Annotated in this window: 40 protein-coding genes and 1 pseudogene (1 of these 41 running past the window's edge); 30 read left to right on the top strand and 11 right to left on the bottom strand. The window is 41.4% G+C overall.

Features of this window, described 5'->3' with window-relative positions:
* The 9 genes from B5771_RS04760 to hypD form a co-directional block, all read left to right on the top strand.
* Nucleotides 1-1,043: the 3' portion of a class I SAM-dependent methyltransferase gene (locus B5771_RS04760; protein WP_088186522.1), read on the top strand. The gene continues 4 nt to the left of window position 1, outside the view; 1,043 of the gene's 1,047 nt are visible here — the last part of the coding sequence; its start codon lies beyond the left edge, outside the window; its stop codon occupies nt 1,041-1,043.
* Between the two features lie 5 nt (nt 1,044-1,048).
* Nucleotides 1,049-1,855 carry an ABC transporter permease subunit gene (locus B5771_RS04755; RefSeq protein WP_088186561.1) on the top strand — a complete coding sequence of 269 codons (807 nt, stop codon included), beginning with the start codon at nt 1,049-1,051 and terminating at the stop codon, nt 1,853-1,855.
* A 543-nt stretch (nt 1,856-2,398) separates the two neighbouring features.
* The gene (locus B5771_RS04750) at nt 2,399-3,559 is read left to right on the top strand and encodes a branched-chain amino acid ABC transporter substrate-binding protein (protein ID WP_088186521.1); all 1,161 of its coding nucleotides are present in this window, start codon (nt 2,399-2,401) and stop codon (nt 3,557-3,559) included.
* A 104-nt stretch (nt 3,560-3,663) separates the two neighbouring features.
* Nucleotides 3,664-4,584 (top strand): branched-chain amino acid ABC transporter permease, encoded by a 921-nt coding sequence (locus B5771_RS04745; protein ID WP_088186560.1) that lies wholly within the window; start codon nt 3,664-3,666, stop codon nt 4,582-4,584.
* Between the two features lie 3 nt (nt 4,585-4,587).
* Nucleotides 4,588-5,544, top strand: coding sequence for a branched-chain amino acid ABC transporter permease (locus B5771_RS04740; RefSeq protein ID WP_088186520.1), 957 nt, complete (start codon nt 4,588-4,590; stop codon nt 5,542-5,544).
* A gap of 112 nt (nt 5,545-5,656) precedes the next feature.
* On the top strand, nt 5,657-6,427 hold the full coding sequence (locus tag B5771_RS04735) for an ABC transporter ATP-binding protein (RefSeq protein WP_088186559.1): 771 nt from the start codon (nt 5,657-5,659) through the stop codon (nt 6,425-6,427).
* The gene (locus tag B5771_RS04730) at nt 6,424-7,140 is read left to right on the top strand and encodes an ABC transporter ATP-binding protein (protein WP_088186519.1); all 717 of its coding nucleotides are present in this window, start codon (nt 6,424-6,426) and stop codon (nt 7,138-7,140) included. The genes B5771_RS04735 and B5771_RS04730 overlap by 4 nt, the downstream gene beginning before the upstream one ends.
* Before the next feature lie 147 nt (nt 7,141-7,287).
* A complete protein-coding gene (locus B5771_RS04725) occupies nt 7,288-8,193 on the top strand; it encodes a glycyl-radical enzyme activating protein (protein ID WP_172408159.1) in 906 nt (301 codons plus the stop codon).
* Between the two features lie 100 nt (nt 8,194-8,293).
* Nucleotides 8,294-10,651 (top strand): trans-4-hydroxy-L-proline dehydratase, encoded by a 2,358-nt coding sequence (hypD, locus tag B5771_RS04720; protein WP_088186518.1) that lies wholly within the window; start codon nt 8,294-8,296, stop codon nt 10,649-10,651.
* Between the two features lie 127 nt (nt 10,652-10,778).
* On the opposite strand, the gene B5771_RS04715 is transcribed toward hypD, so the two are convergent.
* Nucleotides 10,779-11,636: a methyl-accepting chemotaxis protein gene (locus tag B5771_RS04715; RefSeq protein WP_088186517.1), complete on the bottom strand. Its 858-nt coding sequence runs from the start codon at nt 11,634-11,636 to the stop codon at nt 10,779-10,781.
* Between the two features lie 545 nt (nt 11,637-12,181).
* Between B5771_RS04715 and B5771_RS04710 the strand changes: the two genes are divergently transcribed.
* The 6 genes from B5771_RS04710 (at nt 12,182) to pruA (ending at nt 17,327) form a co-directional block, all read left to right on the top strand.
* On the top strand, nt 12,182-12,487 hold the full coding sequence (locus tag B5771_RS04710) for a (2Fe-2S)-binding protein (RefSeq protein WP_088186516.1): 306 nt from the start codon (nt 12,182-12,184) through the stop codon (nt 12,485-12,487).
* Nucleotides 12,484-13,578: an FAD-dependent oxidoreductase gene (locus tag B5771_RS04705; RefSeq protein WP_088186515.1), complete on the top strand. Its 1,095-nt coding sequence runs from the start codon at nt 12,484-12,486 to the stop codon at nt 13,576-13,578. Before B5771_RS04710 ends, B5771_RS04705 begins: the two co-directional genes overlap by 4 nt.
* Entirely contained in the window at nt 13,572-14,075 is a 504-nt protein-coding gene (locus B5771_RS04700; RefSeq protein WP_088186514.1) for a 4Fe-4S dicluster domain-containing protein, read from the top strand. The genes B5771_RS04705 and B5771_RS04700 overlap by 7 nt, the downstream gene beginning before the upstream one ends.
* Nucleotides 14,065-14,352, top strand: coding sequence for a (2Fe-2S)-binding protein (locus B5771_RS04695; RefSeq protein ID WP_047810126.1), 288 nt, complete (start codon nt 14,065-14,067; stop codon nt 14,350-14,352). Before B5771_RS04700 ends, B5771_RS04695 begins: the two co-directional genes overlap by 11 nt.
* Nucleotides 14,336-15,484 carry an FAD-binding oxidoreductase gene (locus B5771_RS04690; RefSeq protein WP_088186513.1) on the top strand — a complete coding sequence of 383 codons (1,149 nt, stop codon included), beginning with the start codon at nt 14,336-14,338 and terminating at the stop codon, nt 15,482-15,484. Before B5771_RS04695 ends, B5771_RS04690 begins: the two co-directional genes overlap by 17 nt.
* A 211-nt stretch (nt 15,485-15,695) precedes the next feature.
* A complete protein-coding gene (gene pruA, locus B5771_RS04685) occupies nt 15,696-17,327 on the top strand; it encodes an L-glutamate gamma-semialdehyde dehydrogenase (protein ID WP_088186512.1) in 1,632 nt (543 codons plus the stop codon).
* A 226-nt stretch (nt 17,328-17,553) separates the two neighbouring features.
* Here the strand turns inward: pruA and B5771_RS04680 are convergent, their stop codons facing one another.
* Entirely contained in the window at nt 17,554-17,907 is a 354-nt protein-coding gene (locus B5771_RS04680; RefSeq protein ID WP_088186511.1) for a CGGC domain-containing protein, read from the bottom strand.
* 285 nt (nt 17,908-18,192) lie between these two features.
* Here B5771_RS04680 and polC point away from each other — a divergent pair, with 285 nt between their 5' ends.
* Complete coding sequence (gene polC / locus B5771_RS04675) at nt 18,193-22,536, top strand: DNA polymerase III subunit alpha (protein WP_088186510.1); 4,344 nt, start codon at nt 18,193-18,195, stop codon at nt 22,534-22,536.
* A 220-nt stretch (nt 22,537-22,756) separates the two neighbouring features.
* On the opposite strand, the gene B5771_RS04670 is transcribed toward polC, so the two are convergent.
* From B5771_RS04670 to B5771_RS04655, 4 genes are all read right to left on the bottom strand, one after another.
* Nucleotides 22,757-24,493: a sigma 54-interacting transcriptional regulator gene (locus tag B5771_RS04670; RefSeq protein WP_242966735.1), complete on the bottom strand. Its 1,737-nt coding sequence runs from the start codon at nt 24,491-24,493 to the stop codon at nt 22,757-22,759.
* Between the two features lie 145 nt (nt 24,494-24,638).
* Complete coding sequence (locus B5771_RS04665; RefSeq protein ID WP_088186508.1) at nt 24,639-26,252, bottom strand: ATP-binding cassette domain-containing protein; 1,614 nt, start codon at nt 26,250-26,252, stop codon at nt 24,639-24,641.
* Between the two features lie 52 nt (nt 26,253-26,304).
* Nucleotides 26,305-26,511: a hypothetical protein gene (locus B5771_RS04660; RefSeq protein WP_088186507.1), complete on the bottom strand. Its 207-nt coding sequence runs from the start codon at nt 26,509-26,511 to the stop codon at nt 26,305-26,307.
* A gap of 74 nt (nt 26,512-26,585) precedes the next feature.
* On the bottom strand, nt 26,586-27,971 hold the full coding sequence (locus B5771_RS04655; RefSeq protein WP_088186506.1) for an ATP-binding protein: 1,386 nt from the start codon (nt 27,969-27,971) through the stop codon (nt 26,586-26,588).
* Nucleotides 27,972-28,210: 239 nt separating this feature from the next.
* Between B5771_RS04655 and B5771_RS04650 the strand changes: the two genes are divergently transcribed.
* The 13 genes and pseudogenes from B5771_RS04650 (at nt 28,211) to B5771_RS04595 (ending at nt 50,078) form a co-directional block, all read left to right on the top strand.
* Nucleotides 28,211-30,043 carry a MutS family DNA mismatch repair protein gene (locus tag B5771_RS04650; RefSeq protein WP_242966734.1) on the top strand — a complete coding sequence of 611 codons (1,833 nt, stop codon included), beginning with the start codon at nt 28,211-28,213 and terminating at the stop codon, nt 30,041-30,043.
* A 187-nt stretch (nt 30,044-30,230) separates the two neighbouring features.
* Nucleotides 30,231-32,288, top strand: coding sequence for a methyl-accepting chemotaxis protein (locus B5771_RS04645; protein WP_348982932.1), 2,058 nt, complete (start codon nt 30,231-30,233; stop codon nt 32,286-32,288).
* Nucleotides 32,289-32,388: 100 nt separating this feature from the next.
* On the top strand, nt 32,389-33,780 hold the full coding sequence (gene asnS, locus B5771_RS04640; protein ID WP_088186504.1) for an asparagine--tRNA ligase: 1,392 nt from the start codon (nt 32,389-32,391) through the stop codon (nt 33,778-33,780).
* Between the two features lie 151 nt (nt 33,781-33,931).
* Nucleotides 33,932-34,690, top strand: a complete 759-nt coding sequence (locus B5771_RS04635; RefSeq protein WP_088186503.1) for a GntR family transcriptional regulator — start codon at nt 33,932-33,934, stop codon at nt 34,688-34,690.
* A 19-nt stretch (nt 34,691-34,709) separates the two neighbouring features.
* Nucleotides 34,710-35,363 carry a cobalamin-dependent protein gene (locus B5771_RS04630; RefSeq protein WP_088186502.1) on the top strand — a complete coding sequence of 218 codons (654 nt, stop codon included), beginning with the start codon at nt 34,710-34,712 and terminating at the stop codon, nt 35,361-35,363.
* 272 nt (nt 35,364-35,635) lie between these two features.
* Nucleotides 35,636-36,808: a uroporphyrinogen decarboxylase family protein gene (locus B5771_RS04625; protein ID WP_088186501.1), complete on the top strand. Its 1,173-nt coding sequence runs from the start codon at nt 35,636-35,638 to the stop codon at nt 36,806-36,808.
* A gap of 19 nt (nt 36,809-36,827) precedes the next feature.
* Nucleotides 36,828-37,001, top strand: a complete 174-nt coding sequence (locus B5771_RS24160; RefSeq protein ID WP_172408158.1) for a hypothetical protein — start codon at nt 36,828-36,830, stop codon at nt 36,999-37,001.
* Nucleotides 37,002-37,036: 35 nt separating this feature from the next.
* Complete coding sequence (locus tag B5771_RS04620; RefSeq protein ID WP_088186500.1) at nt 37,037-38,869, top strand: ASKHA domain-containing protein; 1,833 nt, start codon at nt 37,037-37,039, stop codon at nt 38,867-38,869.
* A 373-nt stretch (nt 38,870-39,242) separates the two neighbouring features.
* The gene (gene pcrA, locus B5771_RS04615; RefSeq protein WP_088186499.1) at nt 39,243-41,504 is read left to right on the top strand and encodes a DNA helicase PcrA; all 2,262 of its coding nucleotides are present in this window, start codon (nt 39,243-39,245) and stop codon (nt 41,502-41,504) included.
* A 37-nt stretch (nt 41,505-41,541) separates the two neighbouring features.
* Nucleotides 41,542-42,477: a putative manganese-dependent inorganic diphosphatase gene (locus tag B5771_RS04610; protein WP_088186498.1), complete on the top strand. Its 936-nt coding sequence runs from the start codon at nt 41,542-41,544 to the stop codon at nt 42,475-42,477.
* Between the two features lie 152 nt (nt 42,478-42,629).
* Nucleotides 42,630-44,498 (top strand): annotated as a pseudogene (gene ligA / locus B5771_RS04605) (NAD-dependent DNA ligase LigA); the annotation flags it as partial.
* 152 nt (nt 44,499-44,650) lie between these two features.
* Nucleotides 44,651-46,624 carry an NAD-dependent DNA ligase LigA gene (gene ligA, locus B5771_RS04600; RefSeq protein ID WP_088186497.1) on the top strand — a complete coding sequence of 658 codons (1,974 nt, stop codon included), beginning with the start codon at nt 44,651-44,653 and terminating at the stop codon, nt 46,622-46,624.
* 388 nt (nt 46,625-47,012) lie between these two features.
* Nucleotides 47,013-50,078 carry an SIR2 family protein gene (locus B5771_RS04595; RefSeq protein WP_088186496.1) on the top strand — a complete coding sequence of 1,022 codons (3,066 nt, stop codon included), beginning with the start codon at nt 47,013-47,015 and terminating at the stop codon, nt 50,076-50,078.
* A gap of 190 nt (nt 50,079-50,268) precedes the next feature.
* Here the strand turns inward: B5771_RS04595 and B5771_RS04590 are convergent, their stop codons facing one another.
* Nucleotides 50,269-51,036 carry a ParA family protein gene (locus tag B5771_RS04590; RefSeq protein WP_088186495.1) on the bottom strand — a complete coding sequence of 256 codons (768 nt, stop codon included), beginning with the start codon at nt 51,034-51,036 and terminating at the stop codon, nt 50,269-50,271.
* A gap of 113 nt (nt 51,037-51,149) precedes the next feature.
* Between B5771_RS04590 and B5771_RS04585 the strand changes: the two genes are divergently transcribed.
* On the top strand, nt 51,150-51,359 hold the full coding sequence (locus B5771_RS04585; protein ID WP_088186494.1) for a helix-turn-helix transcriptional regulator: 210 nt from the start codon (nt 51,150-51,152) through the stop codon (nt 51,357-51,359).
* Between the two features lie 266 nt (nt 51,360-51,625).
* Here the strand turns inward: B5771_RS04585 and B5771_RS04580 are convergent, their stop codons facing one another.
* The 4 genes from B5771_RS04580 to B5771_RS04565 are packed head-to-tail and all read right to left on the bottom strand — an operon-like array spanning nt 51,626 to nt 57,602.
* On the bottom strand, nt 51,626-54,592 hold the full coding sequence (locus B5771_RS04580) for a DEAD/DEAH box helicase family protein (protein WP_088186493.1): 2,967 nt from the start codon (nt 54,590-54,592) through the stop codon (nt 51,626-51,628).
* A gap of 18 nt (nt 54,593-54,610) precedes the next feature.
* Nucleotides 54,611-56,536, bottom strand: a complete 1,926-nt coding sequence (locus tag B5771_RS04575; protein WP_088186492.1) for a site-specific DNA-methyltransferase — start codon at nt 56,534-56,536, stop codon at nt 54,611-54,613.
* Nucleotides 56,537-56,592: 56 nt separating this feature from the next.
* Nucleotides 56,593-57,312: a DUF4391 domain-containing protein gene (locus B5771_RS04570; protein ID WP_088186491.1), complete on the bottom strand. Its 720-nt coding sequence runs from the start codon at nt 57,310-57,312 to the stop codon at nt 56,593-56,595.
* A gap of 14 nt (nt 57,313-57,326) precedes the next feature.
* On the bottom strand, nt 57,327-57,602 hold the full coding sequence (locus B5771_RS04565; protein ID WP_242966733.1) for a hypothetical protein: 276 nt from the start codon (nt 57,600-57,602) through the stop codon (nt 57,327-57,329).
* Nucleotides 57,603-57,671: the final 69 nt, after the last annotated feature.

The raw sequence follows: 57,671 nt of genomic DNA, 5'->3' as shown, positions 1-57,671 counted from the left end.
ACGTAAGTATGTTGTCATTGCTGGCAAAAACCACCAGTATGATGGAATACCTTGGTTTTTTGTGGGTGGTTCAAACCGGTTTAGAGCTAAATCTTTGGACGGAGATGGAAACAGCAAGAAGTTTAAAAGAACTGATGATCATACATCCAGAGTGGGATGAAATCTTGTTAGATCATTGGTTAGAACAAGCTCACTATATGGAGCTGCTAACCAAGAAGAATGATCTTTTTCAAGCGACGAAATTAGCAAAAGCTGTTAATAAATATAGAAGCCTTGGCTTAGAGGCCTTATATAAGGAACTTATAGAACATTGGGCCATAGGCTTTGCCGAACTTCCTCATCTGATTACCAAACAACGTGCAAAATTAACGTTAGAGAAAGATATGGAAGAAGAACTGATCGCCAAAGCGTCCATCGCTTCTGAGCCATTCGTCTGGCCCTACTTGCGCAGTAAGTGTCAAAAAGAACAATGGAAGAGTGTCTTGGATCTAGGCTGCGGGGAAGGACGCTATTTAAAGATCTTAGGCAGCGAATTTTCAGATCTATGCGGAGTAGGTATTGAAATGAATCCCGCCGTTGCTGAAAGAGCGCAGGAAAAAGTTAAAGAGTTCAACGGAAGAATCCGGATTCTCTGTCAGGATATTTTCTCCTTAGTTTATCAGCAAAAAGACTCTCTCTTGGAATTAGGTAACTTCGATCTTTGTCTGCTCAACAATAGTATCTACTACTTCACCCAGGAACAACGAATTCAACTTCTGGGAAGCATTAGAGAATTTTTAAATCCGGGCGGTCAAGTAGGGATCTTAACAGCAGTACGCAAGGGCTCTCCTGTTCGAGTCTTTCGGACTCATCTTCCCCAAAATCTTATGAGCTTCTTTCTGGCCTGCCATCAGGGCTTCGAGGGACTTCCCACCACAGAGGACATTAGATCTTTATTGCTCCAAACCGGATACGACGATGTTGATCTTGCGGTTATGCCTTTGGGAACGTCCCACTATTTCTTTGCCCGAAAAAAGGATGAGTGTCAAGAAACGTCGAGGTGACGATGATGAACGATGCATTGTATTGGTCAATGCTTAAATATGAAGGTAAAAAGGTCATAGGTTATTCCCTTGGTCTGATGCTTTATGAGTGGCTGATAACCTGGGTTTATCCGATTCTTATTGAATCACCTGTGATCGAAGATCTTCCCAACAGTTTTCCAACACCGGTTAAACGAGCGTTTGGTGTTTCCGCGGAAGAAACAGATATATCTTATGAATCCTATATCTCGGCGCAATTATTAGGAAGGTTCTGGACGCTGCTTATTTCCGTTTACGGAATAAGCGCATCAAATGCTCTGACTGCGCATATGCTTGAACAAGGTTTTATGGCTTATCCTTTGTCAGCACCAGTGTCCCGCTCAGAAATTATCAATACCCAAATTGGAGTGCTTTTAACGGAATTAATGATGCTAACCGGTGCTACGGTGGGAGGGATATATTCTGCAGCAGCTTTTTTTAAGGTAACCATTGACAGGTGGGGATTTTTCAGAATGGGAATCTTAGGGTTTTGCTTGAGTACGGTGATCAGTGGCTACAGCATGCTCTTTGGTGTGTCCCTAAACTCAGAAGAAGAATCTGTTCCTTTGGTAAGCGCTTTAACTGTAATTTTTTATGGGCTCGACGTAATGTCATCTCTCAGTGAACGATTTGCTGGCTTGCAAAACGTAACGCCCTTTGCTCTGTTTCGCCCCCAAGAAGTTCTTCGGGGGAAATTGCTGCCGGCAAAAGAATGCCTTATCTTGAGCTGTATTTCAGGAACTTGTCTGTTTCTTTCAGGGTTCGTATTCCGACGAAAGAATTTGGCAATTTAAGACGATTAACCTAATGGTTTCCTTTCTTATATATAACACGCATAAAGTATAATGTATATTAGGTAATAAATTATTGACAGAGCTACTATTGCACTATATCATCATATTAAATATGTTTTAAAAGAAATGTATTTGTAAATTTGACAGTTTTTGAGGAAACAACGTTGTTTATCAAGAACAAGGCGGAGTATTAGATTATAGAATATTGCCATATTTTTACTATATAACCTGTTATGCCTAATTGTTTTATAAAAGTTCCGGTGCTGCTTTTGAGTGGTACCTTACCTTATTTATGATTTTTTTACCTTTGGCTGATTCGGCTTGTTATCAATAGCTAAGCTGAGGTTATTTTGATCCAGTTTTTAAGCCCCCCACTTCTATAAGTGGGGGTGGGTACTATTTTCTGCATCTAACCAGGTCTGAATATTTGTGTAATTCTGGTCATTTTGGGGGGAAAGAGTTTAGATCCGGAAATAGGAGGTGATGTTTAGCTTGTAATTACAACGGAATGCAACCTACATAAATGAGGAGGGGAAATTTGAAATGTCCAAAAAGTTTCTTAGTGTACTTGCGGTGACACTTCTATCCTTTACGGTAATTGTTTCAGGCTGCGGTACCCAATCCAGTGCATCGTCATCAGGTTCATCCGATCAGTCAACAGTAAGCAGCGGAGATATTAAGATCGGCGTACCATTACCCATGACCGGTTCTGAGGCGACCTACGGTAAAGATATGGAAAATGCTATCAAAATGGCTGTCGCCGAGGTGAATGCCAAAGGCGGAATTAATGGTAAAACATTAGGAACCGTTACAGGTGATGATGCCTGTGATCCCCAGCAAGCAACGGCAGCTGCCAATAAGTTAGTTTCTGAAGGAGTGGTAGCTATTGTCGGAGGATATTGTTCCGGCGCAGTTGTTCCAACCTTAACAATCTACAACGAGAAAAATATTCCGTATATCGTTGAAGCTGCCAACTCATCAAAAATTACGGATGAAAATCCCGGAAATACCTTCCAAATTAATGGTACGGCTGTACACCAGACTCAAAAAGCAGTCGAACTCTTTAAAAAGCTGGGAGCTAAAAATGTTGCCATCGTAGAACAAGGGGATGCATATTCCTCTGATTTGGCAAAGCAAACCGAAGCTGCTTGGAAAGCCGCAGGAAATACAGTAGTTTCTCATGACGTTACTACTAAAGGAGAACAGGATTTTTCATCCTTAGTAACAAGTTTGAAATCTAAAAATACGGATTTGGTATTTTGGACTGCCTACTATGCAGACGGTGCCCTCTTAATTAAGCAATTGCGTCAAGGCGGTTATAAAGGAGCTATTGTTGTTGGTGACGGCAGCAGCGATCCTAAACTTATCCAGATGGCCGGAGCTGCCGGAGAAGGCACCTATGTACTGTCGCCTCCCGTTGCCGAATTCCTCCCGACGGCAAAACAGTTTGCCGATGCTTATAAAGCGAAATATGGCCAGACTCCCGGAGCTTATGCCCCGTTGGCTTATGACGGGATAAACTTGCTGGCAGATGCTATGAAACGAGCTGGAAATACTGATGGCAAGGCGATCATTAAGGCCTTGATCGAAACCAAGGATTTCCAGGGCCTAGCCGGCAAAGTAACCTTTGCTCCCAATAAGACGTTACAAGAGAGTAACTTTATCGTCTTGCAAATCAAGAACGGACAATTTGTTCTGCAATAAAAAAGTATAAAACTAACTGATGCTAAGGACGACCGGGTACTTTTTCCCAGTCGTCCTTAGACAATCTTTGTCTTTAGTTCAAAGAGGGTGAAGGGGTGCATGTTATGACAGATTTTTATATTATTATTCAACAACTTGTGAATGGATTAATTTTAGGTTCTTTTTATAGCCTTGTAGCTCTCGGTTATTCCATGGTTTACGGCATTATAAAACTTCTTAATTTTGCCCACGGGGATATTTATATGGTAGGGGCCTTTGTGGGATTTGGGGCTCTCGGTCTTTTTGGAAGTGTTTTGGGGATCGGTTGGTTAGGAATTACTGCCGCTTTGGTGATCAGTATGGTTCTTGTGGGATTCCTAGGAATAGTAATACATAGGGTTGCCTACCAGCCCCTCTTAAATAAAAATGCCCCACGTATGTCTCTCTTAATTACGGCGGTAGGTGTATCCTTTACCTTATTCAACGCCGTCATGGTTATGACGAGCGGAGAATATAAAGCCTTCACAACCAGTCTGGGCTACGACGGAATCAGTGTCGGGCCTCTGAATATTACCTATACCCAGATAATTATGGTGGTTGCGACGGCTATTCTGATGCTTGGCTTATATTGGTTTATCAATCGCACGATGTATGGCAAAGCCATGCGTGCCATAGCCCTTGATCAGGATGCCTGCCGCCTGATGGGAATTAACGTCACTAAGACCATCAGCTTAACCTTTTTTGTCGGCTCAGCCTTGGCTGCTGCTGCCGGTGTCATGGCAGGAGTTTATTATGGAAGCATTCATTTTTACATGGGTTTTATCATTGGCTTAAAGGCATTTACCGCAGCAGTTATCGGCGGAATCGGCAGTATACCGGGAGCAATGCTCGGGGGCCTTATTTTAGGCCTTTTGGAAACGGCCGGAACGCAGCTTCCTTTTGTAGGCTCTGCTTGGAAAGACGTTTTTACGTTTGGCATCTTAATCCTATTGCTGGTTACAAAACCGACCGGAATTTTGGGTAAAAGCGAGATTGAGAGGATGTAGCAGATGGTTAATTCTGTTGGTTTTAAAGATCGTGTGCCTGAAACGATAAAGGGCAAAAAAACGCGTGTTTTATTATTGTCCCTATTGATTATCATCGTTACCTTACTGCCTCTGGGTGTCAATAACTATATAGAAGAAGTTATGACGAATACGTTTTTCTATATTATTCTGGCTCTGGGATTAAACATCGTTATTGGTTATGCCGGCTTAGTTGACCTTGGCTATGCTGCTTTTTTTGCTGTAGGAGCCTATACAACGGGAATCCTTATGAGATACGGCCTGAACTTTTGGCTTACCATACCTATCGCTGTTATCTTTTGTGTTATAGCCGGGATTATCATCGGGGGACCGACCTTAAGACTGCGCAGCGATTACTTAGCTATCGTAACCTTGGGATTCGGGGAAATCACCCGCATCACCGCCCGCAACTTAAAGATTACAGGTGGGGCAAGTGGTTTGGTAGGTATTCAACGGCCGACTATCTTTGGCCATAAGCTGTATCAAATTACTGATTTTTATTATACATTTTTTATCTTAGTCATTTTGGCGATTATTGTGTCTCTGCGCATTTATCATTCTCGTCTGGGACGAGCATGGCAATATATTCGCGAGGATGAAGATGCTGCTGAAGCAATGGGCATTGATCCTGTAAAAACAAAACTCTACGCCTATATGATTGGAGCTGCCTTTGGCGGTGTGGCGGGAGCGTTTTTTGCAGTTAAGATGACAGCCATTTCGCCGGAGACCTTTGCCTTTACTCAATCGGCGATGATTCTCCTGGCTGTAATCTTAGGAGGAATGGGTAAGATTCCCGGTGCAATTCTGGGAGCCGTATTCCTGGTTTTCTTCCCGGAGATATTTCGCGAAATTGGTCAAATGCGGATGCTCTTATTTGGCATTCTCCTGGTTATTATTATGGTATTTCGCCCTCAAGGTCTTTGGCCGGAACGAAAAAGCTAGAGAGGCATTTGGGTTTCAATGAACTTAGAAGTTTAATGTTTTTTACCTCCTTTATAGAAACGTTGAGAAAGCGACTTGCATGTCCGGAACTTTAAAAAAAAGGATGAGTATAATGCCTATCTTAGAAGTGAAAAAGTTAACTCTTCGTTTTGGCGGGTTAACAGCTGTAAATAACCTTAGTTTCGATATGGATGAGAATTCAATTGTAAGTCTGATAGGACCCAATGGTGCAGGAAAAACGTCAGCTTTTAATTGCCTGACGGGTTTTTATAAAGGCAGTGAAGGCGATATCTTATTTCAAGGTCAAAGTATCTTTCGGCAGAAGCCGTATAAAATTACAAAATTGGGTATGGCGAGAACGTTTCAGAATTTGCGTTTATTCAAAGATATGACGGTTTTGGAAAATGTCATGTCCGGCATGCACAGCCGAACGTCTGCCGGTGTCCTGGGGGCTGTTTTAAGACTTCCGAGTCAGCGTCAGGAAGAAAAGAAAATTCGGCAGGTCAGTGAAGAGTGTCTTGACTTTGTAGGTATTTTAGATAAACAAGACCGTTTGGCCCGTAATTTGGCCTATGGTGACCAACGTCGTGTAGAGTGGGCCAGAGCTTTGGCTACTCATCCAAAACTTATTTTATTGGATGAACCGGCTGCCGGTCTCAACCATGATGAAAAAGACCAGTTAGTAGACTTAATACGACGCATTCAGAAGGATTTAGGTATCACAGTCCTGTTGATAGAACATGATATGGGGTTGGTCATGAAAGTTTCGGAAAAAATTGTGGTCATTGACTATGGCCAGAAAATAGCTGAAGGATCTGCTGAAGAAGTCAAGAACAATCCCAAAGTTATCGAAGCCTACTTGGGTAAGGAGGATGAGGAATGAACGACTTAGCACTCGTCCTGCAAAATGTTGAAACGTTTTATGGGAAAATTCATGCTCTTAAAGGAGTAAGTCTGGAAGTGCCCAAGGGTAAGATCGTGACCCTGCTTGGCTCCAATGGTGCCGGAAAGACAACAACGTTAAAGACGATTTCCGGATTGATTCAAGCATCTGCAGGCAAAATCGAGTTTTATGGCCGGGATATAAGTAAAGAGAAAGCCCACAAGATTGTCAGCATGGGTTTAATCCATGTTCCCGAAGGACGGCGAATTTTCAAAGATTTATCGGTTAAGGAAAATCTTGAACTAGGGGGATTTACCCTTAAAGATGAATCCTTGCGCCGTAAGCGAATTGAACACGTTTTTGAAATGTTTCCCCGTTTAAAAGATCGGCAAAAACAAATCGGAGGAACTCTCTCTGGTGGGGAACAGCAAATGTTAGCCATAGGCCGCGCTATGATGACTGACCCCAAGCTTCTTTTGTTAGACGAGCCTTCCATGGGATTGGCTCCTCTGATTGTTCAAGATATTATGCGGATTATTAAGCAGCTGAATTCTGAAGGAACTACAATCTTGCTTGTCGAGCAAAATGCTAAGATAGCCCTAAAATTAGCGGATTATGGCTATGTTTTAGAGACCGGTGAGCTGGTCATGGAAGGGGACAGTACCGAGCTCAGGCAAGACGAGAGAATAACAAAGGCTTATCTGGGAGAATAGAAGGAATATGGATGAAATCTCCTTTTTTTATTCGGGCGGCGGTGTTACTATTAGTGGGGGAGAGCAGCTTTCCTTCCTCCTTTGAGCGTATTTTGGAAGTTGTGCCTTGGATCATTCTTTAATTGCAAGACAGACGGAGTGTTGAAGGTGACAGATGGTAAGATCATCAATATTATGAAATATTCTATTCATGATGGCCCAGGTATTCGAACGGCAGTTTTCTTTAAGGGCTGCCCTCTCAATTGTCTTTGGTGTCATAATCCGGAAAGTCAAAAGTATGACCAAGAGCTGTTCTATTGGCCGGATCGCTGTATCGGCTGCGGTCGGTGCCTGGAAAGTTGTTCCAGAGACGCAATTGGGCTTACGTCCGGTAAACTGGAATATAAGCGTGCTCAGTGCAAGGTGTGCGGGGATTGCTGTAAAGTCTGTCATGCCGGAGCGAGAGAACTGGTGGCAAAAACTATGTCTGTGGGTCAGGTTATGGCTGAGATTGAAAAAGATTTGGTCTTTTATGATGAATCGGGAGGAGGGGCTACTTTTTCAGGAGGAGAAGCCTTGATGCAGCCTACCTTTCTAACAGAACTGCTTCAAGACTGTCAAAAGAAGGAGATAAACACAGCAGTAGAGACTTGCGGCTATGTTAAGCCTGAAATTCTCCAAACGATCAGCCCCTATGTTAATCTCTTTTTATACGATCTAAAACTCATGGATTCCCAGAGACACCAATACTACACCGGGGTGCCGAATGAACTTATTCTGGACAATCTGCGCTGGCTGGCAGAGCACCATCCTAAGGTTCTTGTTCGTGTACCGATCATTCCCGGCTGTAATGATGATAAAGAAAACCTTCACCAACTTGGAGAATTCGTTGCCTCCTTGAAAAGAGTTCAAGAACTTCATTTGCTGCCCTATCACCGGGCTGGTGTGGATAAATACAAACGGTTGGGCCTGGAATATCAGCTGCCGGATATCCAGGCTCCTGAGAGTGAGCAGATGGAGCGGATCAAGGGCGAGCTGGAACAGTATGGCTTAAAGGTTAAAATCGGTGGTTAGTATTGCTGCTTATTCATCTAAAACATTATATTTAGTATTGATATATTGAGCATTAAATTAATAACGTATCAAGAAGTTTCCGAGGGGAGGAGAGGTCGAAATGAATGAACGAGTAACCATGCTCAGGCAGCAGAGTTTAGAAACTGAAGCCTATATTTCTGCGGAAAGGGCGGAATTGATGACGGAATTTTATCGTCAATCCGGCAATACCTCCGTGCCTGTCCGCAGAGCGTTGGCCTTTAAATACGTGCTGGAACGCAAAGAGATATGTCTCAATCCAGGAGAATTGATCGTAGGGGAGCGAGGACCTGCGCCTAAGGCGACTTATACGTATCCTGAACTTTGCTGTCACTCCCTTGAGGATTTGGATATTCTTGACTCACGACCCAAGATTTCTTTTAAAGTAAGTCAGGTGGTTCGTGATGCTTACGAACAGGAAATTATTCCTTACTGGCAAGGAAATTCCATGCGCGATCTAATTTTTCAGGAGATGTCCGAGGAATGGAAAGCTGCTTATGATTCGGGTATTTTCACGGAGTTTATGGAGCAGAGGGCACCGGGCCATACCGTTCTTGATGATAAAATCTATCGCTTCGGCTTTTTGGATTTTATTCAGAAAATTGACGATCACTTGGCAAGGCTGGATTATTTAAACGATGCAGAAGCGTATCAGAAGCAGGAAGAACTAAAAGCCATGAGGATCTGCGCTGAAGCAATCATTACATTTGCTGAGCGGTATGCCCAAAAGGCTAAGGAAATCGCTCAAACTGAAAAAGACCCGCTGCGCAAGGCGGAACTGGAAACCATTGCCGAAGTATGCTCCCATGTTCCTGCCCATGCCCCGGAAAATTTCTGGGAGGCTCTGCAGGCTTACTGGTTTGTGCATCTCGGTGTTATCCTAGAACTTAACACTTGGGATGCCTTTAATCCTGGAAGGCTGGATCAGCATTTATATCCTTTTTATAAGCAAGGGTTAGCTGATGGGACCTTGACCGAAGAAAAAGCTAAGGAACTTTTGCAGTGTTTTTGGGTTAAATTTAACAACCAGCCGGCACCGCCTAAAGTAGGGGTAACCGCAGCGGAAAGCGGAACGTATACGGATTTTGCCAATATCAACAGTGGCGGACTTAAAGCGGATGGGTCGGATGGAGTCAATGATGTCACTTACCTCGTGTTAGATGTTATCGATGAAATGCGCCTTTTACAGCCGAGTTCCAATATTCAATTGAGCAAAAAGAATCCTGATCGTTTTATCAGGAGAGCGGCTCGCATCATCCGCAAAGGCTGGGGTCAGCCTTCCGTCTTTAATGCCGACTCTGTGGTTGAAGAGCTGCTGCGCCAGGGTAAATCCATTGAGGACGCCCGCCAAGGCGGTACCAGCGGCTGCGTTGAGACAGGCGCCTTTGGCAAAGAAAGTTATATCCTTACAGGCTATTTCAACTTGCCGAAAATTTTTGAACTGACCTTGAACAACGGGATTGATCTGCGGACAGGTCGGCAATTAGGTCTGGAAACCGGTGATCCAAATAACTTTAGCTCCTATGAAGAACTTTTTGAGGCCTTTAAAAAGCAGCTTCATTATTTTATTGACATTAAGGTTAAGGGAAGTAATATCATCGAGCGTCTTTATGCAGCCTACATGCCCTCGCCTTTTCTGTCCATACTCATCGACGATTGCATTCTTAAAGGCAAGGATTACAACGACGGTGGTGCCCGCTATAATACGAACTATATTCAGGGCGTTGGTCTGGGCAGCCTTACAGATACCTTGTCAGGCATTCGTTATCATGTTTATGAGCAAAAGGACTTGACCATGGAACAACTGCTGAAGGCTTTAGAACAAAATTTTACGGGATGCGAAGGAGTTCGTCAGCTGCTGCTGAACAAAACTCCCCATTTTGGCAATGACGATGATTATGCCGATGAAATCATGGTTGACATTTTCAACGCCTATTATAACGAAGTCAATGGGCGGCCAACGACGAAAGACGGGGTTTATCGCATTAACATGCTGCCAACCACCTGTCACGTCTATTTCGGCTCGGTCATTGGTGCGACGGCTGATGGCCGCAGGGCTTGGGAACCGCTTTCTGAAGGGATTTCGCCCGTTCAAGGGTCTGATCGCTTAGGACCGACGGCGGTTATCAAATCCGCTTCGAAAATGGATCATGCCCGCACAGGAGGTACTTTGCTGAATCTGAAGTTTACTCCCCAAGTAGTGGAGGGGGATGAAGGTCTTGAAAAATTAGTCCAGCTCGTTCGCTCCTACTTCAAATTGAGCGGTCACCATATTCAGTTCAATGTTGTTAGCGCTAAGACCCTGCGGGCAGCTCAGAAGGAACCGGAAAAGTACCGTGATCTCATCGTTCGTGTTGCCGGCTACAGCGATTATTTCTGCGATCTCAGCGAAGCTCTGCAGGAGGAAATTATTGCCCGAACAGAGCATACAGCCTTTTAAGATAAAAGAAAAAAGCCCTTCCATTGATTCGATGAACTGAATCGGATTAATGGTAAGGGCTTTTGTTATGGGCTAGGCGCTTTCGTCACTGAAGCTTCGATGTTCAGCTAAAGCTGGAACGAGTTTGCTATTTTTGAGCCAATTCTTCTTCAAACGTTGAAATCTGTGTAATCTGGGCAAGCCGCTTTGTAGTTGTGACTATCTCATCGGAGGTGGCTGCTATTTCCTCTGTTGCAGAAGCTTGGTTTTCAGCGGTAAGGCTTGTTTTGCTGATTTGTTTGGCAATGGTGTCAATAGCGTTCTTTATTTCTTGGAGTGATCTTGATACCAATTCTGTGGATTCTTTACTTAGACCTGATAAAACTCCCATTTCTTTCGCTACCACGCTAAAACCTTTTCCCGCCTCGCCTGCTCTGGCGGCCTCTATTGAGGCATTCAAGGCCAATAAATTAGATTGTGCCGAGATAGTTTTGATTTTTTGGGTAATCCCATCTATTTCTGATATTTTTTGCTGAGTTTTTTCGCTGAATTCCATGGTTTCCTTGATAAAAACAGCAAGTTCTTGAGATCCCGATGCAACTTCTCCCACACCCACATTTAGTTGTTCGAAAGATTCTAAGAGAAAGGTAACAATCTCCTCGATTTGGGTTTCAATTTCCATACTCTTGGAAACGGAGACTACGGCAACAACGTTTCCCTTTTCATCAAAAACTGGTGTAAGACATCCTTTGGCCGGAACCCCGAAATAACCTTTTGGCACTATTGAACGAACTTGTCTTTTGCTTTCTTTAAGATATTTGAAAGAGCCTCGGCTATCATTAAATGAATCTCCCGCCTTTAAGTTTGTTTTAAGGCTTTTCCCTTCTAAAACAGCTTTAAAAGTCATGCTTTCTAAATCATATACTAAAATTGTCATGTCATCCTGCATTACATCCAATAAACAAGGCAAGGTTTCGATAAATGAATTAAGATCGTTTACATTCATGCTTAAAGACTCCCTATTCAATCTAGTATCGGATTCTCCTATAAATGAAATATAAAGCCTTAAGAATTACATTATTGATAGCGTGGGACTGTTGGTTGCTATTTCTCAGATTTCTCCTTTTCTAAATATCCCGAATTTTAAGTACAAATATCTAATAGCATTATAAGATATCATATATTAGTTTACAATAACAAAATTTATTAGCTTTTTCGACTTTTTCTTGTCTTTATTTTGCGATGGCCAATTTTTTTCTTTCGTTTTCCAATGACGGTAAAGGCAAAGACAACTTTAACGAAACGGAACGATTATTAAACAATAGTGTTCAAAGTGTTTAAACATTTTGAACACTATTGAACAGAATATACTATACGCGGAGTGTTATACATCAAATATAGGGGCTTAGAACTAACTCTTTAGTTTAATTTCCATTCCAATCGAGACCGGTTTTTCCAAGATATACAGGTTCAACATTTGGCACAGAAATTGCAATTTAAATATAAGTTCGATTTAAGTTCGTCAATTAGGAACTGAGGAGAGTGACGTCTGTGCGAATTACTGAGCATCCAATTTTGGATTTCCAGCGAGGAGATGAGATAACCTTTTTCTTCGACGGCCAGGAAATTAAAGGTTATGAAGGAGAAACCATAGCCGCTGCCCTCCATGCTGCAGGGGTTAGGGTCTTAGGTCATAGTCCGGAAAAGCATAGGCCAAGGGGCCTTTTCTGTGCCATCGGCAATTGTTCATCCTGTCTTATGATCGTTGATGGGGAACCGAATGTCAGGATTTGTGTGGAAAAGGTTAAACCGGGCATGCAGGTGGAGACGCAGCAAGGAAAGGGGTGCCTGCGTTGAAAGAGATAGAAGTTCTCATTATTGGCGGCGGACCGGCCGGTTTATGTGCTGCTGCAGCGGCTGCTGATTTAGGGGCAGGAGTTCTGATTATTGAAAGAGACGACAAACTTGGCGGCCAATTAGTTAAACAGACCCATAAGTTCTTTGGCTCCCGCAAACAGTATGCCGGTGAGCGGGGCTATCAGATCGGAAATTTGCTGATTGAGCAGTGTTCCACTAAGGCGAAGGTTGAAATTTGCTCAGGAACCACGGCTTTAGGAATTTATGAAGATGGTGTGGTTACCGCCGAAAAAGACGGTCAACACCTAAAAATAAAGCCGCAAAAGATCATCATTGCGACAGGCGCTTCGGAGAAAATGATAACCTTCCCCAATAACGATATGCCGGGAATTTACGGAGCCGGGGCGGTTCAAACGCTTATGAATGTCCATGGCATTGTCCCGGGACAACGTGTACTTATGATCGGTGCCGGAAATATCGGACTTATTGTTTCTTATCAATTGCTGCAAGCAGGTGTCGATGTTGCCGCCATTATCGAGGCTGCACCAACGATTGGAGGATACTTAGTTCATGCTGCGAAGATCCGGCGCGCCGGTGTTCCGATTCTGACATCTCATACGATTAAAGAAGCCTACGGAAAAGAAAGTGTTGAGGGTGCAATCCTCTGTCGATTGGATGAGAATTGGCGGCCTATTTCAGGGAGCGAACAAGACTTGAAAGTTGATGTAATATGTCTGGCGGTCGGTTTGAGCCCCTTAACCGAACTCTGTTTCCAAGCAGACTGTCAGATGCACTATGTTGCGGAACTTTCCGGACACGTGCCCTTAAGAAATGAATATTTGGAAACGACCCGTCCAGGTCTCTATGTAGCCGGGGATGTCAGCGGAGTCGAAGAAGCCAGCTCTGCTATGGTGGAAGGACGCTTGGCAGGAATAAGTGCAGCCTATAGCTTAGGTTACGGCAAAGATGCGGCTCTGAAACTTCAAGCTGAGGCTTTGGCAGAGTTAAGTGAACTGCGGGCGGGACCGGCAGGCCAAAAGACGATGCAAGGACTTAAAAAACTGATGGGAAAGGAGGGAGCAGGATGTTAAACAAAACTGGAATTCCCACAACTGAAGATGTGAAGACTGTCACTCCATCTCAGGAGCGCTTGAAGAAAGGGCCGGTCGCCATTATCGAATGCTTTCAAAAGATTCCCTGCAATCCCTGTGCGGAAGCCTGTAAGCAGGGTGCCATCCTGCCGCTGCAGGATATTAACGACTTACCGAAGATGGACTTCGACAAATGCAACGGCTGTGGAGTCTGCCTCAGCCGCTGTCCGGGATTAGCCATTTTTGTAGTTGATGGTTCCTATAGTGCGGAGGAAGCTGTGGTGAGAATTCCCTATGAATATCTCCCGCTCCCTCAGGAAGAGGAGGAAGTCGTTGGGGTTGACCGGGCCGGAAAAGAACTGGGTACCTTTAAGGTGAAAAAGATTCAGTCCGGCGGCTCGAAAAATAAAACCTACACAGTGTGGCTGGCCGTGCCCCAAGAACTGGCCATGGAAGTGCGCGGTATTCGCAGGGGAGGGATTAGACATGCTGGATAAAGAGACCATCGTCTGTCGCTGTGAAGATATTACTTTAGAGGAAATACAAGCCTTGATTAAGCAAGGTTACCGGACTATTGATGAAATAAAGCGGGTCCTCCGTGCCGGAATGGGACCTTGTCAAGGACGGACTTGCCGGATGTTAATTGCTCAAGAACTGTCTAAGGCCTATGGGATTCCTGTTGCAGAAGTTCTGATGCCAACCTTTCGGCCGACTGTAAAACCTGTAAAACTGGGAACCTTTGCGGGGGGTGAATCACTTGCAGAAAACAGCTAACGTTGTCATTATCGGCGGCGGAATTACAGGCTGCGCCTTAGCTTATGAAATGGCCCTGCGGGGTGTCCATGACATTGTCGTTATTGAAAAACAATACCTTGCTTCGGGAGCAACAGGACGCTGCGGTGCTGGAGTGCGGCAGCAATGGGGGACAGAAACCAATGCTATTCTTGCCCGGGACAGCGTAAAACGCTTCGAATCCATGAATGAAGAACTTGATTATGACATGGATATTGAATTTAAACAGGGCGGCTATCTGATGGTTGCCTATACGGAAAGTGAATGGGAACAGTATAAAAAAAATGTGGCTGTCCAGCATAGCCTGGGGATTTCCACTAAAATGATTACGCCTCAAGAAGCTCAGGAAATTGTACCTCATTTGAATATCAACGGTTTGGTCGGTGCGACGTTCTGTCAATCAGACGGTCATGCTAATCCTTTTCATGTGGTTGATGCCTATTATAAAGCAGGGCGGCGGCTCGGGGTCAACTATGAAACCTATACGACGGTTACTGGCATCAAACGGGAGAAGGGTAAAGTCACCGCCGTTCAGACGACGAAAGGGGAAATTGCTACTCCCATCGTAGTTAACGCCTGCGGATTTGCCGCCGGTACAATCTGTCAGATGGTCGGTTTTGATCTCCCGCTTTATCCGCAGCGGCACCAAGCACTGGTTACTGAAGCTGTCGAGCCTTGCCAAGGCCCTATGGTCATTTCCTTACACCATCGTCTGTACTGTCAGCAGACGCCTCACGGCAGTTTTATCATGGGGGTGGGCGATCCCAACGAACCGAAAGATTTTAATATTCATTCCAGTTGGGAGTTCCTTGAGGACGTTGCCCGTCAAGCTATCACTGTTTTGCCTCTTTTAAAGAATCTCCGTGTCGTCCGGCAATGGTCGGGGCTTTATGATATGAGTCCGGATGCCAATCCGATTTTCGCTGAAATTCCTGACGCCCAAGGAATGTGGGTAGCCGCAGGATTCAGCGGCCATGGCTTCATGGTCGGTCCCCAGACAGCCGTTCTTTTGGCGCAGAAAATTCTCGGTCAAGAATGTTTTATGCCCATTGAAAAATTTGGCTTAGACCGTTTCCGCCGGGGAGAGTTATTGCTTGAGCCAGCCGTTGTTTAAGGCGCTAAAGCTGAACATCGGAGCTTCCGATCCAATAATGTCCAGTGGACATTATTGCCGAGCCGCCTTTCCCAATAAGAATACTAGCGGCAAAGAGGGACTCTACCCCACCTGAAGTGAATGAAGGCCTACCCTCACTTATAGAAGTGGGGCCCTTAAAAACTGGATAAATTTTAGATTTAAATAATTAATAACGAGGAGGAAAATCCAAGTGAATAATGCCTATTTTGAACTCAAATTTCCTGAAAATGAACCTGTAAAAGGGTATATGCCGGGGTCCCCGGAACGTGCCGCTATCAAGGCAGAGCTTGAGCGGCAATTGGCAAACCCTGTTGAAGTGCCGATAATTATTGGCGGCAAGGAAATACGGACTGGAAATAAAGCCCCAATGATCTGCCCTCATGATCACCAAAAGGTCCTCGGTGAGTACCATGTTGCCGGGGAAAAAGAATTGCTCCTGGCTATTGAAGCTGCAGAGGCTGCGAGAGAAGAATGGGAAAATATGCCCTGGGAGCATAGAGCAACGATATTCTTAAAAGCTGCGGATCTGTTAACAGGAAAATATCGAGCTAAAGTGGCTGCTTCTTGCATGCTTGGCCAAAGCAAAAACCCCTTCCAAGCTGAAATTGATGTGATTTGCGAACTGGCAGATTTCCTGCGTTTTAATACCTACTACGCTCAAGAAATCTACAAGCAGCAGCCAATGAATACACCCGGTGTCTGGAATCGCGTTGAATATCGCGCTCTGGACGGCTTTGTAGCAGCAATTACTCCGTTTAATTTTACCTCAATTGGCGGCAATCTCTCGACCGCACCGGCGATTGTTGGCAACACTGTTTTGTGGAAACCGTCATCAACGGCTGTTCTTTCCAACTATTACTTTATGCAAATCTTGATGGAAGCCGGTCTGCCCGCCGGGGTTATCAATTTTGTGCCTTGCAGGGGCACCGACTTTGGCAGGGTGGTGGTAAGTCATCCTAAGATGGCGGGCTTTCACTTTACCGGCTCTACCGCAGTATTCAACGGGATCTGGAACCAAGTTGGCAGTAATATCGCCAAGTATGTTTCTTATCCTCGTCTTGTTGGTGAAACGGGCGGCAAGGACTTTATCTTTGCCCATGAATCGGCGGATATCGAAGCTCTCACCTGTGCCATGGTTCTTGGGGCTTATGAATATCAAGGGCAGAAGTGCTCGGCAGCCTCTCGCGCTTATATTCCGGAGAGCCTTTGGAGCCAATTAAAAGGGCGCCTTGAAGAGGAAATCGGCAAGATTAAGATGGGTGATGTCCGCGACTTTACCAATCTCATGAATGCTGTCATTGATCGCAATTCCTTCCTGAATATTAAAAACTATCTTGATTATGCCAGAGAATCCCAGGATGCAGAGATCATCATTGGCGGCGGCTGCGATGACAGCGTTGGTTACTTTGTCGAGCCGACGGTCATTTTAGCTAAGACTCCCAACTTTAAGACTATGGTGGAAGAAATCTTTGGACCGGTTATGACCGTTTATGTCTATCCCAATGACAAATTAGAAGAAACCCTGAAAGCCTGCGATACGGCAACGATCTATGGTTTGACGGGCGCTGTATTTGCTCAGGACAGAGCTGCGGTTATCAAGATCGCCAAAGCCTTGGATCATGCGGCCGGAAATTTCTATATTAATGATAAGCCGACCGGTGCCGTTGTCGGGCAGCAGCCCTTCGGCGGAAGCCGCGCCTCAGGCACGAATGATAAGGCGGGCAGCGCCATTAACTTATATCGCTGGATAAGCCAACGGGCTATCAAAGAGGCGATGGTTCCCCGCACTGTTATAAACTATCCTTATATGGCGGAGAAATAAGATGTTTCCTATTGGGAAGGCGGTTCGGCAATAATGTCCACTGGACATTATTGTATCTGAAGCCTCGATGTTCAGCTTTGGCTGAACGAGTTCACTGTAGGGCTTGTAATGTGATATGATATTGACAGTAATGAAATATAAAACAAGCAGAGGTTTCTCAGTTTTGAATACCTTAACTAATTTAAGTGTAAGTATAAAAGACCCCGGCAAAGCCGGGGTCAAAGTATTAATAATTATGAGTGCCTAAAACGACAGGTTTACCAAATTTTGCTTCTAGTTTTGCTTTGATTCCGTCAAGATCAATTGGGCAGCCGGCAGTAGTTCTTGCTTTCACGACACAGGTAGCAATATGAATGGCATCAATTTCACGATCTAGATAATCTGACATTTCCATGACTAAACCGACTTTAGGCATCACTAGGCCGGGACAATCGCCGCAGCTGCTGTTGCCCACGATCTGAACTGAGTCATACTTGGCAAATTCACCCTCTTTTAGCTGAGCAGCTTTAAAGCATTTTAAACAAGCTACACAACTAATATCACGAATTTTTGCACATGAAACAATTAAGATATTAGCCATTGATCTAATTCCCCCTTTCAAATAAGTAAGTATTCGGCAACAGGCCTAGTTATCCTTTATTTCCTTAAAATGTAATTCATAAGTTTTGGACAGATCAGTTTTTGCAAGAATAAAGAGGGCTTCGATAATGAAAAGAACAGTAAGAGCTGGTATAATGATTTGAAGTTAATAAAATTGCTTTGTCAAAAATTTATCTATATGTTCTTTGCTTAACTTTTTAAAAATGTCAGTGAGCCGTGTCATCTATTTCTTATTTAAAAACGTAGGAGAGATATAGGGAGTAGCATGAAAAGAATTAATGAAATTTTTAGCGATTATGAAACCGAAGGCAACATAACTACTGCAGTTGTTGAAGCTGTTGTTTTAAACAAAAACTCCAAAATCCTGGAAATGAAACTCTGCTCCGATAAATATATCGACATTCGTGAGATTGAAGGAATTAATAAGTTTATCAAAAACAGATTGGCTTTAAATGATTCCATCATCACCATTGAGTATACGGAGGGAGCTGACAGAAAGCCCTTAGAAGAGGAGCTTAAAAATATTGTCTTGTCGTTGGCGGGTAAAAATCCGGTCTTAAAATCAGCTCTTAATAATAGCGATTATGAAATAACCCAAAACACTATCAATTTTAAGTTTAAAATTGGAATATCTTATTTATTAAAAGCCAAAGGTTACGATAAATTAATTCAGGACGCCGTAAAAAGCCTTTATGGCACTTCCTATCAAATAAATTTCCTTGATGACGTAAGCCTTGATGAATCAATGAGAGTGCAAGAAGATGCTTATGTTGAGGAAATGCTGCTGCTGCAGAAGGAAACTATGGCTGCGCCAAGCAATAACGCTCCGGTACCCCCTAAGCAAGGTCAAGAGAACAAGCGGGAAATAAAAACCGAGAGTGATGGAAAAAAAGAAAATTCTTCTTTGATATTAGGAAGAAACGCTAATATCAAGGAGTCGGTTATTAAAATCACTGATATTACACCTGATGAGGGAAAGATCGCTTTGGAGGGCGAACTGTCCAATATAGAAGCCAAGGAGTTAAGAAGCGGAAAAACTTTAATTTCTTTTGATTTGTATGACGGCTCAAGTTCCATGACCTGTAAAGCCTTTCTTAAACCCGGCGAAGACGGCGAGGTATTATCCAGGCTTAAAAAGTCTAAGGGTGTCCGCTTATCCGGAAATGCCGGTTACAGCAAGTTTTCCGGGGAAGTCGAGCTTATTGCCAATACGATCGTTGAAACAGCGGGCAGGAAAAGGGCTAAGCGGCAGGATATGGCTGAGGTAAAGCGGGTCGAACTGCATATGCATACTCAGATGAGTCAAATGGATGCTATGACCAGTGCCACGGATTTAATTAAGCGAGCGATGAACTGGGGCATGAAGTCCATCGCCATAACGGATCATGGAGTAGTTCAGTCTTTTCCTGAAGCGTATAAGCTCGTAGGCAGAGATAATCCTGATATGAAGATTATCTACGGAGTGGAGGCTTATCTGGCACCGGACAAAAGGCCTTCCGTCACTAATCCAAGGGGACAAAGCATTGATACAACATATTGCGTACTGGATCTGGAAACAACGGGTTTTTCGCCTGTGACGGAAAAAATTACTGAATTGGGGATTATGAAACTTCAGGCGGGAAAGGTTATCGATCAATTCAGCTGTTTTGTCAATCCTCAAAAGCCTATTCCGGCAAGAGTTGTCGAGGTTACCAACATAACCGATGATATGGTAAGGAATGCGGAAACTATTGAACAGGTTTTTCCCAAAATGTTGGAGTTTATTAAGGACAGCGTTTTGGTTGCTCATAATGCGGAATTTGATCTTGGCTTCTTAAAGCACAATGCTAACATTTTGGGCTATGAGTTCGATTACACCTATTTGGACACTTTGTCCTTGGCCAAAGAGGTTTTCCCTGATTTCAAAACGTATAAATTAGGGAGAATAGCTAAAAATCTGGGTATTAAGGTAGAAGTCGCTCATAGAGCCTTAGATGATGTAGATACTACTGTTAAGGTCTTTATGGTCATGCTGGAAAAGCTTAAGCAAAGGGGAGCGGAAACCCTTGAAGATATAGACCGGTATAGTCACGATGAAACAGCTGCCAAGGAAGCCTATAAGAAGCTTAAAACGTATCATGCCATAATCTTGGCTAAAGACTATGTTGGCCTAAAGAATTTATATAAGCTGGTCTCTTATTCGCATTTGGATTATTTCTACAAAAAACCCCGCATCCTCAAGAGCCTTTATAAACAATACTCCGAAGGTTTAATCCTTGGCAGTGCCTGCAGTGAAGGGGAGCTTTACCAGGCCATTTTGCTGGGGAAATCCGACGAAGAAATTGAAGCTATTGCTGAAGAGTACGATTATTTAGAGATTCAGCCTCTGGGCAATAATGATTATCTCGTCAGAACAGAACAGGTGCCGGACAAAGACTATTTAAAGGATATTAACAGAAGAATTGTGGCTTTGGGTGAAAAATTAAACAAGCCCGTCGTTGCGACAGGTGATGTTCACTTCATGGACCCCGAAGATGAGATATACCGGCGCATCTTGGAAGCAGGACAGGGCTTTAAGGATGCAGATAATCAAGCACCTTTATATTTAAAAACGACTGAGGAGATGCTTGAGGAATTTTCCTATTTAGGAGCAGAAAAGGCCTATGAAGTGGTCGTCACCAACACCAATCTGATTTCTGAGATGTGTCAGCCCATCAGTCCGATTTCACCGGAAAAATGTCCGCCGCATATTGAAGGCTGCGAGCAGACAATTAAGGATATTGCCTTTAGCAAGGCTCATGAGCTTTATGGCGATCCTTTGCCGGAGCTCGTTCAGATGCGGCTCGACAGGGAACTGGATTCTATTATCAAAAACGGGTTCTCAGTGATGTATATCATCGCGCAAAAGCTGGTGTGGAAATCAAATGAAGACGGCTATCTGGTTGGTTCCAGGGGTTCTGTTGGTTCGTCTGTGGTAGCCTATATGACCGGCATAACCGAGGTCAATGCCTTGCCGGCTCATTATAGGTGTCCTAAGTGCAAGTACTCCGACTTTTCCGATTATGGCTGCAAAATCGGTTTTGACTTGCCGGACAAGGTTTGTCCCAATTGCGGAGAGCCCTTGGCAAAGGATGGCATCGATATTCCCTTCGAAACCTTTTTGGGTTTTAATGGCGATAAGGAGCCGGATATTGATTTGAACTTCTCCGGAGAATATCAAGCTAAAGCTCACAAATATACGGAGGTTATTTTTGGTAAGGGTACAACATTTAAGGCCGGAACAATAGGTACGATTGCCGATAAGACGGCTTTTGGCTATGTGAAAAAATATTATGAGGAAAAGAGCCGCACTGTAAATAAAGCTGAAATTATCAGAATCTCCAAAGGATGTACGGGGATAAAAAGAACGACCGGACAGCACCCGGGTGGAATTATCGTTGTGCCCAAGGGCAGAGAGATTTATGAGTTTTGCCCGGTACAGCATCCTGCAGATGATCCAAATTCGGACATCATCACAACCCATTTTGACTATCATTCAATTGACCAAAACCTTTTGAAACTGGATATTTTAGGTCATGATGATCCGACGGTCATAAGAATGCTTCAAGATATCACCGGTGTAGACCCTCAAAAAATCCCTATGGATGACAAAGAAACCATGTCTATATACTCAGCGACGGACGTTTTAGGGGTTACTCCGGAGCAGATCAATTCTAAGGTTGGAACCTTTGGAATCCCTGAATTTGGTACGAAGTTTGTAAGGGGAATGCTTTTAGATACAAGGCCAACTACCTTTGCGGATTTAATCTGTATATCAGGACTTTCCCATGGCACCGATGTCTGGCTGGGCAATGCCAAAGACTTAATTGATGCAGGAACGGTTACCTTAAGTGAAGCAGTGTGTACCAGAGATGATATTATGACTTACCTCATTAAGAAGGGGCTCCCGCCTAATACAGCCTTTAAAATCATGGAGCTGGTTCGAAAAGGTAAGGCGCTCAAGGATCCTGAAAAATGGGCTGAATATGAAGCGTTGATGAGGGAGCACGAAGTGCCGGAGTGGTATATCGATTCCTGCCGCAAAATCAAATACATGTTTCCGAAAGCTCATGCCGCGGCTTATGTTATGATGGCCTTTAGGATTGCCTGGTTCAAAGTGCACATACCCAAGGCTTACTATGCAGCTTACTTTACCATTAGAGCAAAGGCCTTTGACGCTGAATTTATGATCTTTGGCAAAGAAAAGGTTAAGGCAAAGATGAAGGAAATTGAGATGCTGGGCAATCAGGCGACTCCTAAAGACAAAGATATGTACGATGATCTGGAACTGGTTTTGGAAATGTACGAAAGAGGTTTTAATTTCCTGCCTATTGATTTATATAAATCCCATGCTACGAAATTTCTGGTCGAGGAAGAGGGCTTAAGACCGCCCCTTAACAGTATATCCGGTATGGGAACTGTGGCGGCCGAAGGTATTTGTAACGCTGTTCAAGAAAAAGTTCTCAACTCTGTTGAGGACCTGAAAAAACGTGCTAAGATCGGGAATGCGGCTATTGATTTACTCAGAGGATTTGGCTGTTTGCAAGGCCTTCCGGAAAGTGACCAATTAAGTCTTTTTGATGTCATCTAGACAAACAATAAGGTTTCAACACCTTCCCCAAGGGCTCAAAGGGTACTAATACAAACAGCCGACTTTTAGGATGCTAAAAATCGGCTGTTTTAAATATTTCGCGTTTTGAAATGTTAACTATTGCAAGGATATTTAAGAGACCGGCTCTGAATTAGGAGGATGGCGTAAGTTTAACAATATTCAGATCAGCATGAGAAAGCAAAGGGGATTTGGGAATTCATTACCCCAAATTGTACTGTTTTAGTTTATAATAAAGAGTTCCGCGAGAAATGCCGAGAAGTTTTGCCGCGGCTGTTTTGTTGCCACGGGTTCTCTCAAGCATGCTGCAGATAGTTTCTATTTCCTTAGCTCCATTATCTTGTTTATAATTGCTGAAGTTGATTGGAGAACGTATTGAGCCTGAGCCTATTGAGCCGGACAAGTGAAGGGGCTCAAGTTGAGACCGTTTAAGGGCCAAAGGCAGGTATTTAGTTGCAATGATACCTTCATCAGCCAAAACTGCTAAGCGCTCGGCGACATTGTGAAGTTCTCGAACGTTGCCGGGCCAGTGATAGTTGAGAAAGGCGACGATGACGGCGGGATCGAGGGATGGCATCGGTCGGTTGTATTTGAGAGCGGATTCGTGCAGAAAAGTTTGAGCCAATTCAGGAATATCTTCAGTACGTTCTCTGAGGGGCGGCACTTCCAAGGTAATAACATTCAAACGATAATATAGGTCTTCGCGAAATTCACCCATTTGCATCATTTTTTCTAAATTACGGTTTGTGGCAGCAATAATGCGAGTATTGACAGTGATGGGCTCCGTTCCTCCTAAGCGATAAAAACAGCGATCCTGGAGAACACGCAGGAGTTTTACTTGGAGTCCCAGAGGCAATTCCCCAACTTCATCAAGAAAAAGAGTCCCTCCGTGAGCCAGCTCCAATTTGCCGGGTTTTCCTTTTCTTTCTGCTCCTGTAAAAGCTCCGCCGTGGTAACCGAAAAGCTCGCTTTCGAAGAGTGCTGCGGGTATAGCACCACAATTAAGGGTTATTAAAGGTTTTTTAGAGCGGGGGCTGGCCATATGAATTGCCTGGGCGAAAAGTTCTTTGCCGACACCGCTTTCCCCAGTGATCAGAACAGTTGCCTCACTTGAGGATATTTTGCGGGCAACAGATATTGTATGACGAATGGACTGCCCCTTGCCAATGATCCTGCTAAAAGGATCTTCAGGAGAGGGGATTTTTTTCTGAAGATCCTGCAGTTCAGAGCTTGTATTCGACAGTTTTTCGTTCAGCCGAACGATTTGAGTAACGTCCTGCTCGCATGATATGGCGCCAAGGATTGTTCCGTTATAGATGACAGGAGAAGCATTGATGAGCACATGGGTTCCCGGGCGAGGACTATGGTAAGATTGGCGGACGGGGCGGCCCTCGTCTAAGATTTTTAAGGTTGCCAAGGTTTCTAGTTCGAAGAAGTCAGTAATATGTTTTCCCAGGATGTTTTCCTGGGGGATTGAATAGGTGTCTTGAGCCACTGAGTTCCAATGGCTTACGGTGCCCTCTTTGGTAACAACGGTGACCGCTTCATTGACAGTATCGAGCAGCGTTTCGAAAAATGAGTTTGTAATTTCACAATGTTTCAAAAGATTATGTATTAACTGGGCAGCTGAAATAACCCCTATAACACTTCCTGAGGGACCAAGCGTAACCACCGGACGCAAATCTTCAAGATGTTCGTCAAAGAAGGGAAGTGCTTTAGTTTCTAGGGCAGCAATTAGAGGCTTTTTCCAAGAAGAAGCATCTATATTGAGAGATCTTGAATCTCTAACAAGGACTTCAAAGGGTTGGCCGTTTTGTAGCAGAACAAGATGATGGGAATTAAGCAATTCGGAGGCCTGAGCAAGGGTTGGTTTAGAGTTGAGTATCTTAACGTTTCGATCCATTAAGTCGGCAAGGAATAATGAGTTCAAATGTATCACTCCCTTGCTCTTAAACTATCATATAGAAAAGTCGTTGTCACTAAGGAGTATTTTGGTTAGTTTGGCTTTTGCTGAACAAGTTCACTAGAAAAAAGCCGTTGCTTTAGAAACTTCAGTTCATAAAGCAACGGCTCTCTTGATTATTTTAGTGATACATTGTTTCTAACAGGGCTCGAACATCTTCATTTTCTAAATACTCATCAAAGGTCATTCTGCGGTCGACAATTCCTTTGGGAGTTATTTCTATGATACGATTGGCTATCGTTTGCACAAACTGATGGTCTTGGGAGACAAAAATAATGTTTCCGTCCAGATTTGTGAGGGAATTATTTAGAGCTGTTATCGATTCCATATCCAGGTGGTTGGTCGGTTCGTCAAAGAGAAGAACGTTAGCGCCGCTAAGCATCATCTTGGCGAACATACAGCGGACCTTTTCTCCCCCGGAAAGAACCCGGGCTGATTTCAAAGACTCATCACCGGAGAAAAGCATTCTCCCTAAAAATCCGCGCACAAAGGATTCATCCTGATCGCGGGAAAATTGACGAAGCCAATCAACCAAATTAAGATCTGTATCAAAGTAAGCAGAGTTATCCTGAGGGAAATAGGCTTGAGTGGTTGTAATTCCCCAACTGAATTCACCGTTATCGGGAATTATTTCTCCCATTAACACCCTGAATAAGGCTGTTTTTGCTTGGCTGTTAGGGCCAACCAAAGCAATTTTATCGCCCTTGTTTATGATAAAGGAGAGGTTGTTAAGGACTTTTTCCCCGTCAATACTGACAGTTAAGTTATTCACGGACAAGATGTTGTTCCCTGCTTCGCGGTCAGGCGTAAAAGCAATGTAAGGATATTTGCGGGAGGAGGGCCTGATGTCTTCGAGAGTCAGTTTTTCAAGTTGCTTTTTACGCGAGGTGGCTTGTTTGGCTTTAGAGGCATTGGAACTAAAGCGTTGGATAAACTTTTGCAGTTCCTCAATCTTATCTTCTTTCTTTTTATTGGCCTCTTTCATTAACCGTAATGCTAATTGACTTGACTCGTACCAAAAATCATAATTTCCAACATAGAGCTGGATTTTCCCAAAATCAATGTCGGCAATATGAGTGCAAACTTTGTTTAAGAAATGGCGGTCGTGGGAGACAACAATGACGGTATTTTCATAGTTATATAAGAAGTTTTCCAGCCAGGAAATTGACTGCAGATCTAAATGGTTTGTAGGCTCATCCAATAAGAGAATATTAGGATTGCCAAAGAGGGCTTGAGCGAGCAGAACGCGAACTTTTTCATTACCGCTCAGATCCTTCATTTTTTTGCTTTGCAGGTCTTTGGGAATTCCCAATCCCATCAGGAGTTCAGAAGCTTCAGACTCTGCCTGCCAGCCGTTAAGCTCAGCAAATTCCCCTTCTAAAACAGAAGCCCTTAATCCATCTTCTTCAGAAAAATCGGGTTTGGCATAGAGGGCATCTTTTTCTTCCATAATTTCGTAAAGCTTGGCATGTCCCATGATTACTGTCTTCAGCACGTCATACTCTTCGAATTGAAAGTGGTCCTGTTTTAAAACTCCAATTCGCTCGCCTGGGGTTAGGATAACTTCACCGCTCGAAGAGTCAAGTTCCCCGGAAAGTATTTTTAAAAAGGTAGATTTACCGGCTCCGTTGGCTCCGATCAAGCCGTAACAGTTTCCTGGCAAGAATTTAACATTCACATCTTCGAATAAGGCGCGTTTTCCGAATCTCAGGGTAATTCCGCTGGTACTAATCATTAAAAAATCGTTCCTTTATAAAGAATTTTGCTTAAAAACATATTATAACATGCTATTTTAATAAAATATAGCTAATAGCAATCTCCTTTAAGCCTAGGAATTTTGTTTTCAGCCGCAAGGGGATTGGGGAAAGCCCAGTTTCCTCCAATATTTTTCTTAAAATAAGAACTCCGGTCATCGTTTTATAAAATCCTCGCCGCTGTGTAAAATAACTTAAATTAGGGGTGGTATCAGCAAAGTTATTAAAATAGTCATCCATAAGTGACAGCTCCTTTATTGGTTTATTACATTGTTTGTCACAGTACGAATGACTATGCATATATCGACATCGACTTAATGGCCGGCAAGTTCTCCTTCAATCCAGTCAACAAACTGTCTTGCTGTGCGCGCTGAACGTCCGTTATACCAAAGAGCCCATTGCAAAGCTTCTTTGTGTAATGTTGTCTGATCAATGGCTAAGTTTCGGCGGGTGGCAATTCCCTCGACAATCTTGAGGTATTGTTTTTGATCTGGAGATGAGAACACAACATTGATGCCAAATCGATCAGCAAGGGATAATTTTTCCTGCATACTATCACCGGCGTGAACTTCTTCCTCACGATTACTGGATTGTAAGCCAGCTCTTTCGCTGAAATATTCTTTCACTAGATGGCGGCGGTTGGACGTTGCGTAGATGAGGATATTGGAGGTTTTGCTTTCTAAGCCTCCTTCGAGAACAGCTTTGAGAGAGGTATAGTTTTCTTCGTTGTCTCCAAAAACCAGATCATCGACGAAAAGAATGAATTTTTGCGATCGGTTATGCAGAAGTCGAAGAATTTGGGGGAAATCAGCCAAAAAGGCTTTGGGGATTTCAATCATGCGCAGTCCCAGAGGATGATATTCATTGAGGATTGCTTTGACTGTTGAGGATTTGCCGGTTCCCCGGTCTCCATAGAGAAGCACGTTGTTGGCTGGATAGCCTTTAAGAAATTGCCTGGTGTTTTCCAGAACCCGGGAACGTTCATCATGGTAATCGACTAAGTCACGCAGGGTAATGGGGTCGGGCCTTTCAACGCATTTAAGTCTGCCGCGGCCTTCAGTTCTCTCCCAAATAAAGGCGATACTGCGGGCAAAGATACCGCACCCATACTGACGATGAAACTCTTTGAGGTCTTGCAGGCAATCGCCCCAGCAGGTGCTTGTAAGAAATTTTTCTTTTAAGGTACGTAAATGTTCGGGTTCGCGATTGACTAATAGGGTCGGAGAAAACTCCCAATCAGGCAGGGTTTGCAGGAGCGATTCCGAGAAAGTGCCTGCGTCGTCTGGATAATTTCCTGCGCAGTTATTTTTATAGAGTTTTGCTATTTCGGCTTTTAAGGTTGTTGAATCAAGCTTGGCTATGGTTTCAAGGTTTTTCAAGTCACTGACAACTGCTTGATCAAGGGTATTTTCCGGCATTGACGGGTGCATCGCCTGGGCATTAAAGGAAAAAGAGTTTTCTGCAAAAATGAGTTGGTTAAGGATATGGTGAGGGAGGGAAAGCCCAGGGCACTTAGCAAGCTCGAAGTAAAAATCATTGTAATAATTAATAATGTCCCGTAATTGAAGATCCATCTTCTCCAAACCTGCAAGTAACTCTCTGAGTTTTCCAAGTACGGAGTCTTCCAAAAGGTTACGGTAAACGGAAAGGGAATCAAAGGCTAATAAAAATAAATTAGTGCTGCTGCAGCTTCTATTCATTGATGACTCCTCCAATAATGGCACCCTTAATCAATTACCCCCTTAGCCCGGGCAGGGATAAGGGGGCGAAGGGCAAATAATCACTTTCAGTATAGCACTCCCCAAAAGAGAAAGAAAGAATGAGTGACTGAAGCAAAAGACAATCCTTCTTCCCAAAATGTGGTTATAAAGGGTGCAGTAGTGTATAATGCACTTAAATTGTTTCTGTAAATGGATAACGTAGTATGGGGGATTGCATTTTGAAAGAGGTCAAAAATCGATTAACTCCCGAAGTTAAGTATCAAAAACGAATAGCCTTTTATGGTCAAAGGCTGGAAATAATAACTCAACACGTCAATCGCCTCAGCAATTTTCGCCTTTTGACCTTTTTAGCCGGAGCGGTTTTAGCCCTAATCCTGTACCTCAATCAAAAACCTTTCTGGGCAAAGGGCATTATTTTTATTACCTTAGCATGCTTCATAGCCTTGGTCATTTGGCATCAATCCCGGAAAAGGAAACAAAGGTATCTTCAAGTACTCCGCGAAAATTATGATCAAGCTTTAAAACGTATAACGGGGGAATGGAAATCGTTTACTGACCAAGGGCAAGACTTTGAAGATCCTGAGCACCCTTATGCCGATGATTTGGATATCTTTGGGACCGGCTCGCTGTATCAATGGATTTCAACAGCCAAGACTTACAGAGGCAGGGAAAAACTTAAGCTGGCTTTGACAGAGCTTCCGGAAAGCTGCGCAGCAATTCGCCAAAAGCAGGCTGCTATCCTGGAACTGGCTGGAACGATGGCTTGGAGACAGAGGTTTACGGCTGAAGCAACGTTGGCTAAGCGTCCGTTGACTTCACCTGGAACAATTATTAATTGGGCTAAAACCTATGATTCGACCTATCTTCGCCGGGAGATTCTCCTGGCAGCTCGGGCCCTCCCCTTAATAACCCTGACGTTTTTAATGTTATATTTCTGGAAGCAGACGGTATCCTTTTGGTACCCATTAATAGGGCTTATGATTCAAGCTGGTATTCTTCTGTTGGGTAAGCAACGGGGAAAATCTCTGAATGCGGTTTATACCTTTAAAGAGGGCATTCGGATTTATGAGAAAATGTTAGAACGGTTTGAGAAGAGGTCCTTTAAGGCGGATTATCTGCAAAACCTGAAGAAGAGCTTACTTGACCGAGACGGACGGGCGGCTTTTGAACAGATCAGGGAACTTTCACGTTTAACTGATTTAATCGCCAATCGCGGAAATGCTATGTTCTTAGTTGTTAATGTTCTTACCCTCTGGGATCTGCAGTGTATGATTTCCTTGGAAGCATGGAAGGAAAAGTCAGGCCGTTCTTTTGAGGTATGGGTGGACACCATTGGAGAATTGGAAGCCCTCTGCAGCCTGGCTATAGTTGCAGCGGATCACCCGGAGTGGTGTTTGCCGGTATTGACTTCGGAAAAAACAGGTGTCAGGGCCTTAAAGTTAGGTCACCCGCTTTTAGAGAATCCTGTCCATAATGATTTAAGCATTAGCAATGAATCCGGGATTTTACTCATAACCGGCTCAAATATGTCGGGAAAAAGCACGTTGCTTAGAACGATTGGTATTAACTTGGTTATGGCTTATGCCGGAGTTCCCGTCTGTGCTCACGAATTTAGCTGTTCTCTTTTTAGGCTGTTCAGTTGTATGCGGGTCCGTGACAATTTAGGGGAAAATGTCTCTTCTTTTTATGCGGAGTTGTTAAGAATAAAACAAATTGTTGAGGCCTCAAAACAGGATGCAGAAGTTTTCTTCCTCTTGGATGAGATCTTTAAAGGTACAAACTCTGAAGACCGTCACGCCGGGGCTAAAATCCTGATTCGGCAGCTAAGCAACGCCGGGGCTATGGGGTTGGTATCTACTCATGATTTGGAATTGGCCGATTTAGAACGTGAAAGCCACCGAAAAATTCGCAATTTCCATTTCCGGGAGTACTATAAAGATAATCAAATTCTTTTTGACTATAAGCTTCGGCCCGGGGTTTCAACGACCCGCAATGCCATGTATTTAATTAAAATGGCGGGAATTGATGAGGATGAATCTTTCAAGTATTAAAGCCAAAAATAAACCACAAATGAAATCCAGATGACATTTTTTATGTCATCTGGATTTCATTTATTTTAGCGCAAATATAGTAGAATTATTCGACAATATTTGCGTTTATTCACTTACATTAAAAATGTTTCCCCATCGCTAAACAACTCCAAACGGTTATTTTTGAATTACAGGAGGAGGTTTATAAGTGGACATCACGAGTGAAAAAACTGTTCAAAATGAAAGAAGAAAAATAAAATTTCAACCTTCGATGTCAATCAAAACACGCGTAACTCTTTTAATAGGTGTCGTTATTGTCTTTGTTGTGGTCGTATTATCCGCGGCAAGTCTTTGGAATGCAGAGAAGATGCTTAATACAAGTGAGCTGCAAACAGAGAAACTGGCGGAACAGGGAATCCGGGAAGAATTCAGCAATCGCCTGGACCGCGCTAAATCCTCAGTGTTGTCACTGACTATGAACCCGGACGTAGCTAAGGCCTTGGCCGAGCGAGACAGGACTGCCCTCGCACAGTTGGTTCAGCCTGTTTTTCAAGAGGTGAAGAAGGAGGGTTTTAGTCAGCTTCAATTTCATCTTGCTCCGGCCATTTCCTTCTATCGAGCGCATTCTCCTCATAAATTCGGTGATGACCTTTCGAAAATTCGGCCGACAGTTGTGGCCGCCAATACAGATCATAAGCTTGTCGAAGGCCTGGAAGAAGGTGTTGAAGGCTACGGCTTTCGGGTGGTAGTTCCTGTAAAGTTCCAGGATCAATGGGTTGGCAGTGCGGAATATGGCATGGATTTTGGCGATGATTTTTTAAAAACCCTGCAGACGAAGAATCCCGGAGAGTATTTTATTTACCTGCTTGATCCCTCGGCCTCGTTAGTCAAAAGTGTGAAAACAAATGGAGGATTGCTGGCGGGTATTGGTAAAGACAATTACCCGGTCCCTAAGGATCGAATCAAACAACTTGTTAGTGGGCAGTCTCAATTTGTGGTGAGTGAGGATGGACAGTCTAATATCCTGCTCATTCCGTTTAAGGATTATCAAGGTCAGGTGAAAGGATACATTAAAGCTGTTCTCTCGCGGGGAGCGGTGCTTCAACAATTAAAGGCTTTAATCCAGTGGGCTGTCTTCATCGGATTGTTGGTTCTTATCTTAGGCTTGATTTCAGGTTACATATTTTCACGAAGTTTCACACGTCCGCTGATTGAATTAGCTCAAAATGCGGAAACCTTAGCGACCGGTGATTTAAGAACTGTTATTAAAGACGGCCGGTTCGGAGAGTTAGGGGCTCTGGCTCAGGCTATGAAAAAGATGGTTGGAAACACGAAGGATACGTGTCTTTCAATCAATAAAGCCTTAGGCCGTGTTGAAGAGTCGACCAAAGAAATTTCAGCGGCAACAGATCAAACATCTTCCGGAGTGGAACAAGTGGCCGAGAGTATCAATCAGGTTGCTGTTGGAGCTCAAAAGATTGCCCAAAGTACAAGCGAAATAGGAGAACAAAGTTTAGGAATTAATCAAAGTGTCGGATCATTGGCCGAACATATGGAGCGTATCTCGCGCAGTAATGGTGTTGTAACAGAGCGTACACAGCGGGGAGAGGTAATGATGAAGGACTTAGCTGCAAAGATGAGTGTTTCAGCCTCTAAAGTGGAAGAAATTCAAACTGTAAGTCATAGTCTCAAAGATCAGACAGGGAAAATTCGCGGAATTACGCAAATTATCTCCGGAATTTCTGATCAAACCAATCTCCTTGCTCTCAACGCCGCGATTGAGGCCGCTCGTGCCGGGGAAGCCGGGCGGGGATTCGCCGTTGTGGCTGAGGAGGTTCGAAAACTGGCAGAAGGATCACGGCAAAGTGCTGCCCAGATTGCAGAATTAATCGATCAAGTGACTGGAAACGTTGAGGTTTCAGCTCTCTCAACAGAAGAAGCATTCTCCTTGATCCATGAACAAGTTGGTATTGGTAATCAGGCCTTACAACAGTTCATGGATATCTCTCAGGGGATGCGAGATGTTTCCGGCTTATTAGAGATCATGTCACAAGAGGTTCAGCAGGTTGTTCGAATGGGTGAAACAATAACACGCTCGATACAAGTGATTAGTGACATGTCTCAAGAAGATGCCGGAGCAGCAGAGGAAATTGCAGCTTCAACTGAAGAAATGAGTGCAACGGTTACTTCAATTCGTGATAGTGTTGAACAGTTGATTCGATTGATGGAAGACCTGAAGACTCAAAGCATGAGATTTGTTTATTAACGGTAATCCTATACGGCCATTTGAAGTTGGAATATCAATAAGGTATAATTGAGACTTAGGAAATTCTTAACTCTCACTGGGATTTTTGAGGAGGAAGACTATGCAAGCGGTTACCGTCAAACAAATTTTCCGAGAGACAGAAACGTTTCTCAATCAAAAGCTAGAGATCTCCGGATGGGTTCGAACAATTCGCACCTCCAAGGCATTCGGGTTCATTGAAATTAATGATGGTAGTTTTTTTGAAAATATTCAAGTTGTCTTTGACGAGAGCTTAGACAACTTTCAGGAAATCGGTAAGCAAACGATTAGTTCAGCGCTTCGTGTCCAGGGGACACTCGTTCCATCGCCGGGAGCAAAACAGCCTTTTGAATTAAAAGCCGAACATGTAGAGATTCTGGCTCTTGCGGGAGGGGATTATCCCTTACAAAAGAAGCGTCATTCTTTCGAATACTTACGGACAATTGCTCACTTGCGTCCTAGAACAAATACGTTTGCTGCGGTTTTTCGAGTTCGTTCTGTGGTAGCTTATGCAATTCATAAGTTTTTTCAGGAGAAGGGCTTTGTTTATGTCCATACTCCTATCATTACGGGGAGCGATGCCGAAGGTGCCGGAGAAATGTTCAAGGTCACGGTTTTAGATCCGGCGAACCCTCCAAGGAATGACGGAGGGGCTGTTAACTATGGTGAGGACTTTTTTGGGAAGGAAACGAGCTTAACAGTCAGCGGCCAGCTCAATGTGGAGACCTATTGTATGGCTTTTCGCAATGTCTATACTTTTGGCCCTACATTTCGTGCTGAAAACTCTAATACGGCCCGACATGCCGCAGAGTTCTGGATGATAGAACCGGAGATTGCCTTTGCGGAACTCGCTGATAATATGAAACTGGCTGAAGAGATGATGAAATATATTATCCGCTATGCCTTAGATAATGCTCCTGAGGAAATGGCCTTTTTTAACAAATTTGTGGATAAAACACTCTTTGAACGGTTGGAAAATATCCTGAACTCTGATTTCGGCCATATTACCTATACTGAAGCTGTCGAGCTTCTAGAAAAGGTGAATACTGAGTTTGAATATCCGGTGCACTGGGGAATAGACCTGCAAACAGAGCACGAACGTTATCTGACCGAAAAAATCTTTAAAAAACCTGTTTTTGTCTCTGATTATCCTAAGGACATTAAAGCGTTCTACATGCGTCTCAATGATGATAATAAGACTGTTGCGGCTATGGATCTCCTTGTTCCTGGAGTTGGAGAGATTATTGGCGGAAGCCAGCGGGAAGAGCGCCTCGAGGTTTTGGAAAACAGAATGAAAGAGTTTGGTTTAAAGGAAGAGGATTATTACTGGTACCTTGATCTGCGCAGGTATGGCGGTGTCAAACATGCGGGTTATGGTCTGGGTTTTGAACGGGTTATTATGTATTTATCGGGAATGTCAAATATTCGCGATGTCATTTCGTTTCCAAGAACTGCCAACATGTGTGAGTTTTAAGCCTTTTCGACGCTGCTAAATAGAGCAGCCGGCCAGGGTGAAGGAAGTTTCCTTCACCCTTTTATGATGATTGACACCCATATTTTAGCATGTTAAACTTAAAAAAATTCGCAATATAGCAGACAATTATAAGCAGGAATAGGTGTTTTGGGTGAGTCAAGAAGAAACAGTCATCGATAAAAATTCAGTGATTCCCATATACTACCAGCTCTTTAAGCTGCTTGAGGGACAGATTCGCCGAGGAGATTTAAAACCGGGAGAGTCATTACCGACAGAAAACGATATTGCTATGCGCTACGAAATAAGTCGAATGACGGTACGGAGGGCAATTTCTGAGCTGGTGGCAGCGGGCATGGTTTATGCACAGCAGGGAAAAGGTACGTTTGTAGCGACTCCCAAACTGGATAATATTGTTTTTGAATTAAATGATTTTAGTCAAGAAGTGAAAAAAAGAGGCCTTAATTATAAAACAACTCTCTTGGAAGCCAAAATTGTCAGGGCGGACGAAGCCCTTAAGGCAAAGTTTGAGATTCAGGGGGATGACAAAAGGTTTTTGTTTTTTCGGACGGTCCTTGCTGCTGAAAATGAACGGCTGTCATATGAGGTAAAATACACAATCTATAGTAAAAGTAAACCGATCCTTGAATCAGAACTGAAAGACCCCAGTTTGCCGGGCCTAATAGCAGCGCATACGGAATATGTACCGATGAGTTCAAAGAAGGTTTTACAGGTTGCGTCCTGTACCCAAGAAGAAGCCTTAATTCTTGGAATCCCTCCTCAGGCCCCGGTTTTTCTGATTGAGCAGACAATTTATAATTCAGACCTTAAACCAGTGGGGTGGAGTAAAGCTGTTTACAGAGGAGATCGCTATAAACTAACCAGCTATGATGGCTGGTACAAAAAAGACTAGCTAATTGGGGGTTCATAAGGTGGAAGACGAACTACAAATAGCGATGGCAAATCTTGATGAAGAAAAGACGTTAAGGCTGGTAAACGAAAGAATCCAGGCCGGCTGCAGCGCTGTAGATATCATTGAGAGCTGCCGGCAGGGTGTGGAAATAGTCGGGGAAAAGTACAGTGACAGCGATTACTTTTTATCGGATCTTATCATGTCCGAAGAGATTCTTAAAGAAGTTATGAGAATTTTGGAACCGCATATCCCCGCCAAGGGTTCCAATAAGGGATTGCAACCGATCGTCATGGGTACCATTGAAGGCGATATTCATGATTTGGGTAAGAATATAATTATTTATCTTTTGCGTTCTTCCGGTTATGAAGTGACCGACTTGGGTGTTGATGTGACGCCCGAGAGATTTGTTCAGGCAGTGAGCGAAACAAAGGCCGCTATCTTAGGAATCAGTGTTTTGCTATCCTTTTGCGTAGGATCGATCAAAAAGGTTGTGGATCTGCTCATTGATGCAGGACTCAGAGATCAAGTGAAAGTTGTGGTCGGTGGATATCCGGTTAATCAGCAGGTCAAAGAATACACGGGGGCAGATTTTTACGCTAACGATGTAACAGAAGCCTTAAAGATCTACCGTAATGTTTTAGGAACCGAAAAGGGTTCGGTCTCGCAATCATGAGACCGAATCTTTTTTTGTGTAAATCTTCCAAATGCTTAGTTGACCCTGTTAATGAGGTGTGATAATATTTCAACAAACTAACTGTTCTATACATTCCAGACAAAAATGATTACTCTGAAAATTGCCAAAAGAGTTAACTATAGGAATATGTCATGAAACCATTAATATCCCTACTACAATGGTGCCAATACCGTTTTGTATGTAGGGTTAATCTATTTTAGGGCTTCCGATATGGACTCGGCTGTTTTTAAGAGGAAGGGGGATAAGAGACGATGAACGATAAGGGAACCCTTTATCAACAACGCTTAGATCGTTACATTACTGCTATGGATTGCGGACAACCGGATATGGTTCCCGTTGCCTTCGGTGTCGGGGAGTGGGTTGTCAAATATAAAGGAACGACCTTCGAGGAAATTTATTATGATCTTGATAAAAGTAACTCAATCGTCTCGGAAATGCTGCCGGGCTTAGATTTTGACATTTTTAAGGGTGGGCCATGTTTGTGGTGGCCGCCGATGTTTGATGCTATGGGTTCGAAATTGTATAAATTCCCTGGTATCGGTGTCGATGAAAACTCAACCTTTCAATACAATGAAGAAGAATATATGAAGGCCGATGATTATGATGAATTTACCGCCAGCCCGACGGAATGGCTCGTTAATCATTTTTTGCCTAACATAAGTACTGAACTAGCCAATCCGGGATCATATCGCTCAACGATCGCTCTCATCAAAGGGGCAGCCGCTTTTGCGATGTCCGGAAGCATAACGGCAGCTGCTTACGAAAAATGGACCAAAGAACAGGGAATTGTCGGGCAGGGAACCGGATTTACGAAAGCCCCTTTCGATACTCTGGGGGATGCTCTGAGAGGTATGAAAGGAATTCTTCTGGACCTGCACCGCCGTCCGGAGAAGGTATTAGCCGCTTGTGAGGCCATAATTCCCCATAACGTTAATTGTGGTCTGGCCGGTACCGGAGCAGATACCCGGTTCCCCTGCTTTGCCCCTCTGCATCGCGGCGCGTATCCTTTCCTTAATCCCCATCAATGGAAAACGTTTTACTGGCCTTCCTTGAAAGCGACGATTGAAGGTTTGTGGGCCAAAGGCAAACGGATGTTATTTTATGCCGAAGGTGATTGGACTCCGTATCTGGAGAAAATTGCCGAATTGCCTGAGAAAAGTATTATCTTTCAAATTGATACGACAGATGCTAAGAAAGCCAAAGAAATTTTGGGCGGCAGGTTCTGTCTGCAGGGTGGTGTCCCTACGACCCTGTTAACCTATGGAACTCCGGAAAAGGTTCGGGAGCAGGTTAAAAGATCTATGGACGAATTAGGCTGTGACGGCGGGTTTATTTTGGATTCCGGCGGGATCATCATGGGAGATGCTAAACAGGAAAATCTCATCGCCATGATCGAAGCTGCCCGGGAATTCGGTGTTTATTAGAAGATAGGAGGGAAAATCAATGTCAGATAAGGACAAAACACTTATTAACCCCAAGCCGGGCGTTTGTGTGCCTTGGGAATTAAAACTTGAAGAACTTGGAGATTTTCCTGGAAATGAGGAAATTGTCAAAAAAGAATGGGAGAAATTAGATGACTTTGCCTACAATTTTATTTGGTTTTGGGTCCAACGTTAACCTAGACAAAAATAGTTCCTGAAGGAGTGACAGAGATGCTTGACATCAAGTTTTCGAACAAAGTTGTTCAAGTTGAGGCTGGAACAACCATTTTACAAGCAATTGGCTTAGCCGGGAGACAAGTTGAGAGCAACTGCGGAGGTAAGGGAACCTGCGGGAAATGTAAAGTTCAAGTCAAGACCGATACCCCTTATTCTCCCACGTTGGCTGAAAAGAAGTTTTTAACTGTTTCAGAATTGGAGGCCGGCTGGGTCCTGGCCTGCCAACATACTCTTACACAGAATGCAGTGCTTCATCTTGAAGAACAGAAAGACGTTTATCAGCGGAAGACAGATTTTGCCGAGCTGCAGCAAATTGCTTTGGGTCCCAGTATAACGAAGCATCCCCTCAAACTTTCGCGGCCAACGGTTGAGGATCAAATGTCCGATTGGGATCGCTTAGTTTCTTCTTTACCAGGAACGAAAACCATCTATTTTAGCCGTTTCGCTGCGGCAACCTTGGCAAAAGTATTGCGCGATAGTGGCTTTCAGATTACCGCAGTGATGGATGGCAACAGACTGATAGCTGTAGAACCCCATGATACCTCAAGCCACGGCTATGGTATCGCTGTCGATATCGGCACCACGACGGTAGTCGTCTACCTTCTGGATATAATTCAGGGTGTCGTCGTTGACAGCGCTGCCATGACAAATCCGCAGCAGATTTACGGAGCCGATGTTATCTCGCGTATAACATATGCGGCGGGTGGTTCTGAGAAATTGCAAGAAGTTCAAAAGAAAGTGATGGGCGGACTTAATAAAATCATTGCTAAGCTGTGTCAGGAAAACATAATTCCCCCAGAAGAAATCTATCAGGCTGTGGTTGTCGGCAACACAACAATGGTCCATCTGTTTTTGGGTATTGATCCCACCTATTTAGCTCCTGCCCCTTTTATCCCAGTTTTTCAGCAAATGGTTGATGTTGAAGCACAAGAGCTGGGTCTTAATATTCTTGCTGCCGGGCGAGTCGTAGTCTTGCCGAATGTGGCCGGTTATGTGGGATCGGATACTGTGGGAGTTATGTTAGCAGCAGGAGCCGATCGTTTAGATGGATTCAGCCTCATTGTTGATATTGGAACAAACGGCGAGATGGTCCTCAGCGGTAAGGGCAGGATTCTAACCTGTTCAACGGCAGCCGGTCCGGCCTTCGAAGGAGCGGAAATCCGTTATGGAATGCGGGCTGCAGAAGGTGCGATCGAAGGTGTAACCATAACTGCGGATGTGGAATTAAAGATTATCGGGGAAGGAAAAGCTCGGGGTATCTGCGGATCCGGTCTGATTGATGCCATCGCCGAAATGTTTAAGGCCGGGGTTATTACTTCTTCGGGACGTTATGCTAGTGAACCGGAAGAACTGGAACAATTGCCTCCGCGGGTACGCGAGAGATTGCGAAAAGGTGAACGGACGAACGAGTTTGTACTTGCTTGGGGATGCGATACGGCCAGCGATGAGGATATTGTTCTTTCCCAAAAGGATATTCGAGCATTGCAATTGGCCAAAGGGGCAATCAGCGCGGGGATCACGCTTCTTGTCAGAGAAATGGGAATTACTCCTTTAGAGATTGACCGGGTGCTCCTGGCAGGGGCTTTTGGCAATTATATTAAGAAAGAAAGTGCTCTGGGAATCGGGTTATTGCCGCCATTGCCCTTGGAAAAAATTCATTCTATTGGCAATGCTGCCGGCGATGGAGCCAAAATGGCCTTGCTTTCCCTTGAGGAGCGAAGACGGGCTGAGACAATGGCTAAACAAGCAGAGCATATTGAGCTTTCCAATAAGAAGGAATTTCAGGACGAATTTTTGAAAGGTCTCGCTTTTGAGGGGGTTTTTTGATCGCAGCTTCAAAAGCTTGGTCCGATCTATTCCAAGAGAATCGAAAAAACTAGTAAGGTTAATGGAACAAAATATGTCTCCATTAACCTTATTTATGTTGCTTTGCGGGAATTTGCAAGTGAGAATAGGGGGAATGAGCAATATATGGCTAAAAGGCAGGAATATTCCAGTCAATTTTTCCAGCAAGGGACAATATGCTGCAAAATACTGGAATAAACGGTCCGCAATGAGAGTTTCATTATAACAATCATTACTACTTGATATAGAAAAAAATTATAATGAGTCCTCTTAAGGGAACTGCCCTTTTGAAATCAAGCAACAGTCAGGAGAACAGTATGTTATAATATGTACAAGAAGTGAGGTGGAGTGGTTAATGTATCGGTTAGACGATTTGAATTCAGTACAAAGAGAAGCTGCTGAGCATCAGGAAGGGCCGCTTCTTATTCTGGCCGGTGCAGGATCAGGGAAGACTCGGGTGCTTACTTACCGAATTGCTCACTTAATTGCCCGGGGCATTGAACCGGGTGATATCTTAGCGATTACGTTTACGAATAAAGCAGCTAAAGAGATGCGGGATCGAGTGACTGCCCTCGTGGGCAGTGAGGGTCGGGGACTTTGGGTCAGCACCTTCCACTCAGCTTGTGTACGCATTCTGCGGCGGGATATTGAGCATATGCCCGGCTATACCCGAAATTTTGTCATTTATGATGCTGGGGATCAATTGGCCTTGATCAAAGGATGCTTGAAGGAAAAGAATCTGGATGAAAAGAAATTTTCTCCGCGCAGTGTCGCTGCAGTGATCAGCGATGCTAAAAATAAACTCCTCGACCCTGAAGGATTTGCCAGCCAGGCCAGCGATTATTTTCAGAGTAAAGTCGTTGATCTGTACCGGGATTATCAGAAAAAACTGCGGACGAATAATGCCCTTGATTTTGATGATATTATTATGCTTACCGTTAAGCTGTTCCGAGAAAATGAGAGGGTTTTGGACTATTATCAGGAGAAATTCCGCTATATTATGGTTGATGAATATCAGGATACAAATCATGCCCAATATGTGCTGGTAAAGCTGCTGGCCAGTCGCTATCGCAATCTCTGTGTGGTAGGGGATGATGACCAGTCCGTTTACCGATGGCGCGGGGCTGATATTCAAAATATCCTTGATTTTGAGCGGGATTATCCCGAAGCTAAAGTCATTAAGCTCGAACAGAATTATCGGTCTACTCAAAAAATTCTTGATGCTGCTAATGCTGTTGTCAGGAATAATGAAGGACGTAAGGAAAAATCTCTCTGGACAGAGAATTCGGAAGGGCAGCCTATCGTTTGTTATGTCAGCAATGATGAACGGGATGAAGCAAGATATGTGGTGGAACGGATTCAGCGTTTGCATGAACTGGAAGGTCGTCCCTACAGTGATTTTACAATTCTTTACCGTACGAATGCTCAATCTCGGATCTTGGAAGAACAGCTGATGAAAGCGGCTTTGCCCTACCGGATTTTTTCAGGCTTGAAATTTTATCAGCGCTTAGAGATTAAAGATATGCTGGCCTATCTAAGGGTTATCTATAACCCTTCAGACCAAGTCAGCTTTGCCCGGGTACTTAATGTTCCCAAACGGGGCTTAGGAGAAAGTACCTTGGAGAAAATTTTAGAATATGCCACTGAACAAGGAATGCCCGTTCTTGACGCGATTCTGGAAGCAGATTATATTCCGGAATTAACGGCTCGGGCTAAGAAACCCTTACTGGCATTTGCCCATTTAATGCAAGGGTTAGTTGAGTTTTCCCAAAATGCCACGGTGACTGATTTAGTTAAGGAAATTTTGAACAAGACTGGCTACCAAGGCATTCTTGAAGCAGATAATTCACCGGAGGCCGAGGCCCGTTTGGAAAACTTGTTGGAGTTTCTGTCGGTTACGACGGAGTTTGATGAGAAGGCTGTTCAAGCTGAGGCCGACGGAGAAGCGGAGCAGAGCCTCGGCGGAGTCAGCGGCTTTTTAGAACAAGTGTCTTTGGTTGCGGATATTGATGAGCTGGATCCAACAGAAGAATCCATTGCCTTAATGACGATGCACAGTGCCAAAGGCCTGGAATATCCTGTCGTTTTCGTCGTCGGTATGGAAGAGGGGATTTTTCCCAGCGGCCGGTCCTTTCTTGATCCCTCTGAATTGGAGGAAGAGAGGAGACTCTGTTATGTAGCTATCACACGGGCACGTGAAAAACTTTACTTGTGTAATTCAGAGATGCGTATGCTTTATGGCAAAACCCAATATAATCCACCTTCGCGGTTTTTAGAGGAGATTCCGTCAGAACTAATGACGGATATCGATCCACTCGATCCGCCTAAACTGCGTTCAAATACTTCACCCAAAGCGTTTCAGAGACAGGAGGGCAAGCCGGATCGAAGAACCCCTCTGGGGTCCGGCACCTGGGAGAAAGATTTTGGCAGCCCGGTCGTCATTAAAGGAGGTGAGGCTCATCACGTAGGAGAAAAGGTTGAGCATGCAAAATTCGGACGAGGAATTATTGTCTCAATCAAGGGTGAAGGAAATCAAGCAGAATTGACAATTGTATTTGACGGTGGAATTGGAATTAGAAAACTCCTGGCGGAATATGCCAAACTAACGAAGCTCTAAATGCATTTGAAATTTTAAAGAGAAAGGTTTAGGTGTTATAATGGATAAGATTTATATTGTTGGTCATAAAAACCCAGATACAGATTCAGTTTGCTCTGCAATTGCTTTAGCTCGTTTAAAAGAACTTACCGGCGCTGAAAATTGTGTTCCTGCTACAGCAGGTAAAATCAATAAAGAGACCGAGTTTGTTCTCAACTATTATGGAGTTGCAGTTCCTGAAGTTTTAGGGTCTGTTGAAGCTAAACAAAAACTTATCCTTGTAGACCACAATGAATATGGTCAAGCTGTTGCAGGTGCAGATCAAGCTCAGCTTGTACAAATCGTTGACCACCACAAAGTTGGCGGATTCCAAACCGCTGAGCCTCTTTATGTACGGATCGAACCTGTTGGCTCCACCTGCTCCATTGTTGCTCAAGCTTTCAAGGAAAAAGGTTTAGTGCCTGAAAAAGCTATCGCTGGTATCTTACTGTCTGCGATTCTTTCCGATACGGTTATTTTTAAATCCCCGACCTGCACTGAGTCGGATAAAGTTATTGCTGCTGAACTGGCAGCTATTGCCGGCGTTGATCCTAAAACTTTTGGTGTTGAAATGTTCAAAGCCGGTTCCAATATCGCTGAGCGTACCCCGCAAAGCATGATTGAAGAAGACTTTAAAGCCTTCACCATGGGATCCAACAAGATTGGTGTCGGTCAAGTCAGCTTGATGGGTATGGATGGATTTGAAGACGTGCGGGCAAACTTAAATAAAGGACTTGAAGACTATCGTGTTGCTCAAGGCCTGCGTTATATCTGCTTAATGGTTACTGATATTTTAAGTGACTATACCGAATTGATCGTTAAAGGGGATAAGCCGGAAGAAGTCGCTAAAGCTTTCGGTAAAGAACTCGTGAATGGCAGCGTTGAGCTTCCTGGTGTTCTGTCCCGTAAAAAACAAGTTGTTCCGCCAATGACAACTTATTTTTCAGCAAACTAGTGAACTCGTTCAGCTAAAGCTGAACTTCGGGGCTTCAGATGGGGACTCTACCCCACCTGAAGTTTACGAAGGACCTACCCCCACTTATAGAAGTGGGGGCCTTAAAAATAGGATAAATATAAAGCAACATAAGGAGACGGGAGGAAATTTTGGTGCAGGATGAATTCGAGCGTATGAGATGGCTGAGGGAAGAGATAGAGGCTGCGAATAAGCAGTACTACCTGCTGGATCAACCCACCATGACTGATGCGGACTATGATGCCCTCATGCGCGAATTGCTGAGCCTAGAAGCGAAACATCCGGACTGGGTTACTCCCGATTCTCCAACTATACGAGTCGGGGGAGAGGTTGCCAAAGAGTACTCTAAAGTACGTCATTTGGAACCTCTCCTTAGTTTAGATAATGCCTTTTCCGCAGAAGACCTGAGGGAGTTTGACCGCAGGGTGCGTCAAGTGACATCGTCTGTTGACTATGTGGTGGAACTTAAGATTGATGGTTTAACTGTTGCTCTTACCTACGAGAACGGTCTGCTGGCGGTGGGGGCAACTCGCGGTGATGGTGAAGTGGGTGAGGATATTACCGCCAATGTTAAGACGGTTAAATCTATCCCCTTGCGCTTAAAGGACGAGGTGCCAGGGCTAAGCGTCCGGGGAGAAGGATATATGCCTAAGGCCTCTTTTGCCCGTCTGAATCAGGAACGGGAGGAGGAAGGGCTGTCAACGTTCGCTAATCCCCGTAATGCTGCTGCTGGATCTCTGCGCCAATTAAACTCCAAAATAACGGCTCAGCGGAAGCTGGACTATTTTGCCTATCAGGTGTTAGGAGCAAATGAGCTGGGCTTACATAACCAAAGGGAAGTCCTTGCGTTTTTAAAAGAACAAGGGTTTGTTGTTAATCCGGAATATAAAATTTTTCAGACCATCGAAGAAGTTATTGCTTATTGTGAAAAAATGTCCTCGGAACGTCACGGGTTCTCTTATGATATCGATGGACTTGTTATTAAAGTGAATGACTTTGCCGTTCAACAAGAATTGGGCTTTACGGCCAAAAGTCCCCGTTGGGCAATTGCTTATAAATTTCCTGCGGAACAAGTAGAAACGGTGGTCGAAGATATTCTCATTCGTGTCGGCCGAACGGGAGTTTTAACGCCTACGGCAGTCCTGAGACCTGTTTTAGTTGCTGGTTCTACGGTAAGCCGGGCGACTCTTCATAATCTCGACAACATTCGCCAGAAAGATATTCGCATCGGTGATCATGTTCTGCTGCAAAAGGCCGGTGATGTTATCCCTGAAGTCGTAAGGATGCTGCCGGAGAAACGAACGGGAGAAGAAAGGATCTTTGCCATGCCGGACTATTGTCCGGAATGTCAGAGCCCTGTCCGCCAAGATGAAGGTGAAGTAGCCTATCGCTGTCAAAGTATCACCTGTCCGGCAAGGCAACGGGAGGGAATTATTCACTTCGTCTCTCGTGATGCCATGGCCATCGATGGTCTGGGGCCTGCGGTGATTCAACAGCTGCTCGATGCCAATCTGATATCCGATGCGGCAGATCTATATTCCTTAACCTTCGAAGAGCTCATCCTGCTTGAGCGGATGGGCAAGAAATCGGCCGAAAACCTCTTAAAGGCCATTCAGGAAAGCAAGACCAGGGGCTTGGGACCTTTGCTTTTCGCCCTGGGAATTCGTCATACGGGAGAAAAGGCAGGCAAAGTTCTGGCTCAGAGATTCGGGTCAATGGAGCAGCTTATGCATGCGTCTTTGGAGGAATTACAAGAAATCCCTGACATCGGTCCGACTATGGCAGAAAACCTCGTTTATTTTTTTAGTTTGGAGAGTACAAAGCTCTTTATTGAAAAATTGAGCCGGGCCGGAGTTGACATGACGGCTGAAATGGCATCAAAACCGCAAATTTTTGCCGGCAAAAGTATCGTTGTCACGGGTTCTTTAGAACGCTGGGACCGACGGGAGATTGAAAAAGTTATTGAAGATCATGGCGGTAATAAGTATACTTTCTTAAACAAAAGTCATGAGCTGTGTTATTGTTGAGATAATATAGAGAATAAGGGTATTAGAGACTTTTGTTTAATACTAGGTGGTAGTAAACAAAATAAACAAAATATATACCTTATTAATGGTGACTTTTGTTTAAAATAGAGAAATGGAGAAAGTATACTATGCTAAAAACGATTGAAAGATATTACGAATTAGTGACTCTTGTTACAAAATATAATAAGCAATATCACGAAGAAAATGGTTCTGATATTTCAGACTATGAATTTGATATGTTGAACAAGGAACTTAAGGAGATTGAAGCCGAACATCCAGAATGGATTGTGGCTGATACACCTACAAAGAAGGTTGGCGGTAAAGTTAAGCGTCAAGCTGGAGTGACTGTTACTCACAGAGTGCCGATGCTATCTATACAGGATGTGTTCACTTATGAAGAAGTCCTTGAATGGGTAAGAAAAGTCAAAAAGGTACATCCAGATGCTCTATTCGCTGTTGAACGTAAGATTGATGGATTATCAATGACACTTCGTTATGAGAATGGCAAGCTGACGCTTGCTGAAACACGTGGAGATGGCTTTGTAGGTGAAGATGTTACCCTGAACAGCATTGTTATTCCAGATATTTTACAGGAAATCGATGTTCCAGGATATCTTGAAATCAGAGGCGAAGTTTATATGAGCCATGATGATTTTGAAAGATATAACGAAAAGCAAGAGAAACTTGGTAAGCCGCTTGCGGCCAATCCAAGAAACCTATCGGTGGGAACGTTAAGACAGTTAGACCCTGATATAACTAAAGAACGTCGCCTAAAAATGTTTGTATTCAACGTACAGGACGGTTCAGATGATTTCACGGCTAATCATACAAAAGGCTTAGATTTATTGGCTTCTAAGGGCGTAAAGGTTGTATATCACAAACTTTGTTCCACAGAAGATGAAGTCATAAAGGAAATCGTAAATATCGGTGAATCTAGAGGCTTTCTTGATTATGATATTGATGGAGCTGTAGTGAAACTGGAACAGACGGTTTACAGAGCAGATTTTCCCGCAGGAAGTAAGTATTCTCCAGGTCATATAGCTTACAAGTATCCTCCAGAGGAAAAAGAGACGGAGCTTATTGGTGTTGATGTTGCTGTTGGACGCACTGGTAAGATTACTGTTACTGGTGTTTTAAAGCCTGTTAGATTATGTGGGACTACCGTACAAAGAGTAACACTTCACAACCAAGATTTCATTGATGAAAAACAGGTAGGTATAGGTGGTTCATATTTGATTTATAAATCTGGAGAAATCATCCCTGCATTAAAAGAAGTGGTAAAACCGCCTAAGATAGTCTATAAGATTCCAGACGAATGCCCAGTATGCAAACAAGCAGTAGTTCGAGAAGAAGGTATGTCCGATACTAAGTGTGTAAATCCTTCTTGCCCTGCTACGTTGGTACGTTCAATTTCATTTTTTACTAGCAGGAATGCTATGGATATTAAGGCTTTAGGAGAAACATATGTCCAGACATTAGTCGATAAAGGTTATCTTCATAACTATGCTGATATCTACCATTTAAAAGAGTATCGTAATGAATTGGTAGAAAAGGGTCTTATCGGAAAAGATAAAAATACTGATAAAATTCTTCAGGCAATCGAAAGTTCCAAGGCTAATGACCCTGTGAAGTTACTTACAGGTTTAGGAATCAATAATGTTGGTAAATCTACAGCTAAAGAGATTATGAGACATTATTCCAGTATTCGAGTACTTTCAAAAGCAACCGTTGAAGAGCTGACAACTGTTCAAGATGTTGGAGAAATTACAGCAAAGTCTATTGTTAATTTCTTTGCAAATCCTATAAATGAAGCAATTATTAATGACTTAATTGAATCTGGAGTAAACATGGAAGTACATACAGATTTTAATACAAAGAATGCATTAGATGGGAAATCCTTCTGTATTACAGGTACACTTTCTACTATAGGAAGAAAAGAAGCTGAGGCTCTTATAGAAAAGAATGGCGGCCGTATTACAGGAATATCAAAAAAATTGGATTATCTAATCGTAGGTGAAAACGCAGGCTCTAAACTGGAAAAAGCAAAAGTTCTAGGATTAACAATTATCTCAGAAGATGAATTCAAGGAAATGCTTAGATGATATTTCTCAAATATTTGGAGTCGGTTATTATATTATAAATCTAATCAATAAGAGATTAAGTTTTATTAGCTGAAAAGAAAAGATAATATAGGTTTTAGGCTTAAAATCAGCAGATTTATAGTATCTGCTGATTTTTTATTTGGGGAATTAAGTTTCTATAAGCGTATCTATGAAGGCTTCATTTGCTTTTACTGGAGAAAATGCTGGAAGTAAACTCGTAAAAGCCAGACATTCGAAATCGAAATAATAAATACTCCGTTCGTGTGATAAAGCTGTTTCTCGGTGAGCTAGAAAAGTTAGAATAATTATCTAGGATGAATTATAGTCTAAGTGGTATAATTATTGAGGAATAATTTTACATTATTGAATTACAGATAAGAGGGATAGAATGAATGAAAATCTAAGAAAAATAAGCGAAGCTATCGATAATAATAAATTAGTTATATTTGTCGGGGCAGGGGTTTCGGCAAATTCTGGATTACCTGATTGGAAAAAACTTATAGAGGAATATCGAGATGCTTTAGAAATGGATAAAAGCCATAAAATATCATCTGATGAATATTTGAAAATTCCTCAATATTATTTTAACATGCGAGGATTTAAAGACTATTACGATATTATTTTTAAAGTATTCAACAAAAACTACGAACCTAATAAAATACATGAGTTGATTTTCAGATTATCTCCTCAACATATTATTACAACAAATTATGATAATTTATTAGAACAAGAAATGGAGAAGCAAGGGCTTCTATATGATGTTGTTTCTGAAGATAAAGATTTGCCATATACGCCTAATGGGAAATTGTTGATAAAGATGCATGGAGATTTAGAAAAAAAGAATATCGTATTAAAAGAAGAAGATTATTTATCATACGAAAAAAACTTTAGACTCATAGAAACTTTTATTAAATCTTTATTTGTAAATCATACTGTACTCTTTGTGGGTTATTCTTTAGGGGACTATGATTTGAAACTCATTATTAATAGTGTTAAAGATATTTTAGGTATGCACTTTCAAAAGGGCTATATAATAAACTCAAGTGATAATTCGAAAAATCAGTATGAAGAAAATTATTATTACAATATGGGATTTAATATAATTGATATAAAGTCAATTCCATCTGATTATGAAGCTGATGGTTGCGGGATTAGAAGTACTCACGGTAAAAACCTTACGAAAATATTAAGTTATTTACAAAATTGTAATGATGAACCAACTGAAGTTTTAGAATTATACTACAAAAAGATGCAGATATTTAAAGACTTAAATTTTATTCAGTCTAATGATTTATTTAGCAGATTGGAATGTGATTATATTAGTAGCAATTATGATGGAACTTTTCAGATTAGTGGAAATAAAGTCAAAGAATTCGTTCAAAAACTTAAAGATATTGATTGTTCTTTGAAAGAAAAGGAGAAAAAAGATATAATTCAAAAAGAAATGTTCGAATATATATCAAAGACGTTCTTGAAAGGTAACATAAATAAAATATCGCTATTCAGTTTACCTCTAGAAAAGAATATTACTGAAGAACTGTCATATACATTTAGGAAAACTTATAAAGAGGAAAATGAAATCTTAATTAATGTTCTCAGAATGGATTATCGAAATCTGAATTTAATTGCACAGCAAAATTTTAAAACATATAATATCCATAATAATAAATATTTTAATAGTTTGTTTAAGTTTTATTGTAATTATCTTACTGGAAGATATATGACAGCTTTTAAAATGTTGAAAGAAATATCGCGAGATTCATATAAAGACAGGGATTACTTAGCTTGTTATATTAGCGAATATAATAAAAGCAATATAATTAAAATCCTAAAAAGAGTAAAAAATAATTCTCTTTATCCTTTTATCCCAAATAATTTAGGCGAAACAGTATTCATTGAAGAGCTAGAAATGTTAATAAAAGAATATGAAAGTTCAACTTTAAATATGGATATAGTATATTCCGCATTATCTAAAAAGGAAAGACAAAGCATAGGTAATATGCAATCATTAAAGTTTGATAACAATTTTATATTTGAGCGACTGAACAAAGCGAAAGAACTTAGAGAACAAGCAACAAAGGATACGCAGACTTTATTTGCTGGAAATCCTAATTCAACATCGGTAAATAAATTTATTCAAGAAGCTAAAGAATTTTGGCTTCTTACCCATACGAACTATCTGGCCATAACACACTATAGAGAAATTGAAGATTATTTTAAGAATTATATTTACTCATTATTAAGCACATACACAGAAAATAAACCAGACCCCCAGAATGATAGTTTTTTCCAAGGTATTGGCTTTAATATAGAGGAACATCAGTTTGATTTAATCGATATTAATATTATAATAACATTTATTAAGCCAGAAGTATTATTGGAGTATATTAGGGAGTTTGATATAAACCATATTCGGTACGATAAGGAAATTAATATAATAGAAATTTTAAGAAATATTACAGCTAGTTATAAAGACCTAGAATATAATACTTATTTGAGAGAATTTTTAAACACTTATTTAATTTTTATAGCCCATTTAGATTTAAAGGAAAATGAAATAAAAAATGTAATTCCAGCTTTAAGTGAAATACTACTTACTAGACCAATAAACAGTAAGACTTATTCTTATATTAATTATTTTATATATAACCAGATTAAATTGAGCAGTAATAACTTAAAGTATACTTTTGATATTGCAATTAGGCATTTAGTAAGCATGTTTATTAAAAAAACTCTTGATTTTAATTTTAATAATTCTGAGAGTGGATTTGAGTTAGAATCTTTAACGCAGGAAAATTACATTGATTTATTATTGCGGAACCTGAAAATTAAAATAAACATTATTAAAGATGACAAATTATTCAGCAATTTTATAAATAATATTAAAAACTGCTCTCATCATTCGCGTAAATATACACTTATCATAAAGATGTTAATTCCAATATATAAAGCCGTTAATGCAAACCAGAAAAGGGAAATATCCGATTTGATAAATTATGAATTAAATAATGATTTTGATTTCAATATCTATATTACATCGTGTATAAATGATATTATATTACCTAATTCAATATTTGAAGAAAAAATATGGGAGGTAATTGAGCAAGAGATAAATAAAAAAAATCAATCAATAAAGGCTTTTCCAGACCCTTTAGAATCAAAACTATTGAATGTCTCGAACTTACTATTTTCTCAAAAAATTTTAGAAACAGGCAAATGCAAATTATTCAAAGGATATTGTAATATATTTGATTTATTAATAGATATTAATGAATTTGATTATAAGAAAAAGTTTGATTTAAATTGGTTAATTACGCTTAATCCTAAAATATTGGAGAATATTTCGAGAATACCGAAAGCAAGGGGCCAGATTAGAAATAAAGCTATATCATCTTTAATTAATAAGTCACTAAGTAAAGAGCAAATAAGAAATTTCTTCAAATATTTTAGTTAATAATGGGTAATACACCTTAAAAGAATGATGGTCGTAATACAGGAGTATCAAAAATTTCGATTAACCAATGTTGGTAAAGACGCTAGACGGGAGTCGGCAAAAATAATCTATTGGTTACAGAACAAAATCGGCAGATTTATAGTATCTGCTGATTTTGTATATTTAGCTTATAGCAACAATGAGTAAGTTATTAGGTCTTTAGACGTCTATTAATATTCAAAGCTAAATCCATATACTCTTTGGCTACTTTATGGTTTTTGTTGAGAACAGTAGTTGGTACTCCGTATAGACCCTCCTCTTCAAAGATTACAGACTTATTTATGTAAGGTTCAAGAACTTCAATTTTTTTATCAATAGCATACTCGACAGAATTCCTAAGTAATTCTTTATCTAGTTTAGTCAAGGGTTTTTTTGAAACAAACGAACCCAAAATTGTTATATTGGAACTAAACTTCTTATTAAGTGTATATACAGAGTTCACTGCACTTTCTAGTCCAATTTTTGATGTACAACTACTATTTATAGGTATTAAAACAAAGTCTGATGCGGCCAAGCCACAATCATCAATGAAAGTCGGGCGAGCTGGAAGGTCAATAAAAATATAGTCATAATACTCTTTTATTGATTCAAGAGCTTCTTTAAGTATATTGCTAGCTTCATTATGATAATTAATATATTTGTTTGAATTGAGATACCATGAGCATCCTAAAAAGTCAAATCCAAACCTTGTACTAACGATAGCTTTTTCAATATTTAATTCTTTTCTCAAAACATTATCAATAGTTTTATCGCTACGAAAATTCACCAAAGTGCCTACATGATTTTTTAAATTTGGTTGACTAGAAAAATCTATTGCCAGCACCTTATATCCCAGACTTGCGAAAACTGGTGAAATATTTGCTACTGTTGTAGTTCTTCCGACACCTCCACAATGTGAAGAAATTGATATTGTTGGCATGATAAACCCTCCAATACTAAAAATAATTTATAATTAAAGTCGATATGGATTTATGTGACTTATAGTCCGTTGATATATAGTCATCATTCCGAATAGACTAAATTATCGGAGTGATGATATTGGATATTAGAGTTGTAGTTGGAGAAAAAGTTAAAACACTTAGAAAAATCCGTAATTTGACACAGGAAGAATTAGCACACTGTTCTAATCTTGACAGAACATATATTAATAGCGTGGAGAATGGGAGAAGAAACATCTCGATTGTTAATCTAGAAAAAATAACAAAAGCATTAAATATAAGTCTGAAAGATTTCTTTAATTGAATGTAGATTATAAGTCACTATTTATTATAAACCAGTAATATGCGCAATACTAGATATTATGGAAAAAATAACCATTAACAAGAACGGAATAAAATACTCCGTTCTTTTCTGCAGTATCAAAAAGCAGTAGTTATTGAAACGCAATTAATAAGAAAAACGCGTTAAGAGACCGAAGTTTCTCTGTAACGCGTTTCTTGATGTAGTGCTTTAGTAATTGGTTTCTTAATTAAATCTAAATCACATGTTGAAACTAATATATAAATATTTTAAGCATACTTTTCCATAAACTTTTTAAGGTCGTCAGTCTCATCAAAAACTATAGACTCTCCTAGTGCTTCAAAATGTTTATGCCCACATGCAATTTTTGCACTTTCTGTTGGGCGAAGCGATTCGAATAAAATATTTGCCTTAGTTTCAATCACGAAGTATAACTTCTTTTCTCCTTCAACCTCAATTAAAACTGCCCAATCTGGATTATATGAGCCGAGGGGTGTAGGAATCTTAAACCAATCGGGTAATTTAGCATAAAGCTTTACATTATCGTTCGCTTCTAAACTACGTGCAAACCTTTCTTCATTATCACTATCGTAAACAACACACTCATAAACTGACTTTTCGGACGGAAACATGTTGCGTTCTAGATAACCCGTTAATTCCTTTGTATCAAATAACTCCTGAGCATAAAATTCGGTATCTCCAAGTTTAGTATATTTGATTCCATCTATAATCATCAATCTCATGTTGGACGTTATAATCCTTGCTATATCTTCCATATAGCGTTGAGGATTCTTCTTGAATAGGTCAAGAGTTTTGCTCTTGATAAGAATTTCAACAATAGTCTTTCTAGTAAGATTTGTTTTGTTCTGTAAATATGTGATGATATCAGGAAGGGTTTCTTTAATTCCTGAAGCCATCACAGTTATATGTGCAGTTTCTATAGCATCAACTCCACCTGCGGTTACACAAACCTTAGCTTTAGAATAAATAAGCTTAGCAGAAGCTATATTAAGAGTTCGTATCATTTCATCACAACATTTCTCAATAAGAGCATCGCTGTCGAAATCAACGGCATATGTCGTTTTAAATTTGATACGCTCCCAGAGTTCCTTAAAGTCGGGACTGATATAAACATTCTTATTAAGCGAAATTGTTCTTTTATCATTCGCAGGCTTGATATTGAGATTACCACTAATTTTCTTGCAAAGTGCAATAATGGCAGACTTGCTGTTGGCAACTTCAGTAGGGACTTCTATAGTATTTTCCTTCAAAGCCTTTTTAAGGCTATCCTGAACTTGTCCCTTATCATCTATATATCCCTTACGTTCAAATGCCTTGTAAATAAGCTCTGACTTCTCTATGCCAAGATAATTGTATGTGCCATCTGATTGCTTCACAGAGATATTAGCAAAGGTATGTGTTTCCAACACACCAAAACGAATACCCTCTTCAGATTCATATTCTTTTTGTAATTTAGTCGCAAATTCATCATAGCTTTCATTTGCCATGACGGTAAGTGTATTTATGGTAAATCCATGCTGGCGTTCACCATCTTGATTAACACAAAGTCGAAGCCCTCGACCAATTTCCTGACGCTTTTTGACTTCGCTTCTAGTTTCGTTAAGCGTACAAATTTGGAATACATTCGGGTTATCCCAACCTTCACGGAGAGCAGAATGCGAAAAAATAAAACGAAGTTTTGTGTCGAAGGAGAGTAAACTCTCCTTGTCTTTCATAATAAGGTTATAAGCATCCTCATCTGCGGCCGTCGTTCCATTCGTGTCTTTTAATACACCTTTTTTATCTGCTGAGAAATAGCCATTATGAACATCCTCTACAACGGTTTCAACATCAATATCTTTAAATAAATTATGGTATTTCGGACGCTGAATAAGCTCACGATAGTTTTTCTCGAACAATTGAGCGTAAATGCCCTTTTGAGGCTTTCCATCCTTGTCGTAGTAACGATAATTGGCTACACGGTCAATGAAGAAAAGACTCAGCACTTTAATACCTTTGGGGTTCAATATGAGTTCCTTGTTTAAGTGTTCTTCAATCGTCTTTCTTATCTGTTGTTCTTTAATGGCAAGGTCATCAATATCGCCTACAGCTTCACCCATACGAAGAACTTCAGGCTTGCTTGTAAAGCTGACATATTCATTACCTTTTTCACAGTAGATTTCATCCACAATATATCCTTCATATATTTCACGATAACCTGATAATTTTTCTGAAAGGTCATCACCCTGCTTTACGGTTACAGTCTTTCTTGTTACTTTACCTTTGTTATTGACATCAATTTCAACCTTAGCCCTAATTGGCGATTTCTTGTTATCAACCGACTTAAGAAGCATATATGGGTTATTGTGATTATCGATGGATGCAAAGCTTGCAACCTCAATTTGCTTTACCAACTCCATATCAAAACTATCCACTGCGTCCAGCTTATAGATAAGATTGTGCTTGTCCACATGAGTTGCAGAATAGCGGAGTGTACAAAGGGGATTTAGGGAAGCAATAGCTTCCTTGGACTTAGGAGTTGTATCGACCGACTGAGGTTCATCAATAATAACGATAGGATTTGTTTCTTTAATCAGCTCAATGGGCTTCATACCATTCAGTTTATCATTGCTACGATGAATAATATTTGCCTTATTTTCCAGTTCAGGGTTATCGAAACTTTTACGAAATGCATCAATGTTAATAACCATAATGGAAATATGGCCATTTACGGCAAAACTACGAACCTGTTCCAGTTTGCTACTATCATATACGAAATAGTCATATACAGTATTGTCATAAAGAGTGGAAAAGTGCTCCTTGGTAATTTGTAATGATTTATAAACACCTTCTTTAATTGCGATGCTCGGTACAACAATAATAAATTTCGAAAAGCCATAAGCCTTGTTTAACTCAAGGATACTTCTTAAATAAACATAGGTTTTACCTGTACCTGTTTCCATTTCAATATCGAAGTCATACTTTCCTTTTGAAAGTGACTTAGTCTGAGCAAGGCCATTACGAAGCTGAACTTCTTGAAGATTAAGCAATATATCTTCTTCATCCAATTCAAGCTTATTTCCAATACCATGTTCTGATTCAAACCATCCCATCTGACCCGCATATTCTGAAACGGTAAAGTTTGCCTGTTTTGGTGTTTGTCCATGAAAAAGGTTAACAACAGAGGCAATAGCTTGCTCTTGATATTGTAAGTTGGCATCAAATTGCAGTTTCATATTATAGCTATTCCTCCTTTACACCGTTGTAAATGCGTCTTCCTCAAGACCTGCACATTTTAAAATTTCTTTGACATTTGTTTTAACGCTATCGCTTGCAAACCCATTATCTTTGAATACGACCTTCCATGTTTCAGGCTGTACTTCATTTTTTATTATGACCATACCATTTGCGACATCGGTTGTGATATCATCGTCCAAGCATATCATTAATGCACCGAAGCCAATAGAATAAATCTTTTTGCCAGCGATTGTTGTTTCTTCAATAGGATATGTGAGGTCGAGTCCCATCTTGAGCATAATTTCATAGACCACATCTTCTTCTGTACGGTCGTCCACATAATTACTAACTATATCCAGAAGTGAAAGTTCTAGATTATCATAATCAGGGTTCCACTTTTTAAGATTGGAATAATCTAATTTAAAAACTTTAAACCCTATATCCAGTTCATCTGCCATCAACCCCGCTTCCCCTTTGAGTTTATCACCAGCACGGCGGATGCGTTCTTTGCCTATTTCACAAATGTTTTTATATCCTGCTTTATAAGCTTCATCTTTTTCATCAACAAGTTCTGGTAACTGTACCATGATAAACCTACGCTTACCAAAATCTTCGTTATTTAGTTGCATTATCGCATGAGCGGTAGAGGCTGAACCTGAGAAAAAATCAAGAACTATATCATCATCTTTTGTTGATATTTTTAGTATTCTATTGATTGTACCTAATGGTTTGGGTCTTGGAAAAACTGTTTTATCAAAATTTAAATCAATAAATTGTTCTGTTCCCCGCTCACTATTAACATCCTTAAAATTCCACACAGTAGTGGGCTTTACTTTTAAATCATCTGACAAATAATCTTTTTCTACTATTGTCCATTTGTTCTTTATTGCCATGTAGTTAGGAGTTAGATATTCTATTCTTTCCTTGGCCGTTTCAATACCTAATCTCCATCTACCATAGCTCCCATCATCTCTCGTTGGGAAAATCTTAATATATCCTTCGGGGGCATCTTCATCATAAGTTGGATAGAAGTCACCAGTATTCTCGTTAAACATGAAATAGTAAAACATTTTAGGTCTATCTTCTCTTTTATCACTATCTCCCGTTTTTCTCAAATCAATATGGCGGTACTTTTTACCATTATTGTCTACCTTATTATATCTTTTCAGAACATTTTCTTCTGGTTCAAATCCACCAATGCGTGTATCATATTTTTTATACACGAGTATATATTCATGAGCAGTAGCAAAGTATTTATCATCGGAACGTCCTTTTGGATTATTAATATTTGATATGCATGCCAGAAAATTATCTTCTCCAAACACCTCATTACAAATTTTCTTAAGATTATCCACTTCATTATCATCGATGCTAATGAATATTACCCCGTTATCAGTAAGTAAGTTTCTTGCGAGTCTTATACGTGGGTACATCATATTAAGCCAATTTGTATGATACCTTCCATTTGACTCGCTATTGGTTGTTATATAATTACCACTTTCATCTTTTTGACCAGTAATCTTTTTATAATTCTCGATACTGTCTGTAAAATTGTCGGTATATACAAAATCTCCTCCAGTGTTATATGGGGGGTCAATATATATCATTTTTATTTTGTTATAGTAGGTTTTCTGAAGAAGTTTTAATACTTCAAGGTTGTCGCCTTCTATGTAAAGATTCTGGGTCGTATCCCAATCCTTGCTTTCTTCTTTACAAGGACGCAGTGTACCCATAGAAGGAGTTTGTGATAATCTCAGTGCCTTACCTTTACCATTCCAGCTAAAATTGTATCTTTCTTTTTCATCATCCAAATATTCTCCAAGAACTTGTTTCAGTTTGTCAAAATTAATCTTTCCTTCCGAAAATACATCAGGGAAAATAGACTTGAGCTTCTTAATATTTTCAAAGGCAACATCAGGGGTTTTACCATTTAATTCAGTCATCGTAATACTCCTTATACATTAGTTATTTAGAAGCTAGTTAATTCAATACATTAACATTAATTATTCCCAATCATTTCCTGTTTCTTTTTCTCCAAGTTCTTGATTCTGATATTAAATTCCATTTTTCGGTTAAACAGCGTTTCCTTCTTCAAACTTGCTCGCATTGAAGCAATTTGACTATCTATCACTGCAATTTGCTCTAATAGTTCTTTAGCTTCCTGACCTGAAATTTCTTTATCTTGACCTGCAAGTCTCTTAGCATTAAATACATAGATTGCATCCACCATATCGGAATACATTGCAAAATAATTACTGTGTCGCATATTCTTTAAGTTTAGATTATCCCAAAGGGTGCTCGACTCATCAATCCAGTCAGTTTGTGTAAACTCTTCTAAAGTAATTTTGGAACTGTCAGCAAGGCTAAATTTTTGGTGGGCTACCCATATTTGATATTTTTTATCATATCGAAAAAACAGCAACATCGGGTACGGAATTGTCCGCATGATAATCTCAGCAATACGGCGTAGGCTTTTTTCTGCTAACAAAGCAACTTCAATTATTTCAATTTCAAGATACTCTCGCTCATCATCTTTGTAGCTTGGAACATTGAGCTTTTCTAAGTTAAGGCAGTATTGCCAAGTAACTTTATCAATAACATCTGTAAACAGTTCTTTATCCGATGAAGATAATGAAGCGTTCTCATAAAAGAGCTTCTTAAAAATTGTCTTATCAATTTTACAATCAATAGGAATATTCAATTTCTTATAAAGCTCCATTTTAACCACTCCCTTTATCTCAAAACTAGAAATGTCACTAATTCAAAATCTTCAATTCCATCAAACAATGATTTCTGAAGGGTTGTTCCGCCACGACTGAACAGACTTGATACACCAATCTCTTGCTTCTTGCCAATTAGTTCTTCGATAGCAGTTTCCAACAAATTAGAATAATGTTTCATATTGTGGCCGTCATCAGTTTCGTGGTTAAACTGACTAACCAGTTCTGTAAGGTATTGATTTATACTGAAACCTGACCCCACTCTTTCATTGAATATTGACCCCCTCACAATAAAAAGATATCCTTTCTCAGTCAGTAGCAATTACATAGAGAAAGGATATCTGGGAGGAGAATGAAA

The organism is Desulfosporosinus sp. FKA, assembly GCF_002196785.1.
Taxonomy (GTDB): domain Bacteria; phylum Bacillota; class Desulfitobacteriia; order Desulfitobacteriales; family Desulfitobacteriaceae; genus Desulfosporosinus; species Desulfosporosinus acididurans.
This window is presented reverse-complemented; position numbering and strand designations above follow the sequence as displayed.

Bases quoted from the DNA above. Each gene is read 5' to 3' on its own strand.
- B5771_RS04755 (WP_088186561.1), top strand. From the start codon at position 1,049: ATGAACGATGCATTGTATTGGTCAATGCTTAAATATGAAGGTAAAAAG.
- B5771_RS04750 (WP_088186521.1), top strand. From the start codon at position 2,399: ATGTCCAAAAAGTTTCTTAGTGTACTTGCGGTGACACTTCTATCCTTT.
- B5771_RS04745 (WP_088186560.1), top strand. From the start codon at position 3,664: ATGACAGATTTTTATATTATTATTCAACAACTTGTGAATGGATTAATT.
- B5771_RS04740 (WP_088186520.1), top strand. From the start codon at position 4,588: ATGGTTAATTCTGTTGGTTTTAAAGATCGTGTGCCTGAAACGATAAAG.
- B5771_RS04735 (WP_088186559.1), top strand. From the start codon at position 5,657: ATGCCTATCTTAGAAGTGAAAAAGTTAACTCTTCGTTTTGGCGGGTTA.
- B5771_RS04730 (WP_088186519.1), top strand. From the start codon at position 6,424: ATGAACGACTTAGCACTCGTCCTGCAAAATGTTGAAACGTTTTATGGG.
- hypD (WP_088186518.1), top strand. From the start codon at position 8,294: ATGAATGAACGAGTAACCATGCTCAGGCAGCAGAGTTTAGAAACTGAA.
- B5771_RS04715 (WP_088186517.1), bottom strand. From the start codon at position 11,636: ATGAATGTAAACGATCTTAATTCATTTATCGAAACCTTGCCTTGTTTA.
- B5771_RS04700 (WP_088186514.1), top strand. From the start codon at position 13,572: ATGTTAAACAAAACTGGAATTCCCACAACTGAAGATGTGAAGACTGTC.
- B5771_RS04695 (WP_047810126.1), top strand. From the start codon at position 14,065: ATGCTGGATAAAGAGACCATCGTCTGTCGCTGTGAAGATATTACTTTA.
- B5771_RS04680 (WP_088186511.1), bottom strand. From the start codon at position 17,907: ATGGCTAATATCTTAATTGTTTCATGTGCAAAAATTCGTGATATTAGT.
- polC (WP_088186510.1), top strand. From the start codon at position 18,193: ATGAAAAGAATTAATGAAATTTTTAGCGATTATGAAACCGAAGGCAAC.
- B5771_RS04665 (WP_088186508.1), bottom strand. From the start codon at position 26,252: ATGATTAGTACCAGCGGAATTACCCTGAGATTCGGAAAACGCGCCTTA.
- B5771_RS04660 (WP_088186507.1), bottom strand. From the start codon at position 26,511: ATGGATGACTATTTTAATAACTTTGCTGATACCACCCCTAATTTAAGT.
- B5771_RS04655 (WP_088186506.1), bottom strand. From the start codon at position 27,971: ATGAATAGAAGCTGCAGCAGCACTAATTTATTTTTATTAGCCTTTGAT.
- asnS (WP_088186504.1), top strand. From the start codon at position 32,389: ATGCAAGCGGTTACCGTCAAACAAATTTTCCGAGAGACAGAAACGTTT.
- B5771_RS04625 (WP_088186501.1), top strand. From the start codon at position 35,636: ATGAACGATAAGGGAACCCTTTATCAACAACGCTTAGATCGTTACATT.
- B5771_RS24160 (WP_172408158.1), top strand. From the start codon at position 36,828: ATGTCAGATAAGGACAAAACACTTATTAACCCCAAGCCGGGCGTTTGT.
- B5771_RS04620 (WP_088186500.1), top strand. From the start codon at position 37,037: ATGCTTGACATCAAGTTTTCGAACAAAGTTGTTCAAGTTGAGGCTGGA.
- pcrA (WP_088186499.1), top strand. From the start codon at position 39,243: ATGTATCGGTTAGACGATTTGAATTCAGTACAAAGAGAAGCTGCTGAG.
- ligA (WP_088186497.1), top strand. From the start codon at position 44,651: ATGCTAAAAACGATTGAAAGATATTACGAATTAGTGACTCTTGTTACA.
- B5771_RS04595 (WP_088186496.1), top strand. From the start codon at position 47,013: ATGAATGAAAATCTAAGAAAAATAAGCGAAGCTATCGATAATAATAAA.
- B5771_RS04590 (WP_088186495.1), bottom strand. From the start codon at position 51,036: ATGCCAACAATATCAATTTCTTCACATTGTGGAGGTGTCGGAAGAACT.
- B5771_RS04585 (WP_088186494.1), top strand. From the start codon at position 51,150: ATGATATTGGATATTAGAGTTGTAGTTGGAGAAAAAGTTAAAACACTT.
- B5771_RS04580 (WP_088186493.1), bottom strand. From the start codon at position 54,592: ATGAAACTGCAATTTGATGCCAACTTACAATATCAAGAGCAAGCTATT.
- B5771_RS04575 (WP_088186492.1), bottom strand. From the start codon at position 56,536: ATGACTGAATTAAATGGTAAAACCCCTGATGTTGCCTTTGAAAATATT.
- B5771_RS04570 (WP_088186491.1), bottom strand. From the start codon at position 57,312: ATGGAGCTTTATAAGAAATTGAATATTCCTATTGATTGTAAAATTGAT.